Source organism: Mycolicibacterium sediminis (assembly GCF_010731735.1).
Classification (GTDB): domain Bacteria; phylum Actinomycetota; class Actinomycetes; order Mycobacteriales; family Mycobacteriaceae; genus Mycobacterium; species Mycobacterium sediminis.
This window is the reverse complement of the sequence record NZ_AP022588.1, coordinates 2,620,269-2,677,939: the sequence shown is the minus strand read 5'-3', so window position 1 is coordinate 2,677,939 and position 57,671 is coordinate 2,620,269. Positions and strand designations below refer to the sequence as shown.

50 protein-coding genes and 1 riboswitch (2 of these 51 cut by a window edge) are annotated in these 57,671 nt (G+C 68.7%); of the genes, 23 read left to right on the top strand and 27 right to left on the bottom strand.

What is annotated here, in order from left to right; genetic code table 11:
- Together G6N64_RS12815 and G6N64_RS12810 are read right to left on the bottom strand one after the other, a co-directional pair.
- Positions 1-866, bottom strand: partial view of a flavin monoamine oxidase family protein gene (locus G6N64_RS12815; protein WP_163797404.1) — the 5' portion only. It extends 484 nt beyond the left edge of the window; 866 of the gene's 1,350 nt are visible here — the first part of the coding sequence; the start codon lies at positions 864-866; its stop codon lies beyond the left edge, outside the window.
- Between the two features lie 26 nt (positions 867-892).
- Positions 893-2,227: an extracellular solute-binding protein gene (locus G6N64_RS12810; RefSeq protein WP_163797403.1), complete on the bottom strand. Its 1,335-nt coding sequence runs from the start codon at positions 2,225-2,227 to the stop codon at positions 893-895.
- Between G6N64_RS12810 and G6N64_RS12805 the strand changes: the two genes are divergently transcribed.
- Positions 2,221-3,915: an ABC transporter permease subunit gene (locus tag G6N64_RS12805; RefSeq protein WP_163797402.1), complete on the top strand. Its 1,695-nt coding sequence runs from the start codon at positions 2,221-2,223 to the stop codon at positions 3,913-3,915. The genes G6N64_RS12810 and G6N64_RS12805 overlap by 7 nt on opposite strands.
- On the top strand, positions 3,912-5,039 hold the full coding sequence (locus G6N64_RS12800) for an ABC transporter ATP-binding protein (RefSeq protein ID WP_163797401.1): 1,128 nt from the start codon (positions 3,912-3,914) through the stop codon (positions 5,037-5,039). The genes G6N64_RS12805 and G6N64_RS12800 overlap by 4 nt, the downstream gene beginning before the upstream one ends.
- 9 nt (positions 5,040-5,048) lie before the next feature.
- Here the strand turns inward: G6N64_RS12800 and G6N64_RS12795 are convergent, their stop codons facing one another.
- The 8 genes from G6N64_RS12795 to G6N64_RS12760 all read right to left on the bottom strand — a co-directional run bounded on the left by G6N64_RS12795 (position 5,049) and on the right by G6N64_RS12760 (position 14,327).
- Positions 5,049-5,714 (bottom strand): YoaK family protein, encoded by a 666-nt coding sequence (locus tag G6N64_RS12795; RefSeq protein ID WP_246231130.1) that lies wholly within the window; start codon positions 5,712-5,714, stop codon positions 5,049-5,051.
- Positions 5,711-7,312 carry a gamma-glutamyltransferase family protein gene (locus G6N64_RS12790; RefSeq protein ID WP_163797400.1) on the bottom strand — a complete coding sequence of 534 codons (1,602 nt, stop codon included), beginning with the start codon at positions 7,310-7,312 and terminating at the stop codon, positions 5,711-5,713. Before G6N64_RS12790 ends, G6N64_RS12795 begins: the two co-directional genes overlap by 4 nt.
- A 29-nt stretch (positions 7,313-7,341) precedes the next feature.
- A complete protein-coding gene (locus tag G6N64_RS12785; protein WP_163797399.1) occupies positions 7,342-8,130 on the bottom strand; it encodes an amino acid ABC transporter ATP-binding protein in 789 nt (262 codons plus the stop codon).
- 10 nt (positions 8,131-8,140) lie between these two features.
- Positions 8,141-8,935, bottom strand: coding sequence for an amino acid ABC transporter permease (locus G6N64_RS12780; protein ID WP_163797398.1), 795 nt, complete (start codon positions 8,933-8,935; stop codon positions 8,141-8,143).
- A 28-nt stretch (positions 8,936-8,963) separates the two neighbouring features.
- Complete coding sequence (locus tag G6N64_RS12775; protein ID WP_163797397.1) at positions 8,964-9,812, bottom strand: ABC transporter substrate-binding protein; 849 nt, start codon at positions 9,810-9,812, stop codon at positions 8,964-8,966.
- Between the two features lie 114 nt (positions 9,813-9,926).
- Positions 9,927-10,604, bottom strand: coding sequence for a TetR/AcrR family transcriptional regulator (locus G6N64_RS12770; RefSeq protein ID WP_163797396.1), 678 nt, complete (start codon positions 10,602-10,604; stop codon positions 9,927-9,929).
- A gap of 22 nt (positions 10,605-10,626) precedes the next feature.
- Positions 10,627-12,273: a hydantoinase B/oxoprolinase family protein gene (locus G6N64_RS12765; protein WP_163797395.1), complete on the bottom strand. Its 1,647-nt coding sequence runs from the start codon at positions 12,271-12,273 to the stop codon at positions 10,627-10,629.
- On the bottom strand, positions 12,270-14,327 hold the full coding sequence (locus G6N64_RS12760; RefSeq protein WP_163797394.1) for a hydantoinase/oxoprolinase family protein: 2,058 nt from the start codon (positions 14,325-14,327) through the stop codon (positions 12,270-12,272). Before G6N64_RS12760 ends, G6N64_RS12765 begins: the two co-directional genes overlap by 4 nt.
- 138 nt (positions 14,328-14,465) lie before the next feature.
- Here G6N64_RS12760 and G6N64_RS12755 point away from each other — a divergent pair, with 138 nt between their 5' ends.
- The 10 genes from G6N64_RS12755 to G6N64_RS12710 all read left to right on the top strand — a co-directional run bounded on the left by G6N64_RS12755 (position 14,466) and on the right by G6N64_RS12710 (position 24,555).
- Positions 14,466-15,263, top strand: a complete 798-nt coding sequence (locus tag G6N64_RS12755; protein ID WP_197748349.1) for a polysaccharide deacetylase family protein — start codon at positions 14,466-14,468, stop codon at positions 15,261-15,263.
- Positions 15,260-16,039 (top strand): SDR family NAD(P)-dependent oxidoreductase, encoded by a 780-nt coding sequence (locus G6N64_RS12750; protein WP_163797393.1) that lies wholly within the window; start codon positions 15,260-15,262, stop codon positions 16,037-16,039. The genes G6N64_RS12755 and G6N64_RS12750 overlap by 4 nt, the downstream gene beginning before the upstream one ends.
- Positions 16,036-16,755, top strand: a complete 720-nt coding sequence (locus G6N64_RS12745; RefSeq protein ID WP_163797392.1) for an SDR family NAD(P)-dependent oxidoreductase — start codon at positions 16,036-16,038, stop codon at positions 16,753-16,755. The genes G6N64_RS12750 and G6N64_RS12745 overlap by 4 nt, the downstream gene beginning before the upstream one ends.
- Entirely contained in the window at positions 16,752-17,870 is a 1,119-nt protein-coding gene (locus tag G6N64_RS12740) for a C45 family autoproteolytic acyltransferase/hydrolase (protein WP_163797391.1), read from the top strand. Before G6N64_RS12745 ends, G6N64_RS12740 begins: the two co-directional genes overlap by 4 nt.
- A 46-nt stretch (positions 17,871-17,916) precedes the next feature.
- A complete protein-coding gene (locus G6N64_RS12735; protein ID WP_163797390.1) occupies positions 17,917-19,665 on the top strand; it encodes an ABC transporter substrate-binding protein in 1,749 nt (582 codons plus the stop codon).
- A 116-nt stretch (positions 19,666-19,781) separates the two neighbouring features.
- Positions 19,782-21,113, top strand: a complete 1,332-nt coding sequence (locus G6N64_RS12730) for an ABC transporter substrate-binding protein (RefSeq protein WP_163797389.1) — start codon at positions 19,782-19,784, stop codon at positions 21,111-21,113.
- A gap of 56 nt (positions 21,114-21,169) precedes the next feature.
- A complete protein-coding gene (locus G6N64_RS12725; protein ID WP_163797388.1) occupies positions 21,170-21,880 on the top strand; it encodes an ABC transporter ATP-binding protein in 711 nt (236 codons plus the stop codon).
- On the top strand, positions 21,873-22,598 hold the full coding sequence (locus tag G6N64_RS12720) for an ABC transporter ATP-binding protein (RefSeq protein ID WP_163797387.1): 726 nt from the start codon (positions 21,873-21,875) through the stop codon (positions 22,596-22,598). The genes G6N64_RS12725 and G6N64_RS12720 overlap by 8 nt, the downstream gene beginning before the upstream one ends.
- Positions 22,595-23,482, top strand: a complete 888-nt coding sequence (locus G6N64_RS12715) for a branched-chain amino acid ABC transporter permease (RefSeq protein ID WP_163797386.1) — start codon at positions 22,595-22,597, stop codon at positions 23,480-23,482. Before G6N64_RS12720 ends, G6N64_RS12715 begins: the two co-directional genes overlap by 4 nt.
- Positions 23,479-24,555, top strand: a complete 1,077-nt coding sequence (locus G6N64_RS12710; RefSeq protein ID WP_163797385.1) for a branched-chain amino acid ABC transporter permease — start codon at positions 23,479-23,481, stop codon at positions 24,553-24,555. The genes G6N64_RS12715 and G6N64_RS12710 overlap by 4 nt, the downstream gene beginning before the upstream one ends.
- Before the next feature lie 151 nt (positions 24,556-24,706).
- Here G6N64_RS12710 and G6N64_RS12705 read toward each other — a convergent pair whose 3' ends face one another.
- The 9 genes from G6N64_RS12705 to G6N64_RS12665 all read right to left on the bottom strand — a co-directional run bounded on the left by G6N64_RS12705 (position 24,707) and on the right by G6N64_RS12665 (position 36,371).
- A complete protein-coding gene (locus G6N64_RS12705; protein ID WP_163797384.1) occupies positions 24,707-25,507 on the bottom strand; it encodes an ABC transporter ATP-binding protein in 801 nt (266 codons plus the stop codon).
- On the bottom strand, positions 25,500-26,507 hold the full coding sequence (locus G6N64_RS12700; protein WP_163797383.1) for an ABC transporter ATP-binding protein: 1,008 nt from the start codon (positions 26,505-26,507) through the stop codon (positions 25,500-25,502). The genes G6N64_RS12705 and G6N64_RS12700 overlap by 8 nt, the downstream gene beginning before the upstream one ends.
- On the bottom strand, positions 26,504-27,373 hold the full coding sequence (locus tag G6N64_RS12695; protein WP_163797382.1) for an ABC transporter permease: 870 nt from the start codon (positions 27,371-27,373) through the stop codon (positions 26,504-26,506). Before G6N64_RS12695 ends, G6N64_RS12700 begins: the two co-directional genes overlap by 4 nt.
- Positions 27,373-28,323, bottom strand: coding sequence for an ABC transporter permease (locus tag G6N64_RS12690; RefSeq protein WP_197748348.1), 951 nt, complete (start codon positions 28,321-28,323; stop codon positions 27,373-27,375). Before G6N64_RS12690 ends, G6N64_RS12695 begins: the two co-directional genes overlap by 1 nt.
- A 1-nt stretch (position 28,324) precedes the next feature.
- Complete coding sequence (locus G6N64_RS12685; protein WP_163797381.1) at positions 28,325-29,968, bottom strand: ABC transporter substrate-binding protein; 1,644 nt, start codon at positions 29,966-29,968, stop codon at positions 28,325-28,327.
- On the bottom strand, positions 29,958-32,186 hold the full coding sequence (locus G6N64_RS12680) for a CocE/NonD family hydrolase (RefSeq protein ID WP_197748347.1): 2,229 nt from the start codon (positions 32,184-32,186) through the stop codon (positions 29,958-29,960). Before G6N64_RS12680 ends, G6N64_RS12685 begins: the two co-directional genes overlap by 11 nt.
- Before the next feature lie 374 nt (positions 32,187-32,560).
- Positions 32,561-33,709, bottom strand: a complete 1,149-nt coding sequence (locus tag G6N64_RS12675; protein WP_163797380.1) for an FAD-dependent oxidoreductase — start codon at positions 33,707-33,709, stop codon at positions 32,561-32,563.
- Positions 33,709-34,893, bottom strand: coding sequence for an enhanced intracellular survival protein Eis (locus G6N64_RS12670; RefSeq protein WP_163797379.1), 1,185 nt, complete (start codon positions 34,891-34,893; stop codon positions 33,709-33,711). Before G6N64_RS12670 ends, G6N64_RS12675 begins: the two co-directional genes overlap by 1 nt.
- Positions 34,890-36,371 carry a gamma-aminobutyraldehyde dehydrogenase gene (locus tag G6N64_RS12665; RefSeq protein ID WP_174266804.1) on the bottom strand — a complete coding sequence of 494 codons (1,482 nt, stop codon included), beginning with the start codon at positions 36,369-36,371 and terminating at the stop codon, positions 34,890-34,892. Before G6N64_RS12665 ends, G6N64_RS12670 begins: the two co-directional genes overlap by 4 nt.
- Positions 36,372-36,507: 136 nt before the next feature.
- On the opposite strand from G6N64_RS12665, the gene G6N64_RS12660 reads away from it, so the two are divergent.
- From G6N64_RS12660 to G6N64_RS12645, 4 genes are all read left to right on the top strand, one after another.
- The gene (locus G6N64_RS12660) at positions 36,508-37,020 is read left to right on the top strand and encodes an Lrp/AsnC family transcriptional regulator (protein WP_163797377.1); all 513 of its coding nucleotides are present in this window, start codon (positions 36,508-36,510) and stop codon (positions 37,018-37,020) included.
- Complete coding sequence (locus G6N64_RS12655; protein WP_163797376.1) at positions 37,017-38,405, top strand: aspartate aminotransferase family protein; 1,389 nt, start codon at positions 37,017-37,019, stop codon at positions 38,403-38,405. The genes G6N64_RS12660 and G6N64_RS12655 overlap by 4 nt, the downstream gene beginning before the upstream one ends.
- Entirely contained in the window at positions 38,406-39,395 is a 990-nt protein-coding gene (locus G6N64_RS12650) for an SMP-30/gluconolactonase/LRE family protein (RefSeq protein WP_174266803.1), read from the top strand.
- A gap of 198 nt (positions 39,396-39,593) precedes the next feature.
- Entirely contained in the window at positions 39,594-40,799 is a 1,206-nt protein-coding gene (locus G6N64_RS12645) for a D-alanyl-D-alanine carboxypeptidase family protein (RefSeq protein ID WP_163797375.1), read from the top strand.
- 8 nt (positions 40,800-40,807) lie between these two features.
- Here G6N64_RS12645 and yhjD read toward each other — a convergent pair whose 3' ends face one another.
- Both yhjD and trpS read right to left on the bottom strand, forming a co-directional pair.
- Positions 40,808-41,836 (bottom strand): inner membrane protein YhjD, encoded by a 1,029-nt coding sequence (yhjD, locus tag G6N64_RS12640; protein WP_163797374.1) that lies wholly within the window; start codon positions 41,834-41,836, stop codon positions 40,808-40,810.
- A 36-nt stretch (positions 41,837-41,872) separates the two neighbouring features.
- On the bottom strand, positions 41,873-42,883 hold the full coding sequence (gene trpS, locus G6N64_RS12635) for a tryptophan--tRNA ligase (protein WP_163797373.1): 1,011 nt from the start codon (positions 42,881-42,883) through the stop codon (positions 41,873-41,875).
- An 88-nt stretch (positions 42,884-42,971) separates the two neighbouring features.
- Here trpS and G6N64_RS12630 point away from each other — a divergent pair, with 88 nt between their 5' ends.
- The gene (locus G6N64_RS12630) at positions 42,972-44,009 is read left to right on the top strand and encodes a lipase family alpha/beta hydrolase (RefSeq protein ID WP_174266802.1); all 1,038 of its coding nucleotides are present in this window, start codon (positions 42,972-42,974) and stop codon (positions 44,007-44,009) included.
- A gap of 17 nt (positions 44,010-44,026) precedes the next feature.
- On the opposite strand, the gene G6N64_RS12625 is transcribed toward G6N64_RS12630, so the two are convergent.
- A complete protein-coding gene (locus G6N64_RS12625; protein ID WP_163797372.1) occupies positions 44,027-44,827 on the bottom strand; it encodes an exodeoxyribonuclease III in 801 nt (266 codons plus the stop codon).
- An 829-nt stretch (positions 44,828-45,656) separates the two neighbouring features.
- On the opposite strand from G6N64_RS12625, the gene G6N64_RS12615 reads away from it, so the two are divergent.
- A complete protein-coding gene (locus G6N64_RS12615; RefSeq protein WP_163797371.1) occupies positions 45,657-46,496 on the top strand; it encodes an epoxide hydrolase EphH in 840 nt (279 codons plus the stop codon).
- A gap of 3 nt (positions 46,497-46,499) precedes the next feature.
- Here G6N64_RS12615 and G6N64_RS12610 read toward each other — a convergent pair whose 3' ends face one another.
- Positions 46,500-48,737, bottom strand: coding sequence for an NADP-dependent isocitrate dehydrogenase (locus tag G6N64_RS12610; protein ID WP_163797370.1), 2,238 nt, complete (start codon positions 48,735-48,737; stop codon positions 46,500-46,502).
- A gap of 201 nt (positions 48,738-48,938) precedes the next feature.
- A riboswitch (SAM riboswitch) is annotated at positions 48,939-49,059 on the top strand.
- Positions 49,060-49,186: 127 nt separating this feature from the next.
- Here G6N64_RS12610 and G6N64_RS12605 point away from each other — a divergent pair.
- From G6N64_RS12605 to G6N64_RS12595, 3 genes are read left to right on the top strand one after another with little or no spacing between them, the layout of a single operon-like run.
- On the top strand, positions 49,187-50,524 hold the full coding sequence (locus G6N64_RS12605) for a bifunctional o-acetylhomoserine/o-acetylserine sulfhydrylase (protein WP_163797369.1): 1,338 nt from the start codon (positions 49,187-49,189) through the stop codon (positions 50,522-50,524).
- Positions 50,521-51,672: a homoserine O-acetyltransferase MetX gene (gene metX / locus G6N64_RS12600; RefSeq protein ID WP_174266801.1), complete on the top strand. Its 1,152-nt coding sequence runs from the start codon at positions 50,521-50,523 to the stop codon at positions 51,670-51,672. Before G6N64_RS12605 ends, metX begins: the two co-directional genes overlap by 4 nt.
- Entirely contained in the window at positions 51,669-52,409 is a 741-nt protein-coding gene (locus G6N64_RS12595; protein ID WP_246231128.1) for a class I SAM-dependent methyltransferase, read from the top strand. The genes metX and G6N64_RS12595 overlap by 4 nt, the downstream gene beginning before the upstream one ends.
- On the opposite strand, the gene G6N64_RS12590 is transcribed toward G6N64_RS12595, so the two are convergent.
- From G6N64_RS12590 to G6N64_RS12575, 4 genes are all read right to left on the bottom strand, one after another.
- Positions 52,378-53,913, bottom strand: coding sequence for an FAD-dependent monooxygenase (locus G6N64_RS12590; protein ID WP_163797368.1), 1,536 nt, complete (start codon positions 53,911-53,913; stop codon positions 52,378-52,380). The genes G6N64_RS12595 and G6N64_RS12590 overlap by 32 nt on opposite strands.
- Positions 53,910-54,536, bottom strand: a complete 627-nt coding sequence (locus tag G6N64_RS12585; RefSeq protein ID WP_163797367.1) for a TetR family transcriptional regulator — start codon at positions 54,534-54,536, stop codon at positions 53,910-53,912. The genes G6N64_RS12590 and G6N64_RS12585 overlap by 4 nt, the downstream gene beginning before the upstream one ends.
- A 63-nt stretch (positions 54,537-54,599) precedes the next feature.
- The gene (locus G6N64_RS12580; RefSeq protein WP_163797366.1) at positions 54,600-54,893 is read right to left on the bottom strand and encodes a DUF3017 domain-containing protein; all 294 of its coding nucleotides are present in this window, start codon (positions 54,891-54,893) and stop codon (positions 54,600-54,602) included.
- Positions 54,890-55,744 (bottom strand): bifunctional methylenetetrahydrofolate dehydrogenase/methenyltetrahydrofolate cyclohydrolase, encoded by an 855-nt coding sequence (locus G6N64_RS12575; RefSeq protein ID WP_163797365.1) that lies wholly within the window; start codon positions 55,742-55,744, stop codon positions 54,890-54,892. The genes G6N64_RS12580 and G6N64_RS12575 overlap by 4 nt, the downstream gene beginning before the upstream one ends.
- 26 nt (positions 55,745-55,770) lie before the next feature.
- Between G6N64_RS12575 and G6N64_RS12570 the strand changes: the two genes are divergently transcribed.
- Positions 55,771-56,970, top strand: coding sequence for an NADH:flavin oxidoreductase (locus tag G6N64_RS12570; protein WP_163797364.1), 1,200 nt, complete (start codon positions 55,771-55,773; stop codon positions 56,968-56,970).
- A 67-nt stretch (positions 56,971-57,037) separates the two neighbouring features.
- Positions 57,038-57,671 carry the 5' portion of an ATP-binding cassette domain-containing protein gene (locus G6N64_RS12565; protein WP_163797363.1) on the top strand. 2,027 nt of this gene lie beyond the right edge of the window, so only the first 634 of its 2,661 coding nucleotides appear in the window; its start codon is at positions 57,038-57,040; its stop codon lies beyond the right edge, outside the window.

Here is a 57,671-nt window from a genome sequence, read left to right as displayed (position 1 = left end):
GCCGGCGTGAAGTGCACGCTCGAGAGCACCCCGATCGGCAACGCACACACCGCCGCGTCGACAGTGATCTCACCGGCGCTCGTCTGCACCCGGACCGCGTCTCCGTCGCCGGTGACCGCCGAGACCCTGGTGTTCAAGAGCACGTCAGCGCTCGAGTCGCTCATCACGGCCGCGTGCAGTGCGCCCGTTCCGCCGGCGAGTTGCGGACCGAGCGTGCGAGCCATGGGTGTGTCGTAGGGCGCGGCGAAGAAAGTGGCCGCCATCACCGACCCGCTCTGGGCGATGCCGTGCAGCAACGGAAGCGCCGACGGCACGTTCCACGCATCGCCGGCCAGCGTCACGATGTGCGCTGCGAACAGTTCCCGCGTGTGCGGCCCCAGTGCCAGGTCCTCGAGCAGCATGGGCCACGGCACGTCTAGGTCGGCGACGTCCTGCTCCTCGAGGGGCCGCTGGGTGTCGATGCGCGACGCCAGCTGCGAAAGTCTGACGACGAGGCGTTCGAGTGACGCCAGCTCGTCCACTGGCACCGGCATCGATCCGACCCGTCGTTGACCGCCCGACAACCAGATCAGCGTCGTGTCCTCGAGCGATCCCCACTCGAGCGCGAGCCCGTGCCGATCGATCTCCCGCCAGGTCAGCGGATAGCTCGGACGGTCGAGCATGAATGCCCCACCCCACTCGACGGCGTGACCGTCGAAGAAGTCGTCCTGCGACCACATCCGACCGGCGAGCCGGTCACGCGCTTCGACGATCAGCACCCGCAGGCCGGCCTGCGTCAGCCGGCGAGACGCCGTCGCGCCGGCGAAGCCGCCACCCAGGATGGCTACGTCGTACCGGCCGTCGGGCGCCTCCACGAGACGATGCATGCTTCTCCCTCTCAAATTGAGACTGATTACCTGGACTGAAACGCGGCCAACGCATTCGACACCGGATCGAGGTTCTCGGCGTAGTACTTCGCGTCCTCGCTCACCGTGCCGGCACCGTCGGTGTTCTGCTTCGACACGACGTAGGGCTGAACCTGCGGGTCGTACGCAGAGGCGCTCAGGTCCTTGATCGCCGTGGTGTAGGTCGTGCGGTTGACGAATCCGATCTGCCCCTCCCGATCGAGGAGCCACATCGCCATCGCCGCCTGGCCCACCTTCGCGCTCGGTGCACCCTTGGGCACCGCGAAGTACGCCGCCGTGGTCAGTCCGCCGTTCCAGGTGAACTCCAACGGGAGCTTCTGCTTGACGATCGCGTCGTAGATCCGCCCGGTCCACACCATTCCCATGGCGCACTCACCGTTGTTGAGCAACTGCAGCACCGTCGAACCGGACTCCCACCACACGATGTCGTCCTTGATGGTGCCGAGCTTGGCGAGCGCTCGGTCGACGTCGAGTGGATAGACGTCCTGCGGCGCGACCCCGTCTGCGAGCAACGCGACCTCCAGTGTCCCGCCGCTCACCGGGTACTTGTACAGGCAGCGCTTCCCTGGGAAATCCTTGGTGTTGAACAAATCTGCGGACGAAGTCGGCTTCTTGCCACCGAGGGCCTTGGTGTTCCAGACCAGCACGGAGGCGTTGTCCTCGACCCGGATGCCGAACTGGTCGACGCTGGCGCCGTCCATGTCCTCGACCGGGACGATGCTGGTATCGATCGGTTCGAGCAGTCCGGCGTTGGCAGCTTGGAAGTACTCGCCGCCGGTACCGAACTCGATGAGGTTCCACGGCACGTTCCCAGCCTCCGCCGCTGCGCGGAACTTCGTCGACGTGCCGTCGGTGAACTCGGCTTGCGCCGGCAGACCCGTCAGCGCGGTGAAGTCCTTCCACACGGTTTCGTTCTTGGCATCAGTCGTCAGACCTCCCGAAGAGTCGTACCAGGTCAACGACCCGGACAGGCCCTGAAAGGTCGATTCAGGAAACACCGCGGGATCGAAGGCCCCCGCGGCTCGTTCCGGCGCTTGGGAATTGCCGCACGCGATGGCGGCGGCGCCGAAGATGGCCACGGTCACGGCCGACGCCGTTCGCCTGATCTTCGCTCTTGACATGACCGCTCCTTTGGGCAAGGTTGTTTTAACCGATCGAACTGTATCTTTAATCTGGCCCACGTCAAGAGGAAAATGTGAGAACTGCCACGGCCGCTCCCCCAGACGCCGGATCGGAGCCACCTCGCGAGCCGACTGAACCGCGAACGACGTTGTCCAGAAACCGGTTTCGATCGCACGGCTCAGTCGCCACCGTCGTGTCACTGGCAGTCCTGGCCGCCCTGTACGGAGTGTTCTTCTTCTGGCCGCTCGTCAGCATCGCGCTACGCAGCCTCAGCGCGGACGGTTCCGTGTCCTACCGCCCCGCGGACTTCACACTGGACAACTACGTCAGCCTGTTCGCCGATGCGCTGCTGCGTGACGTACTGGTCAACACCGTGATCACCGCGGCCGTGTCCACTGTGGTCACGTTCCTCCTGGCATTCCCCACCGCGTACCTCATGTCACGCCTACAGCGGTCCATGTCCACGGCCCTGTTCATGATGGTGCTGCTCCCCTTCTGGGTCTCGATCCTGGTGCGCCTGTTCGCCTTCCTGGAACTGTTGTCGTCCAACGGTCCCGTCAACGGCGTCCTGGAGGCCATCGGTGTCGGACGTCAACCGCTTCTGTTCAACGCGACCGGCACCGTCATCGGCATGGTGAACTACCTGCTGCCGTACATGATCCTGGTGCTGTTCGCCGCCATGAGTGGCGTCGACCCGAACCTGACGCGGGCGGCCAAGTCACTCGGGTGCAGCAGTCGGCAGGCCTTCACGTCGGTGTACCTGCCGCTGATCCGCGCGTCGATCGTCGGGGCGCTGCTGCTCAACTTCATCATCGCGACCGGCTTCTTCCTCACCCCCGCCATTCTCGGTGGGCCGCAGGACGTCACGATCTCCACCTACATCGCCACGCAGGTGCAGAACTACCGGTGGGGCCCCGCCAGCGCGTTCGGCGTGGTCCTCCTGGTGGCCACCTGCATCGGCTTCGCCGCCGCGGGCCGAATGACCGGTCTGACCGCAGGGTCCGGCATCTCGATGACGTCTGCCAAGGGCGTGTCGCGACAGGCCGCGATGCCCTTCGGGCCGGCCAAGGTCGGTTTGTGGTCGGTCACCGTTCTGGTGATCGCGTTCCTCTTCGCGCCCATCGCGTTCGTCTTCCCGCTGTCATGGGGTGTTGACGCGACGATCGCGTGGCCGCCGCGCGGCTTCACTCTCGACTGGTATCACCTTGCACTGACCGACCCAATGTGGACCGCTGCACTGCAGAAGAGCGTCACGGTGGGACTCGCCGTGGCCGTCCTCGCCGTGATCCTGGCCGTCTTCATCGCCCGGTGGATCCGCACGCTGGACGGCCGTCCCCGCGTGCAGTCCACGCTCGTCAGCATCGTCTACCTGCCCGTGATCGTCCCCGTGATCCTGCTCGCCATCGGCACCTTCGACGTGCAGAACCGTATCGGCGCACTCGGCACGTGGTGGGGACTGGTGCTGGTCGAAACCGTACTCGCACTTCCCTTCACCTATCTCGTGGTCGCCGCGGCGCTCAACAACGTCGACCCGAGCCTTGAGAAGGCGGCATGGACCATGGGTGCGAGCCGCGTCTACGCACTACGAAAGGTGGTGATCCCCACGGTCATCCCGGCCATCACCGGAGCTGCGCTGCTAGCGTTCATCAGCTCCTGGGACGAGGCCGTCGTCGCCCTCTTCCAGACCAGTTTTGACAAGACGTTGCCGGTCAACTTCTACGCCTCGCTCAAGAGCGGATCGAGCCCGGTGATCGCCGCCATTGGAGCGATGCTCATGCTCCTCGTCCTCATCCTCGGCGCCGCCTTCCTCCTCATTCAGGTCGTACGGTCCCGCCGTGCCGCGACGTCTGCACCTACGAGCCCCGAACCTGCGAAGGAACCGAGATGACCGCGCGACTTCACACCGCCGAGTTCACGCCCACCGACGAGGCATTCATCGAGATCCGGAACTTGCACCACGAGTACGAGGGCGTCACGGCACTGGACAGCGTGTCTCTGGACGTCCGTCCCGGGGAGTTCGTCACGCTGCTGGGTCCGAGCGGATCGGGCAAGAGTTCACTTCTGCACATCCTTGCGGGCCTGATCGAACCCACCTCCGGCACGATCACGATCGACAAGCGCGACATCACCAGGCTGCCCCCGCAGAAGCGCGAGATTGGCTTGGTCTTCCAGAACTACGCGCTCTTCCCGCATCTCACCGCCAGGGAGAACATCCGGTTCCCCCACGACGTGCGCAAAACTGCGGATTGCGACGCCACCGAGCGCGTCGCCGAGGTACTCGAGCTGGTCGAACTCACCGCGCTGGCCGATCGTCGGCCCGATCAACTCAGTGGTGGACAGCAGCAAAGAGTGGCGGTGGGCCGCGCGATCTCCTCGGTGCCGAAGGTGCTCCTGCTCGACGAACCCCTCGGTGCGCTCGACCGCCGGTTGCGTCAGCAACTCGGACGGGAGATCCGGCGCGTGCAGCGGGAAACCAACATCACCACGCTGTACGTCACCCATGACCAAGAGGAGGCGTTCACCATGTCGGATCGCGTCGTGGTGATGAACCACGGCGAGATGCGACAGATCGGCTCACCGGAGGAGGTCTACACCGCGCCTCGCGACTCCTTCGTCGCCAACTTCGTCGGTGAGGTCAATCAATGGCCGGCCGGGATGACATCGGGCACCGGTGACACTGCGACAGTGGACGTGGCGGGCAATGCCGGCTTTCGAGCCCGGTGTGGTCAGGACGTGCACGGCGGTGACGCTCACCTCGTCGTGATCGTGCGACCCGAACGGGTGTGGGTGTGGCACCAAGGCGACCCCGCGCCCAGAAGCGACGTTCAATTAGTCGGCTCCGGTGCAATAGTCGAATCGACCTTCCTTGGCAACAGCCGCAGCGTGGTGGTCGAATCCGAGCGGCTCGGGCGGATCACGGCGCTGCTGTACGACGGTGAGGAGCCTCGCGATCCAGGAGCGCGGGTGTCGTTCGGCTGGGAAGCCAGACACGCCCTGGTGATCCCGGAATAGTACGGCGGATCAATCGCGTGCGCGCTCCCACAGGACGTGCCCCAGCACTCCGCAGGCGAGCGTCACCGCGGCCGCCACGTACACCGGAACACAGATGTGCAGCTTCATCATCAGCCCGCCCGCCAGCGCGCCGCCGAAGATGGCGACGACGGCCCACAGCCGGCGGTGGGTAAACCAGACCAGTCCGCCCTTGAAGAGTGTCTCGCTGGCGTAGGACGTGATCGTCGAAGTGACCACCACGGTCGTCATGTCGGTCACCGCGAGGAACCGGGCGATCGACGCCTGCGAGCCCATCACGAGCGCGATGGTCGCGGCCGCAGCGATGCCGCCCAGCGACTGACCCGGCACGGGGACGAGCAGCAGCGCCGTCGCGACGGCGGCGAGCACCACCGAGTTCACGCAGACGGTCACCGTCACCACCGGCGTCCACGCCCGAGTGCGGCCCCGGATCACCCCACCGACGATCGCGGCTCCCAGCACGTAGCCGATCAGCGCGATCAGCGGACCGGCGACGGGGAGGCCCTCCTCGGCGGCGATGCCCATGCCGAGGATCACGACGTTGCCGGTCATGTTGCCGGTGAACACCCGGTCCAGGCCGAGGTAGCCGACGGCGTCGAGCGCACCGGTGACCGCGGTGAGCGCCATCATCAGCAACACGTGCAGATGGCGGATCACCCAGCCGCCGTCCCTCTTTCGGGCCGCGCGTACTGCACGACGGTGCCCGAGCCATCGGCGCGGGGATCGGCTGCGGCGGTGAACGCGCCGCTCGCGTCGACGGCCACCACGTTCGCCTGACCGAGGCCCTCGGTGTGTCGCGGAACCTCCCGGACCGAGAGGCCGGAGTCGTGCAGCGCGTCGAGCGCCACCCGGTCCGCGTCCGCCTCGACGACGACGGAGTCCCCCGTCGCACCGACCACCTGCCGGCCCACGACCGCGCGGGGAGCGGCGACCGCATCGGCGGCGGAGGCGCCGGCCACCATGCGCAGGAACACCTGGGTCAGGATCTGCGGCTGCCCCTGCCCGCCCATCGTCGCCAGCACGTAGCGGAGGTCGCCGTCGTCGGTGACGAGCATCGGCATGAGCGTGTGCAATGGGCGCTTCCGCGGCGCCAACAGGTTCGGCGACTCGGACTGCAGCGAGAAGCTCGTCCCCCGGTCGTGGAACAGGATGCCGGTCGCCGGGTCGATCAGTCCCGAACCGAAGGCGTGGTAGACGCTCTGGATCAGCGAGACCGCCGTGCCGTCGCCGTCGGCGGCGGCGACGCCCACGGTGTCACCGCCCGGCACCGATCCCACGGATGCCGTCACGTCCATCAGTGACGTGGCGGCGCGCAGGTCGCCGTAGATCAGGGCGTCGACGTCGACCGGACTCACGCGCGGATCGGCGACGAAGTCGGTCCGAAGTCGGTTGGCGTGGTGGAACACTCGCATCAGCGTGCCGATCCCGGCGCCCAGCGGGGACTCGGTGCCGAGTTCGTCGAGCGCTCTCAGCGCACGCAGCATCGCGAAGCCGTGCGTGTTCGGCGGGCTGGTGTGCACGGTCAGTCCGCCGAAGTCGATCGAGATGGGGTCGGTCACCTCCGGCGCGAAGTCGGCGAAGTCGGCGGCGTCCAGGACCGAACCGCGGGACCGCAGGAACTCCACGGTGCGGTCGGCGAGGGCACCGGCGTAGAACTCGTCCGGACCACCGCGGGCCAGGGCGGCGAAGGTCGCCGCCAGCTCGGGCTGCCGGAACGTCTCGCCTCGTTGCAGCAGCCGTCCGCCGGGACGGAACACGCGGTCGAAGTCCTCGAGGCCGTGCAGGTCGGCGTTCTCCGGGTCGGCGAGGTGCGCGTGGAGCGACGCGGCCACGGGCGCCCCGTCGCGGGCCACCCGCTCGGCCGGTGCGAGCAGCCGCGCCCAGGGCAGTCGACTCCCGAACTCGCGCAACGCCTCCCACCCGCGGATGCCACCGGGGACGGTGACGGTGTCGGCACCGCGGTCGGGCAGGGCCGCACCGTGCCGGTCCTGCATTGCGGCCACGTCGGTGGCGGCACCCGACCAGCCCGAGGCGTTGATGCAGCGCACCTCGCCGTCGGGGGTACGGACGAGGGCGATCAGGTCGCCGCCGAGCGCCACGTTGTGCGGGTACACCACCGTGAGGACGGCGGCCGCGGCGATCGCGGCGTCGACGGCACTGCCCCCGTCGCGCAGGATTGCGACGGCGGCATCGGTGGCGGCGACGTGCGGTGTGGCTATCGCGCCGGTGAAGGCACCGGGGCGTGACGTGGGCACGGGTTATCTGCTCCCCTCAGGAGGTGGTGTCAGTGGATCGTCGACAGGAATGCCCGGGTGCGTTCGTTCTTCGGGCTGGCGAAGAGTTCGCTGGGCGGTGAGTCCTCGATGATGCGGCCACCGTCCATGACGACGATGCGGTCGGCGACCTCGCGGGCGAAGCGCATCTCGTGGGTCACGGCCACCATCGTCATCTGCTCTCGCGCCAACTCGCGCATGACCTCGAGGACCTCGCCCACCATCTCGACGTCGAGCGCACTGGTGGGTTCGTCGAAGAGCATCACCTTCGGACGCATGGCCAGCGCGCGGGCGATGGCCACGCGCTGTTGCTGGCCACCGGACAGTTGACTGGGCCGGGATTCGCCCTTGTCCCCCAGGCCCACTCGGTCCAGCAGTGCCCTGGCGTCCTCGCGCGCCTTCGCCTTCGGCTGGCCGAGGACCCGGACCGGGCCGTTCCACACGTTCTCCAGGGCCGTCATGTGGGGGAAGAGGTTGAAGTGCTGGAAGACGAAGCCGATCTCCCGTCGGCGCCGGGCCAGCTCGGCGACGCCCACCTTCCGGTCCGACCCGATCTCGCGGTGCGCGATCGACACGCCGCCGATCAGGACCTCGCCGGAGTCCAGTGACTCGAGGTGGTTCAGCGATCGCAGCAGCGTGGTCTTGCCCGCGCCCGACGGGCCGATGAGCACGACGACCTGGCCGCGTGCGACGTCGAGGTTGACGTCGTTGAGCACGCGCCGACCGCCGAGCGTGCAGCACGCATTGCGGACCGACACGACGGGCGGGTCGTCGGACGTACGTACGTCGTTGACGCTCATGGCTTCTCCTCTACCCGTGCGGCTGCAGGGTCGCGGTGACGGGGCCGGTGGCGCGGCGCGCGCCCAGCAGCCGCTGGGTGATCGTGACCCGCTGCTCGATGCCGAGCTGACGGGTCAGCCGATTCTCGATCGCGGCCTGGATGAACGTCCACACCGTGGTCAGCGCGAGATAGTAGATGGCTGCGACGATGAAGATTTCGAAGGTGTGGAAGGTGGCCGAGCTGATCTGCTGCGTGACGAGGAACATCTCGCTCACGCCGATCACCGACAGCACCGACGTGGTCTTCATCATGCCGTTGAACGAGTTGCCCATCGGAGGCACCATCACGCGCAGGGACTGCGGGACGATGATGAACCGCATCAGCCGTGTCGGCGTCATGCCCAGCGACGCCGCCGCCTCGAACTGTCCCTTCGGCACGGAATCCAGCCCAGCGCGGATGATCTCGGCGATGAAGGCGCTCTCGTTGATCGTCAGGCCGATGATCGCGGCCTGCACGGCGGCCTTGACCGAGAGCCCGAGCACCGACGCGTCGTGGAACTGGTAGAGCCCGATGGCCGCGAGCCCGGTGTAGATGATGACCAGCTGCACCAGCAGCGGCGTCCCCCTGATCACCCAGATGTAGAAACCGGCGCACCAGCGGACGACGGCGAACCGCGACCGCCGCATGAGCGCGATGGCCAGGCCGACGAGCGTGGCCAGGACCATCGCGATCACCGAGATGGCGATCGTGAGGACGAGGCCGTCGAGGAACGTGTCACTCGGGGTGAAGAGCGACTTCCAGAAGAATGCCCAGTCGAATTGCACGGTACGTCCTTTCGATGGGCTCAGGCGGTCACTTGGCGATGGAGAGGTCGCCCATGCCCCACTCGTCGAGGATCTTGGCGTAGGTGCCGTTGGACTCCAGCTCGCCGAGCGCCTGCCCGATCGCGTCGTGCAGCGCCGTGTCGTTCTTCAGCGTGGCCGCACCGATCTGAATGGTGCCGAACGGTTGGCCGACCGGCGTGATCTTCGCGCCGGTCTTGGTGGCGTAGTAACCGAGTGTCTCCGCCGTGTCCATGTAGGCGTCGACCTGGCCGTTCTGCACCTGCTGGATCGACACGTCGGCCTGGTTGCTGCGGGTGATGTCGACCGGGGGCTTGCCCGCGGCCGTGCACTTCTCCGACTGCTCCTGGGCCAGCGACTCCGCGGTGGTGGCGACCGCGAGCACGACCTTCTTGCCGCACAGGGTGTCGTCGAGGCCGGTGATGTCGGCGGGCTTGTCCTCCGAGACGGCGATGCCGGTGCCGGAGAGGACGTAGGGCACGAAGTCGACGACCGCCTCGCGTTCGGGCTTGATGTACAGCTGCGCCATGATCACGTCGCACTGCTTGGCCTGCAGCGTGGGAATCACGGTGGCAAAGGAAGATTCGTGGAACTTCGCCGTCAGGCCCATCTGGGCGGCGAGCGCCTCGCCCAGATCCACCTCGCTGCCGACCAGCTTGCCCGACTCGTCGTGGTAGACGTTCGGGGGCGTGCCGTCATTGGGTGCGCAGATGGTCAGCGTGTTGGCCTCGAGGATCGCCGGTGGCGACACCTTCGCCGGACCCGTGGGACTCGGTGCGGCCTCCTCCGACGACGACGAACAACCCACCAGGCCGAAGAGTGCAACGCCGGCCAGGCCGGCGATCAACGTCGTCTTCATCGTTCCTCCAGAGATCAGCGGTACTTCCCTATCGGACGATAGGGCACCGTCGGGCGCAGGGGAACCGATTGACGGAACTCGTAACACGTTTTACCCAGTCGTCACGAACGACCGTCAGGCGAGGGTGCTCGATTCGAGATCGCCGAGGCGCCCCCGGGTCGCCTCGCGGACGTCGGCCAGCCGGACCTGGTCCACGAGGAGGGACCGCACGACGAAGTCCGCCGCCTGCAGCGGACGCTCGCGCCGGACCCGCCCGGACGGGCCACCCTGCTCCCGGAGCGTCTCGAACAGCACGCCGTTGATCGCCCGTTGCACGAAACTCGGCTCGAAGGACACGAATTCACCTGCGCGATGGCCGCCGTCGACGACGCTCTCGACCTGTCGGTGGAACAGCGCGATGGCCTCGCGCTCGGCCTCGAACTCGGCGAGACCGAGCACCGCATCCTGGTACAGGCCGCGCGCGTCGAACGGCTGGACCAGGAACTCGTGAACGTCCCAGGCGATTGCCAGGTGCAGCTTCTCGGCCCAGTTCGACTCTTCGGCGAGGCGCTGGTTCATCCGGTCGATCGATGGGCCGAGGTCGAGTTCGACCAGCGCACGGAAGATCTCGTGCTTCGCCTGGAAGTGGTGGAACAGCGAGGGCTGACGGATCGCGACCGCCTCGGCGATGTCACGCGTCGACGTACCGAAGTATCCCCGCTGGGCGAACAGCACCGACGCCGACAGCAGGATCCGGCCGCGCGTCGACGACCAGTCGACGGCCCGCGGTTCCCAGCCCGGCCCGTACTTCACCCGACCACTGTGACATACGCGGTCAGAGTCGTTCGTTTCGAACATCGTGGTCGCGAGCGAATTCCTCGCGATCGTCCGGGTTCCCGTACCCGCCACCACCGGCCGTCTCGACCCTGAGCACGGTGCCTGGCTGCAGGGTCAGTGACGCCTTGCTGCCCAGCCCCTCGACCTTGGTGCCATCCGGACCCACGACGGTCACCCTGGTGGACCGGGCGTCACCCCCACCACGCGCTCCCTTGGGCGCGAAATCCGGATGGGTCTGCTCGGAGTAGAAGGTGACGCGCTGCGGCACGTCGATGATCTGGTACTCGCGCCGCAGACCGAGTCCGCCGTTGAACTCTCCCAAACCCTGTGATCCCGGGATGAACTCGGACTTCAGGACCCGAACGCTGTAGTTCGTCTCGACCACCTCGGTCGGCATGACCCCGACGTTCGACATGTAGGTGTCGACTCCGTCGAGGCCGTCGCCGAAGGCCGTCGCCCCGGTCCCCCCGCCCACCACGTCGGCCATCACCGACGGCAGGCCGGTCAGCGGGCTGACCGAGCCGACGTTGCAGCAGAAGAAGCTGACGGTACTGCTCCCCACGGCGGTCTGAGGCCACATCTGGGCCATCGCCCGGATGAGGGTGTCGGCGAATCTCTGACACGTGTTGTGCCGCACCGAGACCGCGGCCGGCGACACGGGGTTGAGGACCGATCCCCGCGGAGCCTCGACGTCGACGGCGCGCAGCAGTCCGTCGTTCGCCCCGAGTTCCGGTGCCACCGCCGCCCGGACGGCATAGACGATCCCGGCGCGGGTGCTGGCCCACGGCACGTTCATCGCGCCCGCGACCTGCTGGTCGCAGCCCGACAGATCGATGGCCAGTCGGTCGCCGACCTTCGCGACCCGGACGTGGATGCGCGTCGGGACGCCGCCACGGCCGTCGTCGTCGAGATGCCCCTCGGCCTCACCCGTCCCGTCGGGCAGGCTCAGGAGAGCCGTCCGAACCCCGAGTTCCACCGAGTCGAGCATCCGTGACATGACCTCGAGAACAGCCGCCATCCCGTACATCTCGGCCAGCTCGGCGATCCGCTCACCGCCCAGCGCGCACGCCGCCCGCTGCGCGCGCAGGTCACTGATCGTGCTACGAGGGTCCCGAATGTTCTCCGTGATGACCGCGATCAAGTCCTCGTTCTCGGCACCGCCGATGGCCAACCGGACCGGCGGCAGCACCAGTCCCTCTCCGAAGATGTCCTCCAGCTCCGGCCCCTCGCTGCCGGGGTTCACCCCACCGACGTCGATGTGGTGGGCCGCGGTACCGGCCCACGCCACCAGCACGCCGGCGACGAAGACCGGGGTGATGACGTTGACGTCGGGAAGGTGCATCGCACCCAGGTACGGATGATTCGAGATGAACGCGTCACCATCGCCGATCCGGGCCCGCCAGCGTTCGATGATCGCCTTGACGACCAGCGACATCGCGCCCAGCTGCGCCGGTATGTAGTCGGCCTGGGCCACCAACTCCCCGTCCGCGGTGAACACGGCGCAGGAGAAGTCGTCCATGTCGCGGATGATCGGGCTGTAACTGGACCGCTTGAGGACGTTGCCCATCTCTTCGGCGGCCGACTGCAACGCAGCCGCCGCGACCTCGAAGGTGACGGTGTCCACGCGATGGTCGTTGGCGGTCATTCGCCGCTCCCGTCCTCGGTGACGAGCATGTCGCCACCGTCGAGTACCTGCACCCGTTGGCCATCGAGGACGACGGTCGTCGAGTCCATCTGCCGGATGATCACCGGACCGTCGACGACGTCGTCGGCACGCAATCGGGTCCGTTCGTAGATCGGTACGCGCGCCGGTTCGAAGCCCGGGATGCGAACGTCACGGTGCGTGACCAACGCGCGCCCGACGTCGCCGGATCCCGTCTTCGAGTCGACTGCGGATTCGACGCGCGCGTAGGACCCCACCGCCGCGATCCGCACGGTCACCAGATCCACCGGCTCGTCGCGGTTGGCATGCCCGTAGCGCTCCGCGTGAGCGGCGTGGAACGACTCCGGGATGGTCCGGAGTTCGTCGGCACCCCAGCCCGACAGCCCGACGTTCAGTTCGTAACCCTGCCCCAGGTAGCGGCAGTCCACCGACGCCGTCACCGTGATCTCGTCACCGGGCACGCCGTCGCGACGCAGCTGATCGGTGGCGGCGTGGGCCGCCGTCTCGAACCATTCGGCGATCCGGGGCACCGAACCGTCGTCGAACCTCGCCAGCAGGGTCTGGGAGTCGTCGAGCCGCAAGCCGGCCACCAGCAGACCGTCGGCGGAGAACAGACCCGGCCAGCTCGGCACCAGGACGGAACGCAGACCCAGATGACGCAGCAGGAGCCCTGCGTGCAGCGGGCCCGCGCCGCCGAACGGCACCAGCGTGAACTGCCGCGGATCCAGCCCGCGTTCGACGCTGACCTTGCGAACGGCCCGCACCATGTGGGCGAGCCCGATCGCCAGGATCGCCTCTGCCGCCTCCTCCGTCGACAGCCGAAGCTCCCGCGCGATGCGGTCGACGGCCGTGCACGCCGCACCGCGGTCGAGCACCAGGGCGTCCGCCAATTCGTCGGTGCCCAGGGTGCCCAACACGACGTGAGCGTCCGTGATGGTCGGTTCGACGCCGCCGCGCAGGTAGCTCGCCGGCCCTGGCTCGGCCTTCGCCGACTGCGGACCGACACGGAGCCGACCGGTGCGATCCGTCCATGCGACGCTGCCGCCGCCCGCGCCGATCGTGTGGATGTCCACCGTCGGCGCCAGCAGCACGTGATCGCTGACCACCTGCGATGTGGTGAAGGGGATCCGACGGTTGCGAACCAGGCACACGTCGGTCGACGTACCGCCCATGTCCAGGCTGATGACGTCGTCGAGGCCGTGCCGCTCGGCTGTCGCCACCAGACCGGCGACCCCGCCCGCCGGCCCGGACAGCACCAGACGGTGTGCCGCGTCGTCCGCGCGGGCGGCGGGCACGCTGCCGCCGTTCGACTGCATCACCAGGAACGAGGCTTCGACCCCGACTCCCTCGAGGGCGTCGGCGGCGCGCAGCATGTACCCGCCGATCACCGGTCGCAGCGCCGCGTTGAGCACGGTGGTCGCCGTACGCGGATACTCCCGGAACTCCCGCGCCACCTCGCTGGACAGCGTCACCGGCACGCCCGGCAGCGCGCTGCGCAGCGCGTCGCCGAGCCGACGCTCGTGGGTGTCGTCCAGGTAGCTGAACAGCAGGCTGACCGCGACGGCCTGGACGTCGAGGCCCCGGACCTCGGCGACCACGCGCGCGATCTCGCAGTCGGTGAGTGGCGTCAGCACCTGCCCCGTGCTGGTGAGACGTTCGTCGACCTCGAGGCGCGCTCGTCGCTCGACGAGTTCGACGGGCCTGTCCGGCACGAGGCTGTAGACGCTCGGACGACTGGACTGCCGGTACCCCATGACGTCCCGGAAACCGCGAGTGGTCACCAGCGCCACCGACGCCAGATTCCCGGTCAGGACGGCGTTGGTCGCCACGGTGGTGCCGTGGCACAGAAGGGCGACGTCGGCGACGGGCATGCCGCGCATCACGAGGCTCGAGACCGCGTTCGCCAGACCCCGGGACGGGTCGTCGGGGGTCGAGGCCACCTTCGCGACGAGCACGCGCCCGTCGGCGGACCGGGCGACGGCGTCGGTGAACGTGCCCCCGGCGTCGATGCTCACCGTCCAGCTGGATGGCTCCACGGTCTCCCCCTCGTTCCGGTGCAGGTGTCGGGTGCCAGTACAGCCACCGACGCGTGCGGCGTCATGCGTCAATCGACGGACGACCACTACGTCAGATTGCGGATGCCGACCCACCGGAGGCCGACCACAATCACGAGGGTGGCAGGCACACTCCAGGGCGACTGGCCCGGCGGCGCACGGTACGCGGCGAGTCTCACGTTCGACTTCGACGCCGAAGAGGTGTGGATCGGCGAGGATCCCGCGAACGCCGAACGTCCCGGCGTGCTGTCCCAGGGCACGTACGCGGCGAAGGTCGCGGTCCCGCTGATCCTCGAGTTGCTCGCGCGCCACGAGGTCCGGGCGACCTTCTTCGTCTGCGGAGGCGACGCCGACCGGCACCCCGACCGGATCCGGGAGATCCTGGCCGCCGGGCACGAGGTCGGCCACCACGGGTACACCCATCGTTCGCCGACGAACCTGACGGCCGACGAGGAGGAGCGCGAACTCGTGCGGGGACTCGACACGTTGCGCGGGCTCGGCGCCGAGGTGGTCGGATATCGTTCGCCCTCCTGGGATTTCAGTCCCCACACGCTGAGACTGCTCGGTGAGCACGGTTTCGAGTACTCGTCCAACCTCATGGACGACATCCACCCCTACCGACATCCCGGCGGCGTCGTCGAGGTCCCGGTGTCGTGGCTGCTCGACGATGCGCCGCACTTCTGGTTCTCGGGCACGGACTGGGCGAAGACCATCCGCACCGTCGACGAGGTCTACACCCTCTGGCACGACGAGATGACCGGCATCGCCGACCTGGGCGCGCACTTCATGGTCACGATGCACCCGCAGTTCATCGGCCGCCCATCCCGGCTGGCACTCCTCGACCGGCTCCTCGGCGAGCTGCGCGCGACGGGCGCCTGGATCGCGCCGGCCCGCGACGTCGCCAGGCGGGTCACGTGACCGACATCGCGCCACCGAAGTGCGCCATCGTCACCGGCGCGGCCACCGGTCTGGGCAACGGCATCGCGCTGCGGCTGCTGTCCGACGGGTGGTGCGTGCTCGCCACCGACCTGAACGCCGACGTCGACGACCGTTTCGGACCGGGCACCTTCGACGGTCGCGTGCGCACCGCGGTGGCCGACGTCTCGGATCCCCGGACCGCGGAGGCGTTGGTGCGCTCGGCGATGGCGTCGTTCGGGCGCATCGACGCCCTGATCAACAACGCGGGCATCGGGGGCCCGGGCGGCAACCTCGACGAGATCGCGATCGACGACGTCCAGCACACCCTCGACGTCAACCTGCTCGGCGTGGTGCGGCTGTGCCAGGCCGTCATCCCGCACTTCACGGCGCAGGGCTCGGGCCGCATCGTCAACATCGGCTCGGTCTACGCCCAGCGTCCCGTCGTCGGGGGTAGCGCCTACATCATGTCCAAGGCCGCCGTACACGCGCTGTCTCATTGCCTGGCAATGGAATTGGGCCCCCGGGGCATCACCGTGAACACCGTCGCCCCGGGGTACATGCTGACCCGCATGCACCGGGAGGAGATCGCATTGCAGGCCCGCGCGGCGGGGATCGACGACCACGAGATGCAGGACCGGCTGCGAGCCGAGGTGCCGGTCGGCCGGCACGGCACCGGTGCCGACGTCGCGGGTGCCGTGGTGTGGTTGCTCGCCGATGACGCCTCCTACGTCACCGGTCAGACCATCGGCGTCAACGGTGGGATCGTGGTGAGTTGACCGGTCACATCGTCGTGACGGGCGCCGCGTCGGGCATCGGTGCCGCGGTCGCCGATCGCGCCGAGGCCGACGGCTGGACGGTGGCCAGGCTAGACCGCGAGTACGACGGACTCGACGTCGCCGGTGGGCGGTACCACGTAGACGTCGCTGAGTTCGATTCGGCGGCAACGACCGTGGACGTCATCACCTCGCATTGGGGACGGGCTCCGGACGCCGTCGTGCACGCCGCCGGGATCTACCGGGTCCGCCCAGCGACGTCCGTCGCCGAGCGCGACTGGGACGAGTCGTTGACCGTCAACGCCCGCGGGAGCTTCGTCGTGGCCCGGGCGATCGCGGACAGCATGATCCAGGCGGGCACCGGCGGCTCGGTGGTGCTGCTCGGGTCGGTGGCAGCGCTGCGCGGTGACGCGGTCGAGCCCAGTGCCGCGTACTCCGCCAGCAAGGGCGCGGTCAGTGCCCTGATCCGCCAACTGGCCGTCGAGTGGGGACGTTCGGGGATCCGTGTCAACGGCGTCATGCCGGGCGTCATCGACACCGCGATGACGACTCTTCTCCAGAACGCCGAGGCGACCGCGGACTTCCTCGCCGCGCTGCCGATGGGCAGACTGGGCCGTGCGGACGAGGTCGCGGCCGCGTGCATGTTCCTGGCCGGGTCGCAGTCCTCATACGTCACCGGCATCGAAATGGCAGTCGACGGAGGGTATCTCGTCTCATGAGCGCTCGCGAACTTCCGATCATCACGGTCTCGGGCACCGCCCGCGAACGGGGACGCCAGTACGGCGAGCAGGCCGCCTCGCGCGTGCGGCAGACCCGTGATGCCTACGCTGGGGTCTACGCCCACTTCGCGACCTGGGACTGGGATCGGGTCGGCGAGGAAGCGACCCCCTTCGTCGCTCCGATCGAGCGGTTCCACCCCGATTCCCTCGAGGAGATGAGGGGCATCGCCGAGGGCGCCGGTCTCGAGTTCACCGACGTGCTTGCCATGAACCTGCGCACCGAGATCCTCTTCGCCGCCAAGGTGCGCGCGGCGGGAGCGGCGCTGCCGCCGATGCTGGAGTGCACCTCGTTCGCGGCACGCACCGCCGACGGCGAACAGCTGATCGGTCAGACGTGGGACTGGCTGGTGTTCTCCGCCGACACCGTGGTGCTCGTCGAGTCGAGTCGCGACGACGGTCCATCTTTCATGACGGTCGTCGAGGCAGGGCTGCTGGCCAAGCTCGGCATGAACTCCTGCGGCCTCGCGCTGGCCACCAACGCACTCGTCACGGCGGCCGACACGGGCTCTCCCGGCGTGCCTTACCACGTCATGCTCCGGGCCCTGCTGGACTGCCGCACGCCCACCGAGGCGGCCACCCTGTTGCAGTCCGTGCACCGCTCGTCCTCGGCGAACTACCTCCTCGGCACCGGCGAGGGGCTGGTGGTCGACGCCGAGACCCGGCCCGGCGGCTACGCCGACATGGCCTGGGCGGTGCCCGACGACGACGGACTGCTGTTGCACGCCAACCACTTCTCGGTCGCACCGGCGGGCACGGTCGACGACGTGGGGACGATGCTCATGGCCGACTCACTGTTCCGGCTGCAGCGGGTACGCCGGCTGGCCCGCGAATGCGCCGGCGGCGGGGTCGAGGACTGGAAGCGCGTGCTGGCCGACCACGCGGGCAGTCCGGCGGGCATCTGCTGCCATCCGGACCCCGGTGTACACCCGCTCGATCAGTGGACCACCGCGACCGGGGCGATCTTCGAACCGGCGGCGCGGCGTGCCCACGTCTCAATTGGAAACCCCTGCGAGGGGCAATGGTTGTGCAGGGAGTACGCCCAGGCCTGGGCGTAGCATCGTCGCCTATCGCGTGTCGTCGCATCCGCGCCGAGGGAGTCCGATGTCCAGGGTCGTAGCCGAGCTGACCATCGAGCCGGGCGCGCGAACGCACCCCACCCACCCCGCGGTGCCTCCCCGGGTCGTCGAGTACGCCGAGGCCTTCTTCGCCACGGCCCGCGACTCCCTGCGGTTCCTGTGGCGCAGTGACGACAGGTGGTTGGCCGTACACCTAATCCGTCAGCAGTCCAGGCCCGACGGAACCAGCCTGCGCACGGGCGAACGCGTCGCCGTGCGGGTCGCCGAGGTCGAGATGCCCCGGGGCATCACGCTGCGCGAGGTCGACGTCCTCACCCTGCTCGCCCTCGGGCTGACGAACGTCGGCATCGCGGCGCGGTTGGGCACCAGCGCCCGCACCGTGTCGACGCAGATCGAACGTCTCCTGACCAAGCTGGATCAGGGCACCCGCGGCGGCCTCGCAGCCCTGGCCGTCGACTCCGGCCTGCTTCGCCTGCCGATCCCGGGCGGCGTCGACGGCACCCATGGCATCGGCGTGGTGGAACTCGAGTCGATCGTGACCGCGGTACCCCGCTCGCCGGCTCCCCCGTTGCGGCCGGCCTACCCGCGCAAGCGGCCCCTGGTGGTGGGATCGCTGATCCCCACCGGTGCGGCTGCGGCGGACGGCGTCGAGGTGCGCCACGGCGCCACCCTCGCCGTCGAGGAGATCAACGCGACCGGCGGCATCGCCGGACGGCGCGTCGAACTCGTCACCGCCGAGGTCGACCTGTTCGACTGGGCCAGCGTCGAGCGGGGTGCCCAACGGCTGTTCGCACTGGAGGCCGATGCGATCACCACGAGCTACGCCAGTGCGGAGAACTCCGCGGTGATCGACGTCATCGCCGACTACGGAAAGCCGTTCCTGCACACGGCGACGTTCGCCGCACAGGTCGAACAGGCCGAGGCCGACCCCAGCCGCTACGGCGCCGTGTTCCAGACGTGCGCCTCGGAGACGTTCTACGGGGTGGGGCTGATCCGACTCCTCACCGAGCTGGAGTCGGCCGAGGTCTGGCGGCCGAGGTCGCGACGCATCGTCAGCGTCGAGGCCGCCACCACGAGTACCCGAGTGACCAACGAGCACTTCCTGGCCGTCGCGGGCCAGACCAACTGGTCGCTCGTCGACCTGATCCGCGTCCCGGTGCCCTCGACCGACTGGGTCAAGGTCGCGCGTCGGATCGCCGCGGCCGATCCGGAAGTCGTGATGGTGACGCACTTCCTGGACCAGGAGGTGGCCGCCTTCCAGCAGGCCTTCGTAGCGGAGGGGCTGCAGTCACTCGTCTACTGCATCTACGGTCCGTCGATCCCACGCTTCCAGGACTCGGTCGGCGCTGCCGCCGACGGCGTCATCTGGTCGACCACCACCGGGACCTACGACGACATACTCGGACGACGCTTCCGGAATCAGTACGCGGCGCGTTTCGGCCGGGCACCGGGCTGGTCACAGGCCGGGGCGGCCTACGACCAGGTGAATCTGTTGGCGGCGGCGTGGTGCGCCACCGCGACCCCCGACACCGGCGACGTCGTGCGCTATCTGCGGCGCTGGCCGCATCGCGGTGTCAACGGCGTCTACTACTTCGGGGACACCAGCCAATCGACCCTGTCGTACCCGGACCTGACACCCGACGCCTCCATGGGTCAGGCGCACATGGTCTACCAGATCCAAGGCGGCACCCATCACGCGCTGGCACCGGAGCCGTTCGGGTCGTCCTCGCGGTTCCGGATGCCCGCCTGGTGTTCGACCGGCGCCAACCCCTGACGAGCCCGACGCGGTGTGCCGCCGGGCGTCCGTCAGATGACGGATGTGTCAACGGCGGACGGTGGCTGTACTGCTAGTCACGCTCGACCAGCGCGCCGTGACCGAGGAGCGGATACATGCCGGACACCCCATCTCCACCGCGGCCACGCGGGGTCCCCCGACGCAGGTTCGTCAACGGTCTCGGGATTGCGGGGCTCGGCGGCGTCGTCATCGGTGGCGGAACCGCCTGGGCCGCCAAGCCGTCCGGGCCCGCAAACGGCGCGGGCAGCGCGGACGGCACTCCCATCAAGATTGGAAGTGTCGCGCCGATCACCGGACCCTATTCCGGCGACGGGCAGGAGATGGTGCGCGGTGCGGAGATGGCGCTGGACGACGTGAACGGCGCTGGTGGTGTCGCGGGACGGCCCGTCGAGCTGGTGGTCGCAGACATCTCGGATCAGGCACCGGAGAACTTCATCCAGGCCGCCCAGCGGCTCGTCTCCCAGGAGAGGGTCTCGGCGGTGTTCAGCGGGTACACCACGACGACCTCCGCCGAGTACCAGATCTACGGTGACGCCGGCGTACCGATGTTGCACGCGAACACGTTGCAGGACAACACCGACTTCGTCGTCGAGAACGGGATCACCAACATCTACCAGGTGTGCCCCACCGAGGTCTGGTACGCCAACGGGTTCATCCAGTTGATGCAGGAGTGGATCGGCAATGGGTCCTGGACGCCGACGTCGAACACCGCGGCAGTCATCGCCAGCAACGACTCCTACAGCGTGTCGATCGCGAGGGTATTTCAGGAGGGGCTGCGAAAACTCGGCTGGGACATCACCTTCTACGACGAGGTCACCGCACCCAATGCCGACTGGGGACCGCAGTTGGCGCGGATCCGCGCCAACCCGCCGGGCCTCATCTTCATCACCGACTACCTCGCCGGTGACCTCGCCAGCTTCGCGACGCAGTTCGCCGGTGCACCGACGCCCTCATTGCTCTACCAGCAGTACGGCCCCAGCGTCCCGGAGTACCTCGACCTGGCCAAGAGCGCCGCGAACGGCGTGCTGTGGTCGACGACGATCGGGACGTTGCCCGACCCGATCGGCTCCGACTTCCGCGACAGGTACCAGAAGAAGTACGGCGCCCCAGCGGGATTGAGTCAGTCGGGCGCCCAGTACGACGCGGTACGGCTGTGGGCCCGCGCCGCGGCCCAGGGCGGCAACCCGGACGACTTCGCGAGGGTCAACCAGTTCCTCAAGGCGACGGTCTTCCGTGGGGTCGTGGGCACCTACGCCTTCGACCCGACCGAACTGACCGCGGTGCCGTACCCGGACAAGGTCAAGGACCCCAGCCTGGCGATGCCTCACCTCACCTACCAGATCCAGGAAGGGAAGCAGGTGCTGCTGTCCCCGGATCCGTATACCGAGGGCCGATTCGCCCTCCCGCCCTGGATGGCACGGCGATGACCGCCGCGCTCTTCGAAACCGATTCCGTCACCAAATGATTCGGGGGCCTGGTCGCCGTGGACCAGGTGTCCATCACCGTTCGACCGGGGCAGATCTTCGGCATCGCCGGGCCCAACGGGGCAGGCAAGACGACGTTCTTCGACCTCGTGACGGGGCTGGTCCGCTCCGATGGAGGCGAGATACGGTTCCGTGGGGAGGCCATCACCCACGCCAGCGTCAAGCAGATCTGCCACCTCGGCATCGCCAGGACGTTCCAGCACCCCGCGGTGTTCGACACCCAGACCGTTCTGTCCAACGCCGTGGTGGGTGCGCAGTTCGGCGCGGGCGGGAATTGGGTGAGCGCCCTGCGGAAGGATCGCAAGACCCTCGCCACCGCGTGGGCGGAATTGGACTTCGTGGGCCTGTCGGCGCAGGCGAGGTTAGAGGCCGGTCCACTGCCGGCGTTCGACAAGAAGCGTCTGATGATTGCGTCGGCGCTCGCGACCGACCCCGCCATGTTGTTCCTCGACGAGCCCTTCGGCGGACTCACGCCGAACGAGATCGACGAACTGATCGACCTGCTCGGCCGGATCAGGGACCGAGGCGTGACGATCGTGCTGATCGAACACGTCATGCGGGCGCTCATGACGCTGTCGGACCGCGTCCTGATCCTCAATCAGGGCACCGTGCTGTTCGAGGGCACACCGCAGGAGGTGGTCGCTCACGAGGACGTCGTGCGCGTGTACCTCGGCGAGTCCATGACGACCACCGGGGCGGACGATGACTGACGCGCTCCTCGAGGTCGCGGGCCTCTGCGCCGGCTACGACGCGACCACGGTGCTGTACGACGTCGACCTCAGTGTTCGGCCCGGCGAGTTCTCCGTCGTCATCGGGCCCAACGGCCACGGCAAGACCACCCTGCTGCGGTCGGTCAGCGGACTGGTGCCCGCGCGGGCCGGCACCGTTTCCCTTGCGGGCGAGTCCATCACCCGAATGACACCCGAACGCATCACCGGCCGGGGTCTGGTGCACATCCCGCAGGGCGACCTGCTGTTCCCGGACATGACCGTGCTGGAGAACCTGATGCTCGGCGCGTTCCTCTGCCGGGAGGGCCGGGCGGCGCGCAACCGCCGCCTCGACGGCGTCTACGACGTCTTTCCTCGGCTCGCCGAACGTTCCGCCCAACGGGCCCGCACGTTGTCCGGCGGGGAGCGTCGCATGCTCGCGCTGGGCCGGGGACTGATGGCCGACGCAAAGGTGCTGATGATCGACGAACCCAGCCTCGGCCTCGCACCCGTGCTCGTCGACGAGGTGTACGCGCAGATCTCCCGCATCCACGCCACCGGGCTCACCATCCTGCTGGTCGAGGAGAACTTCTCCCGCGTCCGCGACATCGCCGACCGGCTGACACTGATCGAAAACGGCTCGGTACGCGCCGCGGGCACCGTCGACGAGGTCTTGCGCGATCCCGCCGTCGCTGCCACGTATCTGGGGCTGGAGTCGTGAACCTCGCACTGCAGACCTTGGTCAGCACCATCGTCCAGGGATCGATTCTCGCGCTGATCACGATCGGGATGAGCCTCGTCTACGGCACGCTGCGCGTACTGAACATGGCGCAGGGGGTGATGGTGATGGTGGGCGGCATGGCCGCCTACGTCGTCGTGGCCGACTGGGGCCTCCCGGTGTGGTCTTCGCTGCTGTTCGCAGCCGGCGCCGCGTTCGTCCTCGGCGTAGTCACCTACTACGCCGGCGTGCGACCACTGGTGGGACGGCTCGGCGTCGACTTCGAGATGACGGCGTTCATCTCGACCTTCGCGATCGCCACCATCGTCCAGAGCGTGGTGCTCGCCGTGTTCGGCCCGCGGCAGAAGCCGTTCCCCGAACTGGTGTCTGGCCGTCTCGATCTGCTTGCAGGAGTGTCCATCACGTACCACTCCATCCTGATGGCCGGCGTCGCCGTCGTGGCCCTCGTCGGGTTGGGTGCGTTCCTCGCGCGCTCGCGGTACGGGCTGGCGATCACGGCGGTCGCGCAGAACCTCGACGCGGCCCGGTTGATGGGCATCCCGGCTGCGCGCGTCTACGTCATCACGATCGGCCTCGCGGCGGCGCTGGCGGGTATCGCCGGCGTCCTGCTGGCGCCCGTGTACTTCGTGTATCCGAACGCCGGCGACCTGCCCCTGCTGCAGGCGATGATCGTGGCGATCTTCGCCGGCCTCGGCAGCATCCGCGGCACGATCATCGCGGCGTACATCACCGGTTTCGTCCAGGCCGCCGTGTCGATCTACTGGAGTTCGACCTTCGCGTTGCCCGTCCTGTACGCGTTCATCCTCGTCGTTCTCCTGGTGCGCCCCTGGGGGATCGACGGCAAGCCGCAGGAGGCACGGCTGTGACCACGGAGACGTCGAGCCGACCGGCGGCCGACCGGGACCGCCGGTGGTCGGCGCGCGACATGGGGTGGCCACGGCCACGCTGGATCGCCCTGAGCGCCGCGCTCCTCCTGGCCATCGTCCTGCCCTTCGTGGTTCCCGACCGGAGTTGGCTGTCGGTGGCGATCCTCGGCGCCGTGTGGTTGACGCTGAACCAGAGCTGGAACCTCGTGCTCGGTTTCTCGGGCGTCTGGCACTTCGGCCAACTCGCCATCTACGCGATCGGCGCCTACGTCGCCGCGCTGCTCAGCCTGCACACCGGTCTTCCCGCGGTCCTGTCGATCATGCTCGGCGGGATCGTCTCGATGGCGGTGTCGGTGGTGCTGTCGCTGCCCGCCCTCCGGTTGCGCGGGATCTACGTGGCGCTCATGACCTTTGGCTTCGGCGAGGTGGTACGCCTGCTGATCGTCGCGGACGGGAGCGGTCTCACCGGCGGGACGTACGGACTGTCCGGCTTCGAGGGGTTCGGCTCTGACTCACTGGACGCGCTGACCCGGGACCGCGTGTACTACTGGATCGCGATCGGCGTGGCGATCGCCACGGGGCTCGTCGTCTTCGCCATCATGCGTTCGCCGCTGGGGAGTGGACTGATCGCCCTGCGCGACAACCCGACCCTCGCGGCCGCACGGGGAATCAGCCCGCGGGTCCTGCAGATGGTGGCGTTCGGCGTGTCCGGATTCTTCGCCGGTGTCGCGGGAGCGCTGTACGCCTTCGCGTTCAGCGTCGTCTCACCGACGCTCATGGGACTAGCACCGATGACGCTGCTGGTGACCATGCTGGTCGTCGGTGGTCTGGGCACCGTCATGGGCCCGATCGTCGGCACCGTGATCATGGCCTTCGTGCAGGCGCGCCTGCAGACCTGGCCGGATGCGCGCCTCATCGTGCTCGGGTTGATCCTCCTCGTGATGATCGTCGCGGTACCCCGCGGCATCGTCCCGTTCGTCACCAGATACCGGCGTCGACTCGATGATTGGATCGAGGCCGACGATTATTACGACGACGACGAGGCCGCGAGTGGCGAGGTCGGCGCTCGTTAGGAACGCCGATCCCGTCGACCCCCTCGGGCAGTCAGAACCGGAGGTCGCGTCGGATTGGCGGAAGTACGCCCTCATCATCAGCTATACCCTCGACTTCGCAGACCTGGATCACGCGCGCACACTTGCCGCCGGCCTGGGTGACCCTGCCGAATCAGCCGATCACCGCCTCTCCCCGCCGCGGCTTCCACCCGGGTCGGGGGACTGACGCGATGAGTTTCCTCGTGTAGTCCTCGCTGGGCGTCCGTAGTACGTCGTCGATCGGGCCTCGCTCCACGATCTCGCCGCGGTGCATGACGATCACGTCGTCGGCGACGTGCCGGGCGACGGCCAAGTCGTGTGTGATGAAGAGGAATGCCGTGCCCGAGTCGCGGCGGATCTGCGCAAGCAGGTTGAGGATCTGCGCCTGAATGGACACGTCGAGGGCCGCGACGGCTTCGTCGAGGATGAGGAGCCGAGGATCGGCGGCAAGCGCGCGGGCGATGGCGACGCGCTGACGCTGCCCACCCGACAGGTCGCGCGGCGACGCGTCAGCTTGGCGGGTGCCCAGACCGACTTGCTCGAGCAGGTGCTCGATTCGCGCGGTGACGCCGCGATCGTCGAGGTCCGAGTCGTGTAGCGAGAAAATCTCTCGCAGCGAGTCGCGCGCGCTCTGACGCCTGTCGAGCGACCCATACGGGTCTTGGAACACGATCTGGATTTGCCGCGCCCACCGGCGACGCAGTGTCGTCGACACCCGGCCACTGGGACGGTCGACGCCCTCGACGGTGATGGTGCCCGCGCTTGGGCGTTCGAGCCCGGCGATCATGCGGGCGACAGTCGTCTTACCGGAGCCGGACTCGCCGACGATGGCCAGCGAGCCACCCGCCGCCACCGAGAACGAGGCGCCGGTAACCGCGACGTGGTGCCCGAAGAGCTTTCGTAACCCGTCGACCGCAAGCAGAGTCTCAGGCACGAGGCAGCCCCTCCAACACGGTGCCGTCGGCGATCCGTTCGGCGAAATGGCACGCTGCGAGGCCGTTGTGAACTGGTGTGAGCTCGGGTCGCTCCGAGCGGCACACGGGATGGCAATACGGACAGCGGTCAGCGAAGGCGCAGCCGTCGGGTGCCTCGTAGCCTGCCAGTGGCCTGCCGGGGATCGCTGCGAGCGTTCCCCGTTCACCATCGACGTCGAGGCTGGGACGGGCACCGAGAAGCGCGCGCGTGTAGGGATGGGCACCGTCGCGGTGGAGTCTGTCCGAAGCTCGTTCTTCGACCAGCCGCCCGGCGTACATGACCGCCGTTCGGTCGCACACTGCGGCAGCCAATTCCAGGTCGTGCGTGATGAAGACCATGCTCATTTGCCTGTCGCGGCGTAGCTCGTCGATGATCGCCATCACCTCTTCCTGCGTGGTCACGTCAAGCGCGGTCGTCGGCTCGTCGGCGAGCAGCAGTTGCGGCTCGGTGATGAGCGCCGCGGCGATCATCACCCGCTGCAGGAGACCGCCGGAGAATTCATAGGAGTACTGGCGCAGCCGCCGCTCGGCGTCGGCGACGTGCACGGTGCGAAGAGCTTCCACGGCGCGCCGCTCGGCTTGCTTGCGCCCGACCTTGCGGTTGGCGACGAGGACCTCGCACAGGAAGTCGCCGATCGGGCGGACCGGGTTGATGTGCGCTCGCGGGTCCTGGAACACCATTGCCACCCGCATCGAGCGCCACTCGCGTAGGGACTTGGCGCTCATGTCGGGAACCGACGTGCCGTCGAACCGAACGTCTCCCAGGGTCGACGCGCCCTTCGGAAGAAGTCGCATGATCGCTCGCGCGGTCATCGACTTTCCCGATCCGGATTCGCCAACCAGGCCGAGCGCCTCGCCGGCTCCCACCGAGAACGACACGTCGCTCACGACCGTCTGGGGACGGCCATCGACGGGGAGTGTGACGCTGAGCGAGTCGACCTCGAGCAACGGTGTCGTCATCGTGCCCCCTGCGCGAGGAGCCGCTGCGACACACGTTCCCCGATCACGTTGAAGGCCACCACCGCAAGCACGATCGTCAGCGCGGCGTAGAGCGACTGAGCGGGGTGACCATCCACGATTGCCGGTTTGCCGTTGGCGACCATGAGTCCCCATTCTGGGCTGGGCGGCTGAAGGCCGAGCCCCAGGAAGGAAATCGCCGCGATGTCGAGCATTGCGTAGCCGTAGCCGACGACGATCTGGGTGACGATGAGTGGCGCGAGGTTCGGCACGAGGTGGCGTAGGCATATTCGCCACGGCGACTGGCCCTGCACGACGAGCGCCTCGATGTAGGGGAGGTTGCGCTCGCGCAACGCGGCCGGGCGCAGGATGCGGGCCACGTAGGGAACATTGGCGATCGCCAGGGCGATCACCGGCGCGACGAGGCCGCTACCGAAGACGGCCGCGGCGACGATCGCGAGAATCAATCCAGGGAAGCCGAACAGCAGGTCCAGGAAGCGCGCCACAATCGCGTCCCACCATCCACCGAACCATGCGGCGGACACGGCCAGCAGCGTGCCGACCACTCCGGCCAGCACCATCACCACGGCCGGGGCGACGAGGCTCGGACGTGCTCCACAGATGAGCCGGGACAACAGGTCGCGGCCGGTGTCGTCGGTTCCGAGCAGATGGGCGGGCGAGGGGCTGGCGAAGATGTTGAGTTGGTCGAGTTCGGTCGGATCGTGGGGCGCGACGAGCGGGCCGAAGATGGCCAGCACGACGAACAGCACGCCGATCACGGCCGCCACGGTCACCGCGAGGTTGGCGGAGCCCAGCCGTCCCGTGACACGCCGGACTCGCGTGGAACCGGCGAAGGCAATGGCGCTCATCAGTCGCGTCCCTTCACAGCCTGGCGGGGATCGAGCGCGACGTTGACGACGTCGACCACGGTGTTGACCATCACGAACGCGGCGACCATCAGTAGTGACAGAATTTGCACCACGGCGAGGTCCTGCTTGGCGGCGCTGTCCACCAGCAGCGAGCCGATCCCATCGATGCCAAATGCCTTCTCGGCCACCGCCGTTCCCGCAAGTAAGCCCGCAATCATCAAGCCCGACACCGCCAGGATCGGTGGGGAAGCGTTACGCAGCACGTGGCGTCGGACGATCCACCGATTGGGCAACCCACGACTGCGGGCGGCGTCGACGTGTTCGGCGCCGAGCTCGCCCCGCACCGATACCTGCGTCACCCGTGCCACCCACGCGATGTAGGCCAGTGCCAACGAAATCGCTGGCAGTGTCAGGTGCCAGAGCTTGTCGCCGAGCCCCTCGCCGGCACCGAACACCGGGAACCAGGAGAGCTGGGTCGAGAAGATGGCGATGAGGAATACCGCGACGACGAAGGTCGGAAAGGCCATCGCCACCGAACTGCCGACGGTCACCGCCGTCTCGACCCGACCGCCGCGCAGACCGGCGAGCACGCCGCCACCGATGCCGAAGACCACGATCAGCACACCGGCGAAGACCACGAGCAGCAATGTGTTTGGGATCCGCCCCGACAGCAGATGCGAGACGTCGTCCCGGTAGGCGAGTGAGCGCCCAAGATCACCGCGCAGGATGTCAGTCGCCCAACGCCCGTACTGGGAGAAGAACGGGTCGTCCAAGTGGTATTCCTGGTGGATCCGCGCGACGACGTCCGGGTTGGGCTTGCCGCCGCCGACGAGCAGGGTTGCCGGGTCGCCGGGAGAGATGAACAGCAGCCCGTAGATCACCACGCTGGCGACGACGAGGGTCAGCACCAGCGCCACGATCCGTCTGAGGACGAAGCGGACGATGGTCAACCTACGAAGCCCCGATCATCGCCGCCCACGGCATGTTGATGTAGGCGAATGAGGCTGGTGCACCGGTAATCCGCTTGTTCAAGAACAAACGCTCGTACGGCGTGCCGATCGGGACGCGCTGCTTTTGCGCCTCCCAGATAGCCTGCGCGTCGACGTATGCACGAGCCGATGCCGCCGGATCGGTCTCCTCGCGAGACTTCGCGATGTTCGCGTCCACCTGGGGGTTGTCGAAGCCGGTCCAGTTGAACAGCGCATCCTTGGGGAACAGCAGGATCGCGTACGACAGCGGGTCCGGAACCTCGACGTAGCCCGCGCTGAGCACGAGGTCGACGTCCTTGCGCTTGGAGGCGTCGTAGAACAAGCTCGAGAACTCGGTAGCGGGCATCTGCTTGAGGTCGAAGTTGAGCCCGATCGACTTCGCGGACGCCTGGACGAACGTGGCGATCTGCAGCTGCGACTGATCGCCGGCGGGGAGCGCCAAGGTCATGGTCTTGGTTGGTGCGCCGACCTTTTCGATGAGTGCCTTTGCGCCTTCAAGGTCGGGCCTGGAGTTGTCCGGTAGCGCGTCGTAGGCCTTCTGGAACACGGCCGCCCCCGGGCCCTTTCCGAAGGACGAGGGTGGGATGACCGCCCGGTTGGGCGTTCCTGCGCCGTGCCATACGTTCTTGACGATCGCCGCGCGGTCGATCGCCTTGTCCAGTGCCTGCGCGAGTTCCGTCGTGGCCATCGGCGTTTCGGGGTTCGCGGGACTCAGGTTGAACACCTGGGTGCTCGGGCCGAGGTAGAGCTTTCCCGCGTCGGTCTTTCGGAGCGTGTCGAAGCTCGTCGACGGTGCCTCGTACGTGCCGTCGATCTCGCCGGACAACAGCGCGCTGGTCAGGGTGGAGGTGTCTTCGAGGAACTTGAAGTTGACCGTCTTGACCATCGGCTGGAGCTTGGGATCCCAGTAGTCGTCGCGCGCCTGGAGTGTGATGCTCGAGCCGGCATTCCAGCTGGCCACCTTGTATGGTCCGGTGCAGATCGGCGGGTGGCTCGCGGTGCCGTAGCTGGCGCCGGCGGCGGCCGCGTCGGCCACGTCGACGATGTCGCCGAACTCGGTCGACATGCCCTCCGCGAAGAGGATGTCCGGCTTGTTCATCGTCACCGTCACCTCGAGCGGGCCGGTCGCGTCGATCGACTTCACCGAGGTGAAGAAGTCACCGTTGATCGGCTCCGTCGCCGGGTCCATGTTGCGCTTCAGGCTGCCTGCGACGTCCTCGGCCGTCATGGGCTTGCCGTTGGAGAACTTCACCCCGGGCCTCAGCTTGTAGACGACGCTCGTCGGAGTCTGTGTCCAACTCTCGGCGAGGCCGGGAGACGTGCTGTAGTCGGCGTTCATCCGCAGCAGTGGCTCGCACACGTTCATCAGCACCGTGTTGGGCGAGTAGTCGCCCGTCTTGACCGGGTCGAGCGTCGTGGGCTCGCCGGTGGAGAGCGCCCAGTTGATCGAGTCGACGGGGCCCTTGCCTGGCGGCGTCGTGGCCGAAGCATCCGTGGGCGCCTCCATCGCCTTGGTGTTCTGACCAGAGTCTTCGGCGCCGCCGCAACCTGCCACGAAGATTGCCGCGGCGGTGACGGTGAGCAAGGCAGTCGTCTTACGAAGCATCGTTACGTTCCTCCGGTAGTGCGGTTACGATCAGGCGTGCCGGCCACTCGGCCGAGACGTGCAGCGTCTGTTGGGAAGCCTGGGGCTCGACAACCGTCCACCGGTTCTCGTCGGTGCCGGAGCTGCGGACGAACAGCGGGAAATCACTCGACGAGATATGTACGCGAAGAGCGTGATTCGGACGCACCCGGTAGCCGGTGTGGCCCAGGTTGACGTGCGCCCGAGAAACGTTCTTGGCGTCGTCGAGTTGAACCTGCCCACGAACGATCATGTGCGCGCTGCCATCCGGGGCGACGTCGAGGAGCTTGACGAACACGTCGGCGGTGGGAGCCGTGCTGGACACACGGGCGTCGACCTCGATCGGGCCGGCCAGGTCGAGTGGTTCGGTGAGTCGCTCACTGGTGAACGTCAGCACGTCGCCGCGGTCGCCCGTCGCACTTTCGTCTGGATAGTCGAAGAGGAAGGCAAAGGAGTTCTTGACTGCCGACGGAACCAGGTTGTCCGGATCGAAGCCCCACTGGACCTCTCCCGCCTCGCCTGCGCCGGCGTCGACCAGGCGACCGCCCGGGGTCGCACCGGCCGCGTTGCTCAACCCGGTGAGGTCGAAGCTCCGCGTGGTCGCTCCCGGAGGCGGCCACTGCGACGACGTCTGCCATCCGACGTGGCCGAGTTCCCATCGAACCTTCGGGAGAGTGTCTGGTGATTTCAGTCCCCGCACGAAGACGTCCAGGAAGTCCAGTGCCTGCGACGTGTAGAGGTCGAGCATCCGCTCCAACGCGTCGTCGTCGACGCCGTGATCGTCCGCGTCTCCTACGGGTGCGAGGTCGAGGACGTAATTCTCGTGATCGAAGGAGCCGGCCTCGATGTATTGCACTGCCGCCCAGTGGGGAAGCGATTCCAGTTCCATCACGTCGCGCATCTGAGGGATCATCAAATTGTCGAACCAGCCGACGGTCTGCAGGACGGGGACGGGTTTGGCGTCGCGGGGATGCGCGTGGTCGAACGGTCCTTTGTCCGCCCGGGTCACCGGGGTCTGCGCGTCGAACGACGAGGATCGGGCGCCGATGGCCTCGAAGGCCTCCTCGAACGCGTCGGTCAGGGGGCGGTTGTCGTAGTTTGGGTCGTACTCGTAGGCCTCGTGGTCGACCCAGTGAGTGGCGAGGTAGTAGGCGGCTTCCATCCACGGGACGGGCTTGCCGAAGCCGCCAAGGCCATCTCGATTCACCGAGTCCAACTCGTAGGTCGTCACCCGCGGGACGATCGCCTTGAGCGCTGGGTGGGCGGAGACCACGGCGGCCCACTGCGTGAAGCCGTAGTAGGAGTCCCCGAACATGCCGACCGCGCCGTCGCTCCAGCCTTGAGCGACTATCCAGTCGATGGTGTCGTAGCCGTCGTCGACTTCGTGCTCGAATGGCTCCGTCGGCCCTTGCGACCGAAACTTCCCACGCACGTCCTGCACGACCATCGCGTAGCCGCGGTCGGTGAATCGTCGAGCGATCCTGTCGAAGAACACGTATCGACTGTTCTTGTCGTAGGGCAACCGGACGAGCACCGTCGGCGCATGGGCGACGTCGGCAGGCAGGTACACGTCCGTTGCGAGGACGGTGCCGTCTCGCATCGGAACCTTGTACTCAGTCGCGCTCTCGCCGACGGGTTCGGCGGCGGTTCGGGCGATCTGCAATTCACTCACGTGAGCGGCTCCTCCTTGGACCCATGCTTGCGACACCGGACGAAACGCTCGAAACGAAGCGTTGCCTTCGTCACGATAGACAACACTGTTGTACAACAGTGTTGTCTCGTCAAGCGGAAGGGCTAAGGTCGCAGGATGCCGCCCGAAATCGATACGAGCGCACGTCTCACCGAGATCGCCGAAGCCACCCTCGAGATAGCGCGTGAGGAGGGCCCGGGTTCCGTCACGATCCGAGCCGTGGCCGCCCGAATGGGTCGGTCGACGACGGTCGTCACCAAGTACGTTCCCAGTCGATCTGCGCTGCTGGTGAACGCGGTGTCCCATGTCCGGTCCGGGTGGGACGCGGCGGTGGCGGAGGTCCTCGACCGAAAGTCGGGGATGGATCGTCTTCGTGCCCTGATGGATTGGACTCTCGATACAGAGGACTACGACGACGCAGCCCGACGGCTGTGGCACGAGATTCTGGCCAAGGAAGAACCCGATAGCGACCAGTGGGGAGCGTTGGTCGACGAGGCTCACGACGATCACGCATCGATCGTCGCGACGATCGAAGAGTCCGCGATCGATGCGCCTCCATGGCTGGCCGACGTTCTCTTCCTGGTGTCACGCGGTTTCTTCGTATCGACGGTCAAGGATCCAGAGGATTGGAGTGGGGACCGGGCACGCGTGGCCGTCAACGCGATGCTCGACGACCTGGTCGCCCCGGGGGTTACGAGGTCCAGACGCGCAAAAGGCCAAGGGAACGCGGGTTGAGGCCTGGGAGGCGAAGATGACCAACACGCGGCAGCCTGCCCTGCGGTGACGTCTTCGAGCGCGGCGGGCCGTAGCCGCAGCGCCGAATCAGGACCTACGGCTGACAGTGACGGGGGCCCTCCACCTTCCGGCCGCCCAATGACAGCCCCTCAGTGCCGGCCGAGGACGTGCGGCCCCACACGCTCCGGCATGCCCGACGCGAAGCGCGCCATCGAGAAGGCCCGCACGTCGTCGTCCGGTGTGCGGTCCTCGACGAGGTCGGCGAGGATCTCGCCCATCAGCGCCGAGTACTTGAACCCCTCACCGCAGTCCCCGCAGGCGTAGACGATGCCGCCGTCGAGACGGTCGACGACGAACCGGCCGTCCGGCGAGTCGGTCCACGAACAGATCTGCTCGTCGAGCACGGTCGGCACGACCGACCGCAGGTCGGAGCGCACCCGGTCACGAATGACGCTGGTACGACAGGCATCCGGCGTCCGGTCGTCGTCGTCGGATCGGTGATCCCGCAGCGGGGTGTCGAGGCCCACCTTGTATCCGACTCCCGGCGACGGCATGGCGTAGATGCCGGGCCGGTCACCCGAGGGACCGTCGAACAGGCACGGATGATCGTCGGTCGTCGACGGCCGCGCCGGATCGCCGAAGTGGACGACCTGCTCGAGGTAGGGATGCAGCGCGACGTCCACCCCGAGGGTCTCGAGCAGCGGCGCAGCCCCGGGGCCGGCCGCCACCACCGCGGCGTCGGCGTCGATCGCACCCCCATCGCCGAAGTCGACCCGGACCCCGGTGGGCGTGACCTCGAGAGCCGTGACGACCCGCTCGACGACCATTGCGCCGCCGTGGCTTTCGAAGACCCGCAGCTGCGCGCGCAGTGACACGTCCGCGAGCACGACGCCGGCCTCGGGTTGCCACACCGCGTCCCGACCGTCGTCGCGCAGGCCGGCGAAGAACCGGCCGACGTCGGCGGCGGCCACCACCTCGTGCGGAACCGCCTCCTGCCGCATCGTCGACGTCAGCGCCGGCAGCGAGAGGTCGTCGCGCCACAGCAGGCCGCGGGTGAGGAACACGGCTTCGTCGGCACGTTCGGACAGCCGGCGCATCGACTCCACTCCCCGGCGGGCCAGCCGCACGCGTCCGGGATCGGGGTCGGCGAGCCGCCACAGCCGGGTGGGACCCGACGAGGACGCCACCTGGTTGAACGCCCCATGACGGTCGACGAGCGTGACGCGGTGACCGCGCCGTGCGAGTTCTGCGGCGGCGGGCAGACCCCACGCGCCCGCACCGATGGCGACGACGTGCATCAGAAGTGAAAGCCCAGCCGCGCCGGCACGTCGCTCCGGAACGCGGCGTCCAGGCGTGTCACATCACCGCCGCGAATGCGGTTGGCCGCCGCCATCAGCGCCGCCGAGTGGCCACCCAGGTACAGGCTCCCCAACACGTCCAGGCCGAGGGTGAACTCGGCCGGCGCGTCGGTGGGCGTGCACTCGGCGCGACCCGACCGGATGGACAGTGCGAAACGCCCACCGTCGGAGCGGAATCCGTCACCGACGTCGAGGACGGTGTCGAGGTCGGCCGCATAGGTCCGGGCCGTCAGCGCGGCTGGGACGTCCATCAACCGCAGCCACAGACCGTCCTCCGAGCCCGTGGTCCGAACCAGCCGGGGATCGTCGAGCAGGTAGGGCAGCGGGTCGCCCGGATGGCTGGTGACGGTGATGGTCTCGACGAGGTCCAGACCGATCAGCGCGCGCCACAGCGCGGCGTGCGCCTCGGGTGTGACGGCCGTGAACTCCTCCACCCGAACGGTTCTCGACGATCCGCGGAACAACCGGTACAGGAGGTACCCGTCGTCGTGCAGGAAGCAGAACCACGGCGTGCCACCACCACGTGAGTCCTCCCAGTCGGCGAGCAGGTCGTCCCACAGCGGCGTGGGACGGGCCAGTCCGCCCGGCGTGATGCGCCGGTAGCGGTCGTAGATGGCGGCGAGGTCGTCGCGATGCTCGCGCGGACGGACGATCCGGACGCCGCCGGGATCGGGTGCGTCCCGGTGGAAGCGGGCGAAGCGCCGGTCCAGGCTGAATTCGGTGTCGACGGTCGCGGGACCGTAGCCGAAGCGGCCGTAGATGCCGCCCTCAGTGGCCGTCAGCGCGGCGAGCGGATAACCGTTCTCGGCGAAGCGGTCGTGCAGGTCGGTGTACATCGCGCGCAGCAGGCCGCGGCGCCGATGCGTCGGCGCCACCCCCACCCACGTGATGCCCGCGGTCGGCAGCACCGCTCCCCCGGGAACCGTCAGTTCGAAGTCCAGGTAGTGCGCCTGGCCCACCAGGTCGCCGTCGTCGACGACCACGACCGAACTGCGCGGCGGCATCGCGGTGCGCCACGCCGCGAACGTCTCCGGGTGCCACGTCGACCCGAAGCTGGTGGCGGTCAGCAGGGGTACGTCGCGCCACTCGTCGTCGGCGATGTCACGTGGGACGAGGGTGGTCATCGCTTACTGAAGATGATCCGGTGCCAATCCTTCTCGGCCACCGCGGTGATGTCGCTCATCACGTGCTTGATCGTGAGGTACTCCTCGAAGGAGTAGTCGCTCATGTCCTTGCCGAAGCCCGAGGCGCCGACGCCACCGTGCGGCATTTCGCTGATGATCGGGATGTGGTCGTTGATCCACACGCAGCCGGCGTGGATCTCGCGCGACGCCCGCTGCGCGCGGTAGACGTCGCGGGTCCACGCCGACGCGGCCAGACCGTACTGGGTGTCGTTGGCCTGCCGGATGGCGTCGTCGTCGTCGGTGAACGGGCGAGCGACGAGCACGGGGCCGAAGACCTCGTCGCGGTAGATCTCCGAGCGTTCGTCGACGTCGGCGATCAGGGTGGGCCGGTAGAAGGAGCCGGGCAGGTCCGGCGCGCTGCCGCCCGTCACGATCCGGCCGCCCTCGCCGGTCGCACGCGAGACCATGCCCGCGACCTTGTCGCGGTGCGCCATCGTGATCAGCGGGCCGAGATCGGTGTCCGGGTCCTGCGGGTCGCCGACGACGATCTTGGCCATCAATTCGCCGACGCCGGCGACGAAGTCGTCGTACAGCGACCGGGCGACGATCGCCCGCGTGGCGGCCGTGCAGTCCTGCCCGGTGTTGATCAGCGACGCCGCCACGGCGCCCTGGATGGCGGCGTCGAGGTCCGCGTCGTCGAACACGACGAACGGCGCCTTGCCGCCCAGTTCGAGCTGGGTGCGGTGGCCGTGCGTCGCCGCGGCGGCCATCACCTTGCGGCCCACCGGCGTCGAGCCGGTGAACGTCACCAGGTCGACGTCCGCGTGACCGGCGAGCGCGGTGCCGACGTCGTGTCCGGCGCCGGTGACCACGTTGAGCACGCCGTCGGGCAGCCCCGCCTCGGTCGCGAGCCTCGCCAGCGTCAGCGTCGTGAGCGGCGTGATCTCGGCCGGCTTGATGACCACCGAGCAGCCTGCGGCCAACGCGGGCAACACCTTCCACACCGCCATCTGCAGCGGGTAGTTCCACGGCGTGATGGTGGCGACGACGCCGATCGCCTCGCGGCGGATGCTCGACGTGTGATCCGGGGAGTACTCGGCGGTCGCCTTGCCCTCCAGGTGCCGTGCGGCGCCCGCGAAGAAGTCGATGTTGTCGACGCTGCCGGGGACGTCGAACTCACGGGCCAGGCGTACGGGCTTGCCGGTCTGGGAGACCTCCTCGGCGACCAACTCGTCGGCGGCGGCGCCGGCCAACGCTGCGAGCTTGGCCAGCACCGCCGAGCGATCGGCCGGGGTGGCGGTGGACCACTCGCCCACCGCGGAGCGGGCGGACGTCACCGCGGCGTCCACGTCGGCAGGCGTCGCGAGCGCGTATTCGGTGACAACGGCGCCGTTCGCCGGGTTGATGACGGCGAACGGTTCGCCGCCCGTCGCCACCGGTCTGCCACCCACATACGTCCCCGACACCGTCTCAGCCATGGTGTTCACGCTAGCGGGTGGCCGACCCCGTCGGCTAGGGACGAGACCACCCATTCCCGCTTTCGGGGCGACGTCCAACGAGTGATTTCGTCGGTCTGGTTGCTTGTGGTGACGGATTCCGTGCACAATCGTGAGCATGGTCACGCCCGACGCCCAGGCCGGAACGCCTGCCGTCTCGCTGCGAATTCGCCCCGGGGCGGCCTACCAGCTCGACGAGTTGTCCAAGGCCATCATCGAGAAGCTGCAGCAGGACGGCCGCCGCTCGTACGCGGGCATAGGCAAGGCCGTCGGGCTGTCGGAGGCAGCCGTACGGCAGCGCGTGCAGCGCATGGTCGACGCCGGCGTGATGCAGATCGTCGCCGTCACCGACCCCATGCAGCTCGGCTTCGCCCGCCAGGCGATGATCGGCATCCGCTGTACCGGCGACACCACGAAGGTCGCCGAGAAACTGGCCGCCCTCGAGTCCGTCGACTACGTGGTGCTCACCGCAGGCTCGTTCGACGCCATCGTGGAAGTCGTCTGCGAGGACGACGGCGACCTGCTCGACCTCCTCAACACCAAGATCCGCGCCGTGCCGGGAGTGATATCCACCGAAACACTGGTCTATCTCAAACTCGTTAAACAGCAATACAATTGGGGCACTAGATGACGATCATTTCCGAAACCGACACCGCCACGTCCAGCGAGCTGGGCGCCAAGGCCAACCGCCACCTGTGGGGCCACTTCGCCCGCCACGGCGAGGGCATCACCCCGACGATCATCACCCGGGGCGAGGGCGTCAACATCTGGGACAGCGAGGGCAACAAGTACATCGACGGCCTGTCCGGGCTGTTCGTGGTGCAGGCCGGACATGGCCGCGCCGAACTGGCCGAGGCCGCGGCCAAGCAGGCCGAGTCGCTGGCCTTCTTCCCGCTGTGGTCCTTCGCCACTCCCCCGGCCATCGAGCTGGCCGAGCGGCTCGCCGGATACACCCCGGGCGACCTGAACCGCGTCTTCTTCACCACCGGTGGCGGCGAGGCCGTCGAGAGTGCGTGGAAGCTGGCCAAGCAGTACTTCAAGCTGACCGGCAAGCCAGGCAAGTACAAGGTGATGTCGCGGTCGATCGCCTACCACGGCACACCGCAGGGCGCGCTGGCCATCACCGGCATCCCGACGTTCAAGGCGCCGTTCGACCCGCCGACCCCCGGCGGCTTCCGCGTCCCGAACACGAACTTCTACCGCGCTCCCGAGATGTTCAGCCAGGACCCGAAGGCGTTCGGCCGGTACTGCGCCGACCGGATCGCCGAGGCGATCGAATTCGAGGGACCCGACACCGTCGCCGCGGTGTTCCTGGAGCCGGTGCAGAACGCGGGCGGCTGCTTCCCGCCGCCGCCGGGATACTTCGAGCGGGTCCGCGAGATCTGCGACGAGTACGACGTGCTGCTGGTCTCCGACGAGGTCATCTGCGCCTACGGCCGCATCGGATCCATGTTCGCGTGCAACGACTTCGGCTACACGCCCGACATCATCACGTGCGCCAAGGGATTGACGTCCGGCTACTCGCCCATCGGCGCGATGATCGCCAGCGACCGGCTGTTCGAGCCGTTCAACGACGGCCAGACGGTGTTCGGGCACGGCTACACCTTCGGCGGACACCCCGTGTCGTCGGCCGTGGCGCTGGCCAACCTCGACATCTTCGAGCGCGAGGGCCTCAACGACCGCGTCAAGGAGAACGCCCCGGCGTTCCGGTCGACGCTGGAGAAGCTGCTCGAGCTGCCCATCGTCGGCGACGTGCGCGGCGAGGGGTACTTCTACGGAATCGAACTCGTCAAGGACAAGGCCACCAAGGAGACCTTCGACGACGACGAGTGCGAGCGGCTGCTGCGCGGCTTCCTGACGCCGGCCCTGTTCGAGGCGGGGCTGTACTGCCGCGCCGACGACCGCGGCGACCCAGTGGTCCAGCTCGCGCCGCCGCTGATCTGCGGGCAGCGCGAATTCGACGCGATCTACGACATCCTGAGCGACGTCCTCGGCCGCGCCAGCGAGATGATGTAGTTGGCGTCGAAGCCACGCATCCACCCGGTCCGCTGGCAGCCGCCACCGGTCGATCCGCTTCCCGCGCAACCCGAACGGCCGGTCACGGTCGTCCCGATGCCCGGGGACGGGCCGGAGGACGTCGTCGTCGACGCCGAGGGACGGCTGTGGACGGGACTCGTCGACGGGCGCATCGTGCGGGCCTCGCCCGACGGGACGAACCCCGTTGTCGTCGCCGACACCGGTGGCCGGCCGCTGGGCCTGCACGTCACGCGTGACGGCCGGGTGCTGGTGTGCGACAGCCACCGGGGTCTGCTGGCGCTCGACCCGGCGAGCGGCCGGCTCGAGGCATTGGTCGCGGAGGTGGACGGTCGGCCACTTCGGTTCTGCAGCAACGTGACCGAGACCGCCGACGGCACCATCTACTTCACCGAGTCCACCAGTGACTTCCACTTCGAGCACTTCCTCGGGGCGATCCTCGAGGCGCGGAGTACCGGCAGCCTGTTCCGGCTCACCACCGACGGCACGGTCACCACCGTCCTCGACGGGCTGTACTTCGCGAACGGCCTGACGGTCACGGCGGACGAGTCGGCGTTGGTGTTCGCCGAGACGATGGGTCGCAGGCTGTCGAAGTACTGGCTGAGCGGTGACCGCGCCGGCACCGTCACCCCGCTGGCGGTGCACCTGCCCGCGATGCCGGACAACATCTCGACCGGGTCCGACGGGCGGATCTGGACGGCGTTCGTCACGCCGGTCAACCCGTCGGCCGAGGGACTGATGCCGCGGGCGCCGTGGATCCGGCAGATCATCTGGCGACTACCCAAGCGACTGCAACCCAAGGTCGTCCCCGAGGTGTGGGTCGTGGGCTTCGACGCCGACACCGGCGCCGTGGTCGGCGGCGTCCGGACGACGCGGCCGGACTTCGGCGGTGTCACCGGCGTCGTCGAGTCGGCGGGCCGCCTGTGGATGTCGACCATCGAGTTCCCCGCGCTGGCCTACGTCGAGCTGTAGCTCGCCCGACCCCTTCACGCGGCGCTACCCCGACCCCGTCGTACGTGCGAGTACGGCGGGAATTCGCCGAATTTCTCGCCATGTTCGCACGTTGGGCACAGCGGACCCGAGCGGACCGCCCCATCCAACACATTGGTCCCACCCGTCACAGCGTGCCTCCCGGAGATCGGCCGCTCGATCTCTTAATCTGCTCAGACGATGGGTACCAACGGATCGATGTCGCGCCGCCTGCTCAGCCTGGCCGCGGCCCTGACGTTCGTCGCCGCGCCCGCGTTCGTCGGCGCACCCCTCGCGGGCGCCGACCCCGATCCCTGCCCCTACCGCGTGGTGACGCCACCCGCCGTCGACGACTCGGAGGTCCCGACCGCGGGTCCCCCACCCGAACCGCTCCCGGTGCCCGCGGCCCCGCTCGGCGGTGACGCGATGTCCGGCTGCGGGATCATCACCGCGCCCGGCACGCCACCGGTGCCCGAGGACGTCTCGGCGGAGGCTTGGCTGGTCGCCGACCTCGACAGCGGCGACGTCATCGCCGCCCGCGACCCGCACGGCCGGCACCGGCCCGCCAGCATCATCAAGGTGCTCGTCGCCATGCAGTCGATCAAGGACCTGCCGATCAACAAGCAGGTGGTGGGCACCCCCGACGACGCCGCCGCCGAGGGCACCAAGATCGGCGTCAAGGACGGCAGCGTGTACACCGTCAACGACCTGCTGCACGGTCTGCTCATGCACTCGGGCAACGACGCGGCGCACGCCCTCGCCGGACAGCTGGGCGGCATGGACAGCGCGCTGGCCAAGATCAACGACCTGGCCGGCAAGCTCGGTGGCCGCGACACCCGTGCGGCAACCCCGTCGGGACTCGATGGTCCGGGCATGAGCACGTCGGCCTACGACATCGGCCTGTTCTACCGGTATGCCTGGCAGAACGCCATCTTCAGCGACATCGTCGCCACCAAGACGTACGAGTTACCGGAGTACGAACTCGAGAACGACAACAAGCTGCTCACCAATTATCCCGGCGCGCTCGGCGGCAAGACCGGCTACACGGACGACGCCGGGCAGACGTTCGTCGGCGCCGCCGACCGCGACGGCCGCAGGCTCGTGGCGGTGCTGCTGCGCGGAACCCGGCAGCCGATCGCCCCGTGGGAACAGGCCGCGCGTCTGCTCGACTACGGCTTCTCGACGCCGCCGGGCACCAAGATCGGCTCGCTCATCGACCCCGATCCCTCACTGACCGCGAAGAACCCCGCGCCGCTGTCGGCGCTCGACGCCGCCCAGGACCTGGCGTCGGCGCTCCCCCCGGAGGACGCCACCCCCGTCCGCGTCGGCGTGGGCGTCGTCGGCTCGCTGATCGTGTTCGCGCTCATCATGTCCGCGCGGTCGCTGAATCGGCGGAAGATCTCCTAGCGCATTCCTCAGCGCCGCTTGAACAGTCGGGAGAGCCCAAGCGCGCCGAGCGCACCCGCCGCCGCGGCGGTGACGGCCGCGGCCGGAGCGAGGCCCTCGCGGACCTGCACCCTGGTGGTGATCTGAGCGCCCACCTCCGGCGGTTCGACCGGTGCGGCGGCGAGGTTCTCCGACGACGTGGCCGCCCACGCCGTCGAGAACAGGATCAGCCGCGCGGTGACGTAGGCGAACACCATCAGACCGAGCACCGGCCCGAACGTCGCGCCCGCCGGACCGTTCGTCACCGACGACAGATACACCGACGCCACCTGCTTGAAGATCTCGAACGCGACGGCCGCCAGCAGACCGGCCCGGATCGAGCTGCGGAAGCTCACCGACTCCCGCGGCAACCGGGCGATGATCCACGTGAACAGCAGCCACGAGACGCACAGCGACAGCAGCAGCGATCCGACGAACAGCGCGACCCCCGCCCCCGGCACGTCCTGCAGTCCGAGCAGCGCCTGAATGCGGCGCAGCAGACCCGAATTGCTCACCGCCGTCAGCGCGATGGTCACGACGAGCGCCACGAACGTCGACACCAGCGCCAGCAGATCCGACAGCTTGGTCGCGACGAAGTTGCCCGGTTCACGCCGCTGCAGCCACATCTCCGACAGCGCCTCGCGCAGGTTCGCCATCCAGCCCAGCCCCGCCCACGCCGCCGTGGCGAGTCCGATCACGCCGACCGAGGTGCGGGACTTGATCGCCGAGTCCATCAGTTCGACGAGCTGGTTGCCGAGGTCGCCCGACACGGCGCCGCGGATCTTGTCCTCCGCCTGGGCCAGCAGGCTCGCGTCGTTCGCCAGGACGAAGCCGGCCGCCGCGAACGACACCATCGCCAACGGGAAGATCGCGAACACCGTGAAGTACGTGATGCCGGCCGCGAAGAAGTCGCCCTTGCAGTCCTGGTAGCGACCCTGTGCGCGCAGTGTGCGGTCGAGCCACCCGAAACGCGCTCGCAAGCGGTCCAGCACGCCGGGTTCGGCCGTGTCGTCGGTCATCCCGGTCTCCTTGACGTCTGAGGAGGCGTTCGCGGACTATCGGCGGCGCTGCAGGAACCCTAACCGGTCGTAGACCCGTTGGAGCGTCGTCGCCGTCACCTCGTTTGCCCGGTCGGCGCCCGCGGCGAGGACGGCCTCGAGTTCGGCCGGGTCGGCGAGCATCTCGTCGACGCGGGTCTTGATCGGCGAGACGTAGTCGACGACGGCCTCCGCGGTGTCGGCCTTGAGGTCGCCGTAGCCGCGGCCGGCGTACCCGTCGACCAAGGTCTGGACGTCGGTCCCGGAGACGGCGGACTGGATGGTCAGCAGGTTGGACACGCCGGGCTTGGCCACCGGGTCGAACCGGATCTCGCGCTCGCTGTCGGTGACCGCCGAACGGATCTTCTTCGCCGTCTTCTTCGGGTCGTCGAGCAGGCTGATCAGACCGGCGTCGGTCGCGGCGGACTTGCTCATCTTGGCGGTCGGGTCCTGCAGGTCGTAGATCTTGGCGGTCGCCTTCTGGATCATCGGCTCGGGTACGACGAAGGTGTCCGGGAAGCGGGCGTTGAACCGCTGCGCGACGTCACGGGCGAGTTCGAGGTGCTGACGCTGGTCCTCGCCGACCGGCACCTGGTTGGTGTCGTAGAGCAGGACGTCGGCGGCCATCAGCACCGGGTAGGTGAAGAGCCCGACCGTGGTGGCGTCGGCGCCTTCCTTCTGCGACTTGTCCTTGAACTGCGTCATCCGCGACGCCTGGCCGAAACCGGTGAAACAGCCGAGTACCCAGGCCAATTCGGCGTGTGCGGGAACGTGGCTCTGCACTAGGATCGTCGAGCGGGCGGGATCGATGCCGAGCGCGAGGTACTGCGCGGCGGTCACCAGCGTGCGCCGGCGCAGCGTCGCGGGGTCCTGCGCGACGGTGATGGCGTGCAGGTCGACGACGCAGAAGTAGGTGTCGTAGTCGTCCTGCAGGCCCACCCACTGCTTGACGGCGCCGAGCGCGTTGCCGAGGTGCAGCGAATCGGAGGTGGGCTGGACGCCGGAGAAGACGACGGGCTGAGTGCTCATGATGGGGCGATTCTTCCACCCGCCAGGCGATGCGCCACGACACGGGCTGCCACGGAGCTAGCATCGCCGGACAACCGAGAGGCGCGCGATGCGGAAGATCCTGGCAGGCTTGTCCATTGCGCTCCTCGGCGTCACCGTGAGCGCGGCCCCTCCCGCGGGTTCGGCACCGGCGGATCGCGCGCACGCCGTCGTGATCGTGTCCGGCGGCGCCGCCACCAGCCCGTTCACCACGCCCGACGCCGGCTGCGCGTCGGGGCTGGCGGCCGGGAACACCGACACCGCGATCCGCCGCCACCTCGTCGACCAGGGCCACGAGGTCTACACCTCGCCGGCCATGGCGGGCCGAGGCCGAGTGACGGATCAGACCGGGTTCGGCCCCTTCGGGGACTGTCCGATCACGCTGCCGGAGATCATGACCGTCGACTCCACCGGCAGCATCGACACCGCCGGTGAGCACCTCGCCCGCTTCCTGAACTACCTGGACACCGAGCGGGGCGTCGATCAGATCGACCTCGTCGCGCACTCCATGGGCGGCTTGTACTCGCGGGCAGCCATCAAGGTGCTGCAGTCGACCGGCGCTCCGATGCGCATCCGGTCGCTGACGACGCTCGGCACGCCGTGGCAGGGCTCGTTCCTCTCGGACTATGCGGGCGACACGATCGGCCTCGACGCCTGTCTCGGCGACCAGTTCTGCGAGCAGTCGATGGAGGGCTTCCGCGACGAAGTGGTGCGCCGGGTGTCCGGTTCGGGCCGCGAGGTCAGCCGGGCCTACCTGATGGGACCGCAGGGCTGGAACGCAGCGCAGGCCGGGGTGCTGGACGGGATACCCGTCGTCCTGGTCGGCGGTGACGCCTTCGCACGGCCCGGCCCGGTCGACCCGGCCGTGTGGCCCAACGACGGCATCGTCGCACTGCGCAGCGCGCTTGCGATGGACGTCGACGACGCGGTGCTACCGCATCGTCGCTGCGCCACGGTCGACGACGCGCACAGCATCTACGTCGCCAGCCTCAAGGCGATGCCCGAGACGAGCGCGCTCACGTGGGACCCACGCGTGTTCGCGCTCGTCGACGAGGCGCTGGCGACCGCTCCGGAGGCACTCGGCACGCCGAATCGCGTGGGTTGTTGAGTTCGGAGGCTGCGGGCTCAGCCGTATTCGACGGTCACCGGGGCGTGGTCCGACCAGCGCAGGGCGTAGGCCTCGGCGCGCTCGACCCGGGCGGACACCACGCGGTCGGCCAGTGCCCGGTTGGCCAGCTGATAGTCGATGCGCCAGCCGGCGTCGTTGTCGAACGCCTTCCCGCGCCACGACCACCAGCTGTAGGGGCCGGGCACCTCCGGGTGCAGCACGCGCACGACGTCGACCCACCCGGTCGCGAGGAGGTCGGTGAGCCACTGCCGCTCGCTGGGGAGGAAGCCCGCCTTCTTCTGGTTGGCCTTCCAGGCCTTGATGTCGAGTTCGGTGTGTCCGATGTTCCAGTCGCCGCAGACGACCGCGTCGCGTCCGTCGTGCCGTAGCTCGGCCATCCGTTCCGCGACTGAGGACATGAACCGTTCCTTCTCGAGTTGGCGCTCGGTTCCGGCCTCGCCCGTCGGGAAGTAGACGCTCGCGACGGTGAGGCCGCCGGTGTCGACCTCCAGGTAGCGTCCGTGCGAGGCGAACTCGTCGTCGCCGGGTCCGATCCGCGTGCGGGTGATCGGGTGCCGACTGAGGACGGCGACACCGTTGCGCCCCTTGAGGTGCGGGTCCGCCGAGGCGAGGTGCCAGCCGTCGGCGAGCGCGGGCGCGAGCGCCTCGGCGAGCTGTTCGTCGTCGGCTCGCGTCTCCTGCAGACAGACGACGTCGGCGCAGGTCGTCGTCAGCCACGGGTGCAGGCCCAGGTTGTCCGCGGACCGTTCCTTGACCGCGGCGCGGATCCCGTTGACGTTGATGGTGCTCACGATCATCGAATTCATCTCGCGCGGCAGCTTAGTGAGCGTTAGTCGACGGCACCGAAGCGGCGGTGCAGCGACTGCTTGGACTCCCCGAGCAGCTCGCCGATCTCGCCCCAGGAGAAACCCGCGGCGCGAGCGCCCCGGATCGCGTCCACGTACCGCAGCGCCGCCCCCGGCGATCGTCGCGCGCGGCGGCGAGTTCGAGCTTGGCCGCACCGGTGAACAGCTCGGTCACCACGGGATCGGGCCCATCATTGGCGTGTTCGCGAGTCGGTTCCCGCTCCAGTTCTTCGAGGGCTGCACGGGTGGCGGCCTGAATGGTCGGGTCGTTCCTCCACCACGGCTCGTCTGTCATAGGCCCTCCCTCGCGCTGCGTCGACGATCGATTGCGATTGCGATTGCGATTGCGATTGCGATTGCGGGGATCATCTCGCGCGCGTCCGACACGTTCGCGGCACCGCACACCCTCCCAAGGCACCACTGCGGCCGCAACCGTCAACGAATGATGACGGCCCCGGGAAACACACCACCTTCCCGCGCCACCGCACACCCCTCCCAAGGCACCACCGCGGCCGCACCCGTCAACGAATGATGACGGCCCCGGGAAACACACCACCTTCCCGCGGGACCGCACGCCCGTCTCGAGGCACCACCGCGGCCGCAACCGTCAACGAATGATGACGGCCCCGGGAAACACACCGCCTTCCCGCGGCACCGCACACCCCTCCCAAGGCACCACCGCGGCCGCAACCGTCAACGAATGATGACGGCCCCGGGACGCACGTCCTCCAGGCGCGAGTCCGCCTTGCGGTACCGGCGGTATCACCTTTAGTGTCGCGGCATGCCAGAACGCGAACCCATCCACGTCGGCGAGGGTGAGCCGATCGTGATGCTCCACCCGTTCCTCTGCTCGCAGAACGTGTGGCGCACGGTCGCCGACCAGCTCGCCGACACCGGTCGCTTCGAGGCGTTCGCCCCGACCATGCCCGGCCACAACGGTGGCCGGCGTTCCGGGAACTGGCTCCTGGACACCGCAGCGCTCGTCGACGACGTCGAACGTCGCATGGACGACTTGGGCTGGGACACTGCGCACGTCGTCGGCAACTCACTGGGCGGCTGGGTGGCCTTCGAACTGGAGCGCCGTGGCCGCGCCCGCACGCTGACCGCCATTGCGCCCGCCGGCGGATGGGGCCAGCACTCGCTGACCAAGTACGAAACCGTGCTGAAGTTCCTGCTCGGTGGACCCGCCCTGGCGGCGGCGAGGTTGATCGGCCCGCGGATCCTGGACTTCCCCGGCGGCCGACGCATCGCCACCCTCGCCGTCAGCGGACCGGCCGACGGACCCAGCCACCCCGACCTCGTCGCCCTCGTCGACGACGCGACGCACTGCACGGCGTACTTCCAGCTGTTGGTGAAGACCCTGCGTCTGCCCGGCCTGCTGGAGCTGGCCGACGTCGCAGCACCCACCCAGCTGGTGCTCTGCGAGAAGGACCGGGTCTTCCCCACCCCCCGCGGCAACAGGTACCTCGTCGACAACCTTCCGCGCAACACCCGGGTCACCCGCCTCGAGGGCCTCGGACACATCCCGATGCTCGAGGCACCGGGACGCGTCACCGAGCTGATCGCGGATTTCATCGACGCCAACACCGAGCCGCAGCGGCAGGCACCGCCCGCCGGCTGACCGCTACGAGCGGGCCGACTCCAACGCCTCGTTGAAGGTCTTGCTCGGCCGCATGACCTCGGCGACCTTCTCGGGATCCGGGTAGTAGTAGCCGCCGATCTCGGCGTGCTTGCCCTGGACGGCGTTCATTTCGGAGACGATCGTCTCCTCGTTCTCGGCCAGCGTCTTGGCCAGCGGCGCGAAGTGCTCCGCGAGGCCCGTGTCGTCGGTCTGCGCGGCGAGTTCCTGCGCCCAGTACATCGCGAGGTAGAACTGGCTGCCCCGGTTGTCGAGTTCGCCGGTCTTGCGCGACGGATTCTTGTTCTCGTTCAACAACTTTCCGGTCGCGGCGTCGAGAGTGCGGGCCAGGATCTTGGACCGCTCGTCACCGGTCTTGTTGCCCAGGTCCTCGAGGCTGACCGCCAGCGCCAGGAACTCGCCGAGCGAGTCCCACCGCAGGTGGTTCTCCTCGACCAGTTGGCTGACGTGCTTCGGCGCCGAGCCACCCGCGCCGGTCTCGTACAGTCCACCACCGGCCATCAGCGGCACGATCGACAGCATCTTCGCGCTGGTGCCCAGCTCCAGGATCGGGAACAGGTCGGTCAGGTAGTCACGCAGGATGTTGCCGGTCGCGGCGATCGTGTCCTGGCCTCGGCTGGCACGCTCGATCGTGTGGCGCATGGCGCGCACCTGCGACATGACCTCGATGTCGAGGCCCTCGGTGTCGTGGTCGGGCAGGTACTTCGCGACCTTCTTGCGGATCTCGTTCTCGTGCGGCCGCTCCGAGTCCAGCCAGAACACCACCGGCATGCCGGAGTCGCGGGCCCGGTTGACGGCGAGCTTCACCCAGTCGCGGATCGGTGCGTCCTTGACGATCGGCATGCGCCAGATGTCGCCGGTCTCGACGTTCTGGCTGAGCAGCACCTCGTCGGTGTCGTTGTCGACGATGTTCGCGACGCCGTCCTGCGGGATCTCGAACGTCTTGTCGTGGCTGCCGTACTCCTCGGCCTTCTGCGCCATCAGACCGACGTTCGGCACGGTGCCCATGGTCGTCGGGTCGAACTGGCCGTTGGTCTTGCAGAAGTTGATGATCTCCTGGTAGATCCGCGAGAACGTGGACTCCGGGTTGACGGCCTTGGTGTCCTTGGTGCGGCCGTCGGCGCCGTACATCTTCCCTCCGAGGCGGATCATCGCCGGCATCGAGGCGTCGACGATCACGTCACTGGGCGAGTGGAAGTTCGAGATGCCCTTCGCCGAGTCCACCATCGCCAGCTCGGGACGGTGCTCGTGGCAGGCGTGCAGGTCGCGGACGATCTCCTCGTGCTGCGACGCGGGCAGCGACTCGATCTTGTCGTAGAGGTCGGACAGGCCGTTGTTGACGTTGACGCCCAGCTCGTCGAACAGCTTCTGGTGCTTGGCGAACGCGTCCTTGTAGAAGACCTTCACCGCGTGGCCGAAGACGATGGGGTGGCTGACCTTCATCATCGTCGCCTTGACGTGCAGCGAGAACATGACGCCGGTCTTGTAGGCGTCCTCCATCTGCTCCTCGTAGAAGTCGCAGAGGGCCTTCTTGCTCATGAACATGCTGTCGATGACGTCGCCCTCGTCGAGCTTCACCTCGGGCTTGAGCACGATGGTCTCGCCACCGGTGGTGACCAGCTCCATGCGCACCGAGTGCGCCTTGTCCAGCGTCATCGACTTCTCACCGTGGTAGAAGTCACCGTGCCGCATGGTCGCCACGTGGGTGCGCGACGCCTGCGACCAGGCCCCCATGCTGTGCGGATGCTTGCGCGCGTACTCCTTGACCGCCTTGGGTGCCCGGCGGTCCGAGTTGCCCTCGCGCAGAACTGGATTCACGGCGCTGCCCAGACAGGTTGCGTAGCGGGCCTTGATCTCGCGCTCTTCGTCGGTCTTCGGCTCGCCCGGGTAGTCCGGCAGCGCGTAACCCTTGGACTTCAGTTCCTTGATGGCGGCCAGCAGCTGCGGCACCGAGGCGCTGATGTTCGGCAGCTTGATGATGTTGGTGTCGGGGTCCTGGGTCAGCTTGCCCAGCTCGGCCAGGTTGTTGGGGACGCGCTGATCCTCGGGTAGGAGGTCGCTGAACTCGGCGAGGATGCGGGCCGCCACCGAGATGTCGGAACTCTTGACCTCGATGCCCGCCGCGTCGGCGAACGCTCGGATCACCGGTAGGAAGGCGTACGTCGCGAGCAGCGGCGCCTCGTCGGTCAGCGTGTAGATGATCGTTGGCTGCTCGGCACTCATGTGAGGCACTCTCCCGGCGTCGTGGTCGGATGTTTCTGCGCAGCCCCGCATCGGCTTCGACCCGCGGCCACCTGTATCGCGTCGGTTACGAACCTACGCGTCCGACGCCCGTGGGGCGACGGCTCCCCCGCGTTCGTTACCCCGCACGTCGGCCGACAACCCGGTGGCACCCATACGCGGTGGTGAGTTAGGCTTCGTATCGGTCATGAGTGCCAGCGTCAAGCCCCGGCTCGCTGGCCGGCAACCCTCCAACCGCGGTGGGGTGCCCCGGGTGATTGACCAGGTTGAGTAGCTGATTCTGGCTGCACGGCAAGCGCGGGTCCGCACCACGGGCCCCGAGAGACAGGGACACCCGGAGGCTCATCATGTGTCGTCGTTCGTGAATCCCACGGGCGCGGTACCTGCCGTGCCTCCGGCATCCGACTTCCCCACCCCGTAGGAGCACCACCATGACCGCACCCGAAGACGACCCCACCGCACTCTGGGCGTTCGAGACCAAGCAGGTCCACGCGGGTCAGACCCCCGACGTCGCGACCAACGCCCGCGCCCTCCCGATCTACCAGACCACGTCGTACGTGTTCGACGACGTCGCGCACGCCGCGGCGCTGTTCGGTCTGCAGGAGCCGGGCAACATCTACACCCGCATCGGCAACCCGACCCAGGACGCCGTCGAGCAGCGCATCGCCGCCCTCGAGGGCGGCGTCGCCGCGCTCCTCCTGTCGTCGGGGCAGGCCGCCGAGACCTTCGCGATCCTCAACCTCGCCTCGGTCGGCGATCACATCGTGTCCAGCCCGCGCCTCTACGGCGGCACGTACAACCTGTTCCACTACTCGCTGCCCAAGCTCGGCATCGAGGTCAGCTTCGTCGAGGACCCCGACGACCTCGAGTCGTGGCGCGCGGCCGTCCGGCCCAACACGAAGGCGTTCTTCGCCGAGACCATCTCCAACCCGCAGATCGACGTGCTGAACATCCCGGGTGTCGCCGGCGTGGCCCACGACAGCGGCGTCCCGCTCATCGTCGACAACACGATCCCGACGCCCTACCTGATCCGGCCCATCGAACACGGCGCCGACATCGTCGTGCACTCGGCCACCAAGTACCTCGGCGGTCACGGCACGGCGATCGCAGGCGTCATCGTCGACAGCGGCAACTTCGACTGGACCCGGGGCCGCCATCCGGGTTTCACCACCCCCGATCCGAGTTATCACGGTGTCGTGTTCAGCGAACTCGGCCCGCCCGCATACGCGATCAAGGCGCGCGTGCAACTGCTGCGCGACCTCGGCTCGTCGGCCGCGCCGTTCAACGCGTTCCTCGTCTCGCAGGGCCTGGAGACGTTGAGCCTGCGCATGGAGCGGCACGTCCAGAACGCCCAGCAGGTCGCCGAGTTCCTCGAGGGCCGCGACGAGGTGACGTCGGTGAACTACGCCGGGCTGCCCAGCTCGCCCTGGTACGAGGTGGGCCGGGAGCTGGCGCCCAGGGGCACCGGCGCCGTGCTGGCCTTCGAGCTGACCGGTGGCGCCGAGGCCGGCAAGGCCTTCGTCAACGCGCTGAGCCTGCACAGCCACGTCGCCAACATCGGTGACGTGCGCTCCCTGGTGATCCACCCCGCCTCGACCACGCACGCCCAGCTGAGTCCCGAGGAGCAGCTCGCCACCGGCGTCACGCCCGGCCTGGTGCGGCTGGCCGTCGGCATCGAGGGCATCGCCGACATCCTCGCCGACCTGGAGCAGGGCTTCGCCGCAGCGCGGGTGTTCGCCGGCTCCTCGCACACGGTGGCGTCGGTGTGACGCTCGCCGAACGCACCTCGTACTCCGTGCCCGCCACCGCCGAACTGCCCCCTGAGGGCGAGGTCGGCGTGGTCGACGTCGGCACGCTGACGCTGGAGAGCGGGGTCGTCCTCGACGACGTCTCGATCGCCGTCCAGCGGTGGGGCGAGTTGTCCCCGACGCGGGACAACGTCGTCGTCGTCCTGCACGCCCTCACCGGCGACTCGCACATCACCGGCCCCGCGGGCCCCGACCATCCGACCCCCGGCTGGTGGGACGGCGTCGCCGGCCCCGGCGCGCCGATCGACACCGACCGCTGGTGCGCGATCGCGACCAACGTACTCGGCGGATGCCGAGGCTCGACGGGCCCGAGTTCCGTTGCGGCCGACGGACGCCCGTGGGGGTCGCGCTTCCCCGCCATCACGGTGCGCGACCAGGTCGACGCGGACCTGGCGGCCCTCGCGGCGCTCGGCATCACCCGCGTCGCGGCCGTCGTGGGCGGATCGATGGGTGGCGCCCGCGCGCTGGAGTGGATCGTCGGCCATCCCGACACCGTCCGCGCCGCACTGATCCTGGCGGTGGGCGCACGGGCGACCGCCGATCAGATCGGTACGCAGAGCACCCAGGTGTCGGCGATCAAGGCCGACCCGAACTGGCAGAACGGCGACTACCACGGCACGGGACGGGCACCGAACGCCGGCATCGAGATCGCCCGGCGATTCGCCCACCTGACCTACCGGGGCGAACAGGAGCTGGACGACCGGTTCGGCAACGACGCCCAGGACGGCGAATCTGTTACCGGCGGTGGGCGATACGCCGTGCAGAGCTACCTCGAACACCAGGGCGGCAAGCTCGCGGCGCGATTCGATGCGGGCACCTACGTCACGCTCACCGATGCGCTGAGCAGTCACGACGTCGGACGGGGCCGCGGCGGAGTGCGGCCCGCGCTCGCCGGATGCGACGTCCCGGTCGTCGTCGGCGGCATCACGTCGGACCGGCTGTATCCGCTGCGGCTGCAGCAGGAACTCGCCGACCTGCTCCCGGGGTGCACCGAACTCAACGTGGTGGAGTCGGAGTACGGGCACGACGGCTTCCTCGTGGAGACCGACGTCGTCGGCGCCCTGATCCGGCGGACCCTGGAGCTGGCGTCCGAGAAGGCCCCGCGTTGACCGCAGATCACGTGTCGCGACAGGAGAAGTCGCTGTCGTTCGGTTCGGCCGCGTCGGCCTACGAACGCGGCAGGCCCTCGTATCCGCCGGACGCCATCGACTGGCTGCTGCCGACGGGCGCCCGCAGCGTGCTCGACCTCGGTGCGGGCACCGGCAAGCTGACTGCGCGCCTGGTGGAGCGCGGCCTCGACGTGACCGCCGTCGACCCGATCCCCGAGATGCTCGAGGTGCTGAAGGGTTCACTGCCGGGCACCCCCGCGCTGCTCGGTACGGCCGAGGACATCCCGCTGCCGGACGACAGCGTCGACTCGGTGCTGGTGGCTCAGGCCTGGCACTGGTTCGATCCGGGCCGCGCCATCAGCGAGGTGGCGCGCGTGCTGCGACCGGGCGGACGGCTGGGCCTGGTGTGGAACAACCGCGACGAACGCCTCGGCTGGGTCAAGGATCTGGGCCGCATCATCGGTCACGAGGTCGACCCGTTCACGCAGACGGTGACGTTGCCCGAGCCGTTCGCCGACCTCGAGCGACGCCAGGTCGAGTGGACGAGTTACGTGACGCCGCAGGCGCTCATCGACCTCGTCGCGTCACGCAGCTACTGCATCACTTCGCCGGACGAGGTGCGCACCCGCACGCTGGAGCGGGTGCGGGATCTGCTCGCGACGCATCCGGCACTGGTGAACACGTCGGGACTCGCGCTGCCGTACGTCACGGTGTGCGTGCGGGCGACGCTGAGCTGAGTTCGCGCCCGCACCACCGGCTCGACGCCTCCTCCAGCCCGCGGCGAGCGGCGTCGTCCATCTCGTCGGCCGCCCACGCCACGTATCCGTCCGGCCTAATCAGCATGCCCGCCAACCCGTTCGGCCGGAGCCGGCCCCGCACCACGTCGACGTCGGTCGCGGGTCCGCCGAAATCGCCGGTGCGGTCGAGCAGCACCGGCCGGCCGGCGTGCAGCAGGTCGAGCACCCGGCGGCCGTCGTCGAGGGCGAGGTCGGGGACCAGGTATCCCGTCAACGGGTGGTCTGCTCCGCCCATGTCGTAGCGGACGTCGGCACCCGCGAGCAGGCCGGCCATGTGCTCCCGCACCTCGGACTCGCCGAGTAGCTCGCCGAACAACGTTCGCAGGGAGGCGACTTCGGGCCCCGGCGACATGAGCGCCAGCTGCGCGCGGGAGTGCATCATCACCCGCTCGCCGACCGGGAAGCGTTCGGACTCGTAGGTGTCGAGCAGGTCCGCGGGCATCCTGCCGTCGGCGACCGCGGCCAGTTTCCAGCCGAGGTTGAACACGTCCTGCATGCCGAGGTTGAGTCCGGGCCCACCCATCGCGGAGTGCACGTGCGCGGCGTCGCCGACGAGCAGGACGCGTCCGGCCCGGTACCTCTCGGCCTGGCGGGTGTTCTGCCCGGCGATGCGGCGAAGCACGTGCGGGCCCGGGTAGTCGGGCGCGGTGATCGGGACGTCCACGCCGAGTACCCGCCGCAGGCTGTGCCGGAGTTCGTCGATGGTGAGGTCGTCGGCGAAGTGGCCCACGACGTCGACGAACTCGATGGTGCCCAGCATGGTGCGGCCGGGTTGCCTGGCGAACAGGATGACGCCGCCGTCGTCGAATCGGTTGTGGCCGAACGGTATGCGCCCGAATCCCGGTACGTCGATGCTGCCGTCCGAGCCCAGCACGCCGTCGGGCAGTCCCACGTTGGCGATCCGCGCGATCATCGGAGTCGTGCTCCCGGGGAACCCGATGCCCGCCGCCTTGCGCACCGGACTGCGGCCACCGTCGGCACCGACGAGCCAGTCGGCGTCGAGTCGGTACTCGCGGTCCCCCGCCGCCACCCGCGTCGTGACGCCGTCGGTACCCGGTGTCATGTCGAGGAGTTCGTGCCCCCACCGGACGTCGACGCCGAGGTCGGCGGCGCGGTGCGCGAGCAGCCGCGTCACGTCCGGTTGCGAGATCATCAGCGCGTGCATCGGATTGCTCGCCAGCCCGGTGAAGTCGAGGGTCATCCCGGCGAAGATCCATCCGGCGGCCGGCTCCGGCGGAGTGGGTGCGCCGCTGAACGCCGGGTACAGGCCGCGCATGTCCAGCTGGCGGATCACCTGCCCGACGAGGCCGTTGGCCTTGGGTTCGTCGCTGGGCCCGGGCGCACGCTCCAGCACGACGGGACGGACCCCGGCGAGTGCGAGTTCGCAGGCGAGCAGCAGGCCGTTGGGTCCGGCTCCGGAGATGACGACGGATGCGTCGGTCATGGCGCGGTCCTTCCGTGGTGGGGTTCGGGCAGTCCCGCGCCGACGGTGGCCAGCGCGTCGCGCAGGATCGTCGAATAGGGAATGGGCGGTTCGGACTTCGCGTAGGCCTCCATCGCGACGTCGCCGACCGCCCGGAGGACGGCGGCGACCAGCCGGGGGTAGACGTCGTGCTCGGCGTCGGTGCCGGTCCGCTCGGCGATGGCGTCGACCCAGTCGTCGAAGTGGTGCTGCGGGATCGCGTTGCGGACTTCGGGGGTCAGCAGGAGCGTGCGGATCTCGGCGAGTTCGGCGCGATCGGCGAAGGCCTCGGGATGGTCGGGCGTGCCCAGATCCTCCTCGATGGTCCCGACCAGCGCCTCGGTGATCGACGTCCACAGGGGCTCGTCGACGGGGCGGGCGCGGAACGCCGCGATGCCACGCTGCATGCGCTCGGTGATCCGGTAGGTCAGGGCCTCGTACTTGCCGGCGAAGTAGTTGTTGAAGGTGCGCAGCGACACGCCCGCCAGGCTCGCGATCGCCTCCCGGGTGACGCCGTCGAAGCCGTGCTCGAAGGCCAGCTCGAGCGCGGCGTCACTCAGCGCACGGCGGGTGTCGGCCTTCTTGCGTTCGCGGAGTCCGGACATGCCGCCACCGTACGCCTGATCTTGCACACCATGCAAAATTGCCCGTCGGGCAACATCGAGCGGCTAGCTCGTCCCCAACGGGTCGATCGTCCACGCGATGTAGAGCATCGCGGCGCTCACCGAGGCGGTGGTGGCGAAGTCGATGGTCCGCGAGCGCACGACCAGGAGTCCCGCCCGGTCCTCGGAGAGGGCGAGTCGCATCGCCGCGGCGACCCCCACGCCGATCGCGAGGACGAGCGCACCACGGCGCCAGTATCCCGCGACCACCAGGACGAACGCCGCCACGAAGAACAGTCCGACCGTCAGGATCGGCCACTGCCCGGCGACCACCTTGCGGACGAACTCTCTTGGCGTCAAAGCACTTTCGCCTCGTCGGCTTCGACGACGTTCGTGAGCAGGAACGCCCGGGTCAGCGGTCCGACCCCGCCCGGGTTCGGCGACACGTGCCCGGCGACGTCCCACACGTCGGGCGCCACGTCGCCGACGAGCTTCCCGGCGTCGTCGCGGCTCACCCCGACGTCGACGACGGCGGCGCCGCGCTTGACCATCTCGGCGGTGACCATGTGCGGGACGCCCGCGGCGGCGATGACGATGTCGGCCTCGAGGGTGAGCTGCGGCAGGTGGCGAGTCGCGGTGTGGCACAGCGTGACCGTCGCGTTCTCGGAACGACGCGTCAGCAGCAGGCCCATCGGGCGGCCCACCGTGACGCCGCGGCCGATGACCACGACGTGGGCGCCGGCGATCTCCACCTCGTAGCGGCGAAGCAGGTGAACGATGCCGCGCGGGGTGCACGGCAGCGCGGCGGGCTCGTTGAGCACCAGCCGGCCCAGGTTGGTGGGATGGAGGCCGTCGGCGTCCTTGGCGGGGTCGATGCGTTCGAGGGCGGCGTTCTCGTCCAGGTGCTTCGGCAGCGGGAGCTGCACGATGTACCCGGTGCACTCCGGGTTGGCGTTCAGCTCGTCGATCGTCTCCTCGAGCATCGACTGGCTGATGTCGGCGGGCAGGTCGCGCCGGATCGAGGTGATGCCGACCTTCGCGCAGTCGGCGTGCTTGCCCCGCACGTAGGCGTGCGATCCGGGGTCGTCGCCGACCAGGACCGTGCCCAGGCCGGGGGTACGCCCAGCCTTGGTGAGGGCCGCGACCCTCGTCTTCAGATCCTCGAAGATCTCGTCGCGCGTGGCCTTGCCGTCCAGAGTGATCGCTCCCACGGGGCCATTGTGGCAGGCTCCGGTGAATGAACACTCAGCCCAATGTGTTCACCGATGTCTTCAGCCCAGCCCGGCTGGGTCCGGTGACGCTGCGCAACCGCATCATCAAGGCCGCGACCTTCGAGGCAGCCACCCCGAACGCACTGGTCACCGACGACCTGATCAACTATCACCGGCTTCCCGCCGCGGGTGGCGTGGGCATGACGACCGTCGCCTACTGCGCGGTGGCGCCGGGCGGACGCACCGACGGATGGCAGATCTGGATGCGGCCCGAGGCCGTGCCCGGCCTGCGCCGCCTGACCGACGCGATCCACGCCGAGGGCGCGGCGATCAGCGCTCAGATCGGGCATGCCGGTCCCGTCGCCAACGCCCGGACCAACAAGGCGCCTGCCCTCGCGCCGGTGCGGTTCTTCAACCCGTTGTCGATGCGCTTCGCGAGGAAGGCCACCCGCGACGACATCGCCGAGGTGACCAGGGCCCACGCCAACGCCGCCCGGCTGGCCGTCGACTCCGGCTTCGACGCCGTCGAGGTGCACCTGGGCCACAACTACCTCGCCAGTTCCTTCCTCAGTCCACTGCTCAACCGACGCAAGGACGAGTTCGGCGGGTCGCTGGAGAACCGGGCCAAGGTCGCCCGCGGCGTCGTGCGCGCCGTCCGGGACGCGGTGGGCGACCAGATCGCCGTCACCGCAAAACTGAACATGACCGACGGGGTCCGCGCCGGAATTCCGATGGACGAGTCCATCCAGACCGCGAAGTGGCTCGAGGAGGACGGCGGACTCGACGCACTGGAACTGACCGCGGGCAGCTCGCTGGTCAACCCGCTGTACCTCTTCCACGGCGACGCCCCGATCAAGGAGTTCGCCGGCGCCTTCAAGCCCCCGCTGAGCTGGGGCATCCGGATGACCGGGAAGAAGTTCTTCCGCGAGTACCCCTACCGCGAGGCGTTCCTGCTGGACAAGGCGCGCCGGTTCCGCGCCGAACTGACGATGCCGCTGATCCTGCTCGGCGGCATCACCAACCGCGAGACGATGGACCTGGCGATGGCCGAGGGATTCGACTTCGTCGCGATGGGACGCGCCCTGCTCGCCGAGCCCGACCTGATCAACCGCATCGCCGACGACGGAGAGGCCCGCTCGGTCAGGTCGGCGTGCACGCACTGCAACAAGTGCATGGCCACCATCTACACCCACACCCACTGCGTGGTGACGGGCATGCCCGGCTGAGATCCACCCCGACACCCGCGGCGAGGGCCGGACGGAGACGACGCCCCAACCGATAGAGTCGGTTCCGATGACGCGACCAGCCCCGCCCGCCCTGACAGTTCGCCACGACGGGTCGGCCCGGACCTTCGCGGCCGGCAACGACGTGGTGATCGGCCGTGACCTGCGGGCCGACATCCGCATCGCCCACCCGCTGACCTCTCGGGCGCACCTGCTCCTCAGATTCGACCAGGGGCGCTGGCTGGCGATCGACAACGGCTCCCTCAACGGGATCTACGTCAACGGCCAGCGCGTCCCCGTCGTCGACATCACCGACGGCCTCAGTCTCAACATCGGCAATCCCGACGGCCCCCGGCTGTCCTTCGAGGTCGGCCGACACCAGGGCGCGGTCGGCTCACCACCGCCGACCGCCGCGGTGCCCGTCGCAGGCCGGCCGAGCGCCTCCTGGCCGACGCAGCCACCCGGGACCATGCCACCCGGGACCATGCCTCCGCCGCGCGGCGGATACCCCTCGGGACAGCAGCCGCGCTACCCGTCGGGGCCGTCGGCCGCACCGCCACCCAGCGGCGGCCGGGCCTACCCCAGTGGACCGCAGACCGGCTATCCCGGTGCGCCGCAGGGATACCCGAGCGCGCAGCAGCAGCGGTACGCGCCGCAGCCGTCGCAGCCCATCTCGGGACCGTCGGCGGAGCCGGTCACCCGAC

Excerpts from the sequence above, each read along its gene's own strand:
- G6N64_RS12740 (WP_163797391.1), top strand. The coding sequence starts at position 16,752 with ATGAGCGCTCGCGAACTTCCGATCATCACGGTCTCGGGCACCGCCCGC.
- G6N64_RS12645 (WP_163797375.1), top strand. The coding sequence starts at position 39,594 with ATGGGTACCAACGGATCGATGTCGCGCCGCCTGCTCAGCCTGGCCGCG.
- G6N64_RS12585 (WP_163797367.1), bottom strand. The coding sequence starts at position 54,536 with ATGTCCGGACTCCGCGAACGCAAGAAGGCCGACACCCGCCGTGCGCTG.
- G6N64_RS12685 (WP_163797381.1), bottom strand. The coding sequence starts at position 29,968 with ATGCTTCGTAAGACGACTGCCTTGCTCACCGTCACCGCCGCGGCAATC.
- G6N64_RS12660 (WP_163797377.1), top strand. The coding sequence starts at position 36,508 with ATGGTCACGCCCGACGCCCAGGCCGGAACGCCTGCCGTCTCGCTGCGA.
- yhjD (WP_163797374.1), bottom strand. The coding sequence starts at position 41,836 with ATGACCGACGACACGGCCGAACCCGGCGTGCTGGACCGCTTGCGAGCG.
- G6N64_RS12700 (WP_163797383.1), bottom strand. The coding sequence starts at position 26,507 with ATGACGACACCGTTGCTCGAGGTCGACTCGCTCAGCGTCACACTCCCC.
- G6N64_RS12615 (WP_163797371.1), top strand. The coding sequence starts at position 45,657 with ATGCCAGAACGCGAACCCATCCACGTCGGCGAGGGTGAGCCGATCGTG.
- G6N64_RS12765 (WP_163797395.1), bottom strand. The coding sequence starts at position 12,273 with ATGACCGCCAACGACCATCGCGTGGACACCGTCACCTTCGAGGTCGCG.
- G6N64_RS12605 (WP_163797369.1), top strand. The coding sequence starts at position 49,187 with ATGACCGCACCCGAAGACGACCCCACCGCACTCTGGGCGTTCGAGACC.
- G6N64_RS12665 (WP_174266804.1), bottom strand. The coding sequence starts at position 36,371 with ATGGCTGAGACGGTGTCGGGGACGTATGTGGGTGGCAGACCGGTGGCG.
- G6N64_RS12800 (WP_163797401.1), top strand. The coding sequence starts at position 3,912 with ATGACCGCGCGACTTCACACCGCCGAGTTCACGCCCACCGACGAGGCA.
- trpS (WP_163797373.1), bottom strand. The coding sequence starts at position 42,883 with ATGAGCACTCAGCCCGTCGTCTTCTCCGGCGTCCAGCCCACCTCCGAT.
- G6N64_RS12695 (WP_163797382.1), bottom strand. The coding sequence starts at position 27,373 with ATGAGCGCCATTGCCTTCGCCGGTTCCACGCGAGTCCGGCGTGTCACG.
- G6N64_RS12735 (WP_163797390.1), top strand. The coding sequence starts at position 17,917 with ATGTCCAGGGTCGTAGCCGAGCTGACCATCGAGCCGGGCGCGCGAACG.
- G6N64_RS12785 (WP_163797399.1), bottom strand. The coding sequence starts at position 8,130 with ATGAGCGTCAACGACGTACGTACGTCCGACGACCCGCCCGTCGTGTCG.
- G6N64_RS12610 (WP_163797370.1), bottom strand. The coding sequence starts at position 48,737 with ATGAGTGCCGAGCAGCCAACGATCATCTACACGCTGACCGACGAGGCG.
- G6N64_RS12590 (WP_163797368.1), bottom strand. The coding sequence starts at position 53,913 with ATGACCGACGCATCCGTCGTCATCTCCGGAGCCGGACCCAACGGCCTG.
- G6N64_RS12730 (WP_163797389.1), top strand. The coding sequence starts at position 19,782 with ATGCCGGACACCCCATCTCCACCGCGGCCACGCGGGGTCCCCCGACGC.
- G6N64_RS12775 (WP_163797397.1), bottom strand. The coding sequence starts at position 9,812 with ATGAAGACGACGTTGATCGCCGGCCTGGCCGGCGTTGCACTCTTCGGC.
- G6N64_RS12720 (WP_163797387.1), top strand. The coding sequence starts at position 21,873 with ATGACTGACGCGCTCCTCGAGGTCGCGGGCCTCTGCGCCGGCTACGAC.
- G6N64_RS12625 (WP_163797372.1), bottom strand. The coding sequence starts at position 44,827 with ATGATCGTGAGCACCATCAACGTCAACGGGATCCGCGCCGCGGTCAAG.
- G6N64_RS12630 (WP_174266802.1), top strand. The coding sequence starts at position 42,972 with ATGCGGAAGATCCTGGCAGGCTTGTCCATTGCGCTCCTCGGCGTCACC.
- G6N64_RS12570 (WP_163797364.1), top strand. The coding sequence starts at position 55,771 with ATGAACACTCAGCCCAATGTGTTCACCGATGTCTTCAGCCCAGCCCGG.
- G6N64_RS12675 (WP_163797380.1), bottom strand. The coding sequence starts at position 33,709 with ATGCACGTCGTCGCCATCGGTGCGGGCGCGTGGGGTCTGCCCGCCGCC.
- G6N64_RS12670 (WP_163797379.1), bottom strand. The coding sequence starts at position 34,893 with ATGACCACCCTCGTCCCACGTGACATCGCCGACGACGAGTGGCGCGAC.
- G6N64_RS12655 (WP_163797376.1), top strand. The coding sequence starts at position 37,017 with ATGACGATCATTTCCGAAACCGACACCGCCACGTCCAGCGAGCTGGGC.